Here is a 56,084-nt window from a genome sequence, read left to right on the forward strand (position 1 = left end):
CGGAACGGGCCGCCCGCCAGCGGCGAAAAAACTCAGCCCGGCGGGCGCGGCACAGGCTGGAGTGGCAGGGGCTCGCGCGGAGCTGGCGGGACGGGGTGGATTCGGCGGGGGCGGCGTCCGCCGTACCGGAAACGGGTTTGAAGTGAGCGTCAGGTCAGCGGAACCAGCTGGAAGCGCTTGTGCAGCCAGGGGAGCAGGACACGGTAGGCGTCGATGGTGTCCGGCTGGGCGTAGTCGTGGGAGAGGACGATCGCGCCGGCGCGGGTGCGCTGCTGGACGATGCGGATGATGCGCTTGCGGTGGGCGTCGCGGGACTCGGTCTTGTGTTCCCAGTCTCGGGGGTCGACCTTCCAGTAGATCGAGCGCATGCCGAGCTGTGCGGAGACCTTGACCATGGCCGGGGTGAAGTTGCCGCCGGGCGCGCGCATGTAGCGGATCTCGGCGCCGGGAACCGCGGCCCGGATGGCGGCGTTGGTGCGTTCCAGGTCCGCGCGGATGGCGGCATGGGACTTCTTGCCCAGTTTGAGATCGTGGTTCCAGGAGTGGTTGCAGAGGCTGTGACCGCCCGCGGCGATCGCCTCGACCAGGTCGGGGTGGCGCCGCGCCTGCGTGCCGACCAGGCAGAACGTCGCCTTGACCCGCTGCTTGGCGAGGAGCTTGAGCAGTTGGGGCGTGTAGTCGGGATCGGGGCCGTCGTCGAAGGTGAGCGCCACGCCCTTGGTGCCGGTGGTCATGATGCTGCCGGCCGGGCCGGTCCGGCCCTTGGGCTTCGTGTCGGCGGCGGTGTTCTCGACGCGGGGCGAGCTCTTCGACGGGGTGGGCGTCGGCGAGGGCGCGAGCGAGGGCGCTGGGCTGGGCGTGGTGACGGACGGCGTGGGGCTGGCTGAGACAATCGGCGCGGGGTCCCCCTGTGCGGTCGTCGTCGCCGCGGTCGCCTGGCCGAGCAGACCGGTCATGATCAGCAAAGTGCTGATCATGACGGCCTTCCGGGTGTGCGACAGCCCTATCACGAGACCTCCCCAGGTCGGTTGCGAGCCTGACGACGATGCCTCGGATATCGGCCGGCCGCCAGTCCGTCCCCATCTTTCGTACCAAAAGCGGACCACGTCGATTTTGGCCGGAGTATCATCGCGCACGCGAAAAGGGCGGAGCCGGGGCCCCGCCCTTGACTTGATCTTCAGCTCAGTTCCGCCAGCTCCGCTTCGGTCAGAAGCCGGGAGCGGATCAGGAACCGTACGCCCTCCGGCGCCTCCAGCGAGAAGCCGGAACCGCGACCGGGGACCACGTCCACCGTCAGATGTGTGTGTTTCCACAGTTCGAACTGGCTGGCCGACATCCAGAACGTGATCGGCTCCGGCACCCCCTCGATCGCCAGAGACTCCAGCAGCACGTCGGACCGGCCGGTTCGGAACTCACCCTCCAGGTAGCACATCGGCGAGCTGCCGTCGCAGCAGCCGCCGGACTGGTGGAACATCAGCGGGCCGTGCCGCTCCCGCAGCTCCCGCATCAGGACGGCAGCCGCGGGAGTGACATCCACTCGGGTGGCGGTCATCTCCTAGAAGAAGCCGAGAGCCTTGGGGGAGTAACTCACCAGGAGGTTCTTCGTCTGCTGGTAGTGGTCCAGCATCATCCGGTGGTTCTCCCGGCCGATGCCGGACTGCTTGTACCCGCCGAACGCGGCGTGCGCCGGGTAGAGGTGGTAGCAGTTGGTCCACACCCGGCCGGCCTTGATCGCCCGCCCGGCCCGGTAGGCCTGGTTCCCGTCCCGCGTCCACACGCCGGCGCCGAGGCCGTACAGGGTGTCGTTGGCGACCTTGATGGCGTCGTCGAAGTCGCCGAACGGGGTCACCGAGACCACCGGCCCGAAGATCTCCTCCTGGAAGATCCGCATGCTGTTGCGGCCCTCGAAGATCGTCGGCTGGACGTAGTACCCGCCGGCCAGATCGCCGGGCATCTCCGCCTTCGCGCCACCGACCAGGGCACGCGCGCCCTCCTGCCGGCCGATGTCCAGGTACGACAGGATCTTCTCCAGCTGGTCGTTGGAGGCCTGCGCCCCGACCTGGGTGTCGGTGTCGAGCGGGTTGCCCTGCTTGAGGTTCTCCACCCGCTTCACGCCGGCGGCCAGGAAGTCCGAGTAGTGGCCCTGCTGGATCAGCGCCCGGGACGGGCAGGTGCACACCTCGCCCTGGTTGAGGGCGAACATCGCGAAGCCCTCGAGCGCCTTGTCGAAGAAGTCGTCGTCGGCCCGGGAGACGTCGTCGAAGAAGATGTTCGGGCTCTTGCCGCCGAGTTCCAGGGTGACCGGGATCAGGTTCTCCGAGGCGTACTGCATGATCAGGCGGCCGGTGGTGGTCTCGCCGGTGAACGCCACCTTGGCGACCCGGTTCGAGCTGGCCAGCGGCTTGCCGGCCTCCACACCGAAGCCGTTGACGATGTTCACCACGCCCGGCGGGATCAGGTCGCCGATCAGCGAGAACAGGTAGTGGATCGAGGCGGGCGTCTGCTCGGCCGGCTTCAGGACCACCGCGTTGCCGGCGGCCAGGGCGGGGGCCAGCTTCCAGACCGCCATCAGGATCGGGAAGTTCCACGGGATGATCTGCGCGACCACACCGAGCGGCTCGTGGAAGTGGTAGGCGACGGTGTCCTCGTCCAACTCGCCGGCGGTGCCCTCCTGGGCGCGGATGACGCCGGCGAAGTAGCGGAAGTGGTCGATGGCCAGGGGCAGGTCGGCGGCCAGCGTCTCGCGTACCGGCTTGCCGTTCTCCCAGCTCTCGGCGACGGCGAGCTTCTCCAGGTTCTGTTCCATCCGGTCGGCGATCCGGTTGAGGATCACCGAGCGCTCGGTGGGCGAGGTGCGGCCCCAGGCCGGGGCGGCGGCGTGTGCCGCGTCCAGGGCCTTCTCCACGTCCTCCTCGGTGCCCCGGGCGATCTCGCAGAAGTCCTGCCCGGTCACCGGGGACGGGTTGGTGAAGTACCGGCCCTTGGCGGGCGGGACGTACTCGCCGCCGATGTAGTGGTCATAGCGCGACTGGTAGCTGACGATGGCGCCTTCGGAACCGGGCGGGGTGTAGATGGTCACGGTCTCGCCTCCTCTGTTGAGGCGGACGCTAGTTACGGCCACGTTGCAGAAACGTTGCACGCGTATTCCCGGGTCAGTGCCGCGACCCGCCGGGCGGCCACCGGATCCCGCGGCATCAGCCCCGCGTAGGCCTGCCACATCTCCAGGTCGTCGCCGCCCCACGGCCGGTTCAGCCAGGTCTGCACCAGGCGCCGGTCCGCGCTGCCCAGGATCGCGGCACGGAGCCGGTCGTCCAGCCGCCGTCGCAACCGGACGATGCCGGGCGCGTCCGAGGCGGGCAACAGCGGGCCGGGGTAGGCGTCCATCGCCTCCGCGGTCCGCCCGGCGTCCAGCAGGCGGGCCACCGTGCCGAGGTCGGTCTCCACACCCGCGCGCAGCCGGTAGGGCCGGGAGTCGAGCAGCTCCGGGCCCAGGATGCGGCGCAGGCGGGACAGCTCGGCGCGGACCGTCACCGGGTTCACGTCGTCGCCGTACAGGTCGAAGCCGAGCTGGTCGCCGGTGCGCCCCTCCGGGTGCACGGTGAGCAGGACCAGCAGTTCGGAGTGCCGCCGGCCGAGCCGGATCGGCTTCCCGCCGACCGCGAGCCGGGCCTCGTCCCGGCCGAGAGCCGCGACCTGCGGCCGTTGCGCCGGCGGGCCCACCCCACGGAGGTACGCCTCGGCGGCCAGCGCGGTGGCCCGGACCAGGGCGAGGCTGTGCGGATTGGCGAGATGGTCGCCGCCGGTCACGTCGATGGCCCCGAGCAGCCGTCCGGTGCCGGGGTCGTGGACCGGGGCGGCCGCGCACGTCCATCGCTGCGCCGGATGGCTGAAATGCTCGGTCGCGAAGATCTGGAGCGCGTGGTCGACGGCGAGCGCGGTGCCCGGCGCGTTGGTGCCGGCGTGCGCCTCGTCCCAGCGCGCCCCCGGCACGAAGTTCATCGACGCGGCGCCGCGCAGGGTGGACGGATGCCCCTCGACCCAGAGCAGGCGGCCGTGCTCGTCGCAGACCGCCAGGATGTGGTCGCCGTCCTCGGCCAGGCCGCCCAGCAGGTCCCGGAAGATCGGCATGACCCGGGACAGCGGATGCGCCGACCGGTACGCCTCCAGGTCGTCGTCGGCCAGGTCGATCGGCGCGGTGGCGTCGGCCCGGATGTGCGCCGCCGAGCGCGCCCACGACTCGGCCACCACCGGGCGCATCGTGGGCGGGCGCTGCTCACCGGCCAGGAACCGTTCATGGGCGCGGCCGACCTGACGGATCCGTTCGGCCGGGTCGTCTCCGGGGGTCAGGGCAAGCCACGGGTTCACCAGCAGCACCTCCTGCCCCATCGTGACCCGCGTCACGGCAAGTGACAACAGTCTCTATGCTCCGGGTCGTGCAGCCCTGGCCCGGTACCGAAGAAGAAGCCCTCGCCGTGCAGGACAGCCTGCGTTCCCGGGTGGTGCACAGCGCCGGGCCGGAGGCGCCCACCACCGTCGCCGGCCTGGACGTGGCCTACGCCGAGGGGGACGACCGGCTCGCCGCCGCGGTCGTGGTGCTGCGGGTCGCCGATCTCACGGTGGTGGACACGGCCGTGGTCCGGGGGCGGCCGGCGTTCCCGTACGTCCCCGGGCTGTTCGCCTTCCGGGAGGTGCCCGCGCTGCTGGAGGCGCTCGGCCGGCTGACCGTCCCGCCGGAGGTGCTGATCTGCGACGGGCACGGACTGGCCCACCCGCGCCGCTTCGGGCTGGCCGCGCACCTCGGCGTCCTCACCGATCTCCCGGCGTTCGGCGTCGGAAAGACCCGGTTGGTGGGACACTGGGACCCGGTCGGTGAACAGCGGGGCGCGCGGTCGCCGCTGGTCGACGCCGGGGAGACGGTCGGTGCGGTGCTGCGGACCCAGGCCGGGGTGAAACCGGTCTTCGTCTCGGTCGGACACCGGATCGGCCTGGATCGGGCCTGCGCGCTGACACTCGCACTCGCGCCCCGGTTCCGGCTGCCCGAGACGACGCGAGCCGCGGATCGTGCGTGTAGAGATCTCCTCCGTTAACCGTACGGCCGCGCGGTTGAGACCTTGGCACGCGAGGCGCTCCGATACCCTCGGGCCCAAAGGGGATATTGGCGCAAGGGGTGTAGTGGTGTCTGATCTGTCGCAGATCATCAAGGCGTACGACGTACGGGGGACCGTCCCGGACCAGTTCAACGAGACGGTGGCCCGAGCGATCGGCACGGCGTTCGTCGAGATGTTGCGGGAGTCTGGTGACGAGCCGGACCAGATCGTGATCGGTCACGACATGCGCGAGTCGGGGCCCGGTCTGGCCGCCGCCTTCGCCCGTGGCGCGAACGCCGCCGGTGTCGCCGTGCTCAACATCGGGCTGGCGTCGACCGACCAGCTCTACTACGCGTCCGGCGCGCTGAGCCTGCCCGGCGCCATGTTCACCGCCAGCCACAACCCGGCGCAGTACAACGGGATCAAGCTGTGCCGCTCCGGCGCCCGCCCGGTCGGCCAGGACAGCGGCCTGGCGATCGTCCGCCAGCGCGCCCAACAGCTGCTCGGCGACCTGAACGCGGAGGCCGACGGACCGTCCCGGGTGGAGCAGCGCAACCTGCTCGCCGACTACGCCGCGCACCTGCGCTCGCTGGTCGACCTGTCCGGCATCCGGCCGCTCAAGGTCATCGTGGACGCGGGCAACGGCATGGGCGGCTACACCGTCCCGGCGGTTCTCGGCGACCAGGTGCTCCCGCCCCTGCCGCTGACCATCGAGCCGCTCTTCTTCGAGCTGGACGGCTCGTTCCCCAACCACGAGGCGAACCCGCTGGACCCGAAGAACCTGGTGGACCTCCAGAAGGCGGTCCGCGAGCAGGGCGCCGACATCGGCCTCGCCTTCGACGGCGACGCCGACCGCTGCTTCGTCGTCGACGAGAAGGGCGACCCGGTCTCGCCGTCCGCGATCACCGCGCTGGTCGCCGCCCGTGAGCTGGCCAAGTTCCCGGGCAGCACGATCATCCACAACCTGATCACCTCGGCCGCGGTGCCCGAGATCATCACCGAGAACGGCGGCAAGCCGGTCCGCAGCCGGGTCGGCCACTCGTTCATCAAGGCCGAGATGGCCGCCACCAACGCGGTCTTCGGCGGCGAGCACTCGGCGCACTACTACTTCCGCGACTTCTGGTTCGCCGACACCGGCATGCTGGCCGCCATGCACGTGCTGGCCGCGTTCGGCGGGCAGGACCTGCCGCTCTCCGAGTTCGCCGCCGAGTACGAGCGGTACACCGCCTCCGGTGAGATCAACTCCACGGTGGCCGACGCCTCCGCCAAGATCGCCGAGGTGCGGGCCGCGTTCCCGGACGCCCGGGTGGACGACCTCGACGGGATGACCTTCCAGCTCGGCGACGGCGCCTGGTTCAACCTGCGGGCGTCCAACACGGAGCCGCTGCTGCGCCTGAACGTGGAGGCGCCCGACGCGGATCGGATGGCGAAGCTGCGCGACGCGGTGCTCGCCATCGTTCGTGGATAGGATCGCCACGACCGGAGTTCAACGCGGCGATTAGGAGTTACTCGGTGGCGCTCGATCAGCAGTTGCTGGAGATTCTGGCCTGCCCGGACACCCATCACGCGCCCCTCGAGCACGACGCCGGCGCGCAGACGCTGACGTGCACCGAGTGTGGCCGGATCTTCGAGATCCGCGACGACATCCCGATCCTGCTGCTGGACGAGGCGCGGCTGCCCGGTTCCTCCTCGGAGGACCGGCCGGCCGCCCGCTCGGCCGGCCCGCTGGCCGAGGATTCCGTCGAGAAGCCCGCTGACCAGGAGACGGACTGATGGCCGGCCCAATGAGCGGCTCCGCCGGGGTCAACGGCCATCGCGTCGCCGACGAGTCGCTGCTCAACGACGAGAAGTCGATGCTCGGCAACGACCCCGGCGGCATGCTGCGGGCCACCGCCTCGGCCGGCGCGCAGGTGCGGGAGGCCGCGGCGCTCGCCGCCGAGGTCGACCTGAGCATGCTCGCCGACGAGGGCCGTCCGCGGGCCGTGGTGGTCGCCGGCATCGGCACCGCCGGGCTCACCGGCAGCATCCTGTCCACCGTCGCCGGCCCGCGCTGCCCGGTGCCGATCATCGGCCACCGCAGCGCGGGCGTGCCCGGCTGGGTCGGCGCGGCCGACGTGGTGATCGCCGTGTCCGCCTCCGGCCGCAGCCCGGAGGCCCTCGCCGCGGCCGAGGCGGCGGCCCGCCGGGGCGCCCGCCTGGTCGCCATCGGCAACCCCGGGTCCGACCTGGAGGCGATGGCCGAGCGGGCCCGGGCCCCCTTCATCGGCGTGCCGCGCCGGGCCCCGGCCCGGGCCACCCTGTGGGGCCTGACCATCCCGGTGCTGTTCGCCGGCCGGGCGCTCGGCATCGCCAAGCTTGCCGAGGCGGACATCGCCGAGACCGCCACCCGGCTGGACGCCGACGCCGAGCGCTGCCGTCCCGGCGCCGACTCGTTCGTCAACCCGGCCAAGGAGCTGGCCCTCGGGCTGGCCGGCTCGGTGCCGATCGTCTGGGGTTCCTCCCCGCTGGCCACGGTCGCGGCCCGCCGGTTCGCCGACACCCTGGCCGCCAACGCCCGGTACCCGGTGATGGCCGGCGCGCTAGGTGAGGCCGGCCGGGGCCGGGTGGGCCTGCTCGACGGCGTCTTCGGCGGTCTGGCCGAGACGTCGCGGGACATCTTCGCCGACCCGGACGACGACGCCGACGAGCTGACCCGGCTCCGGCTGGTGGTCTTCCGCGACGGCGGGCTCAACCCGGAGGACGACGCCGACGAGCCGGTCGCCGTCGAGGAGCGCCGGGCCGACGCCATCCAGACGCTGGCCGACCGGCGGGGTGTCCGCTGCGACGTGCTCACCGCCGAGGGCGGATCCAGCCTGGAGCGGCTGGCGTCGCTGGTCGCGGTGCCCGACTTCGCGTCGCTGTACCTGGCGCTGGCCCACGGTCTCGACCCGATGGCGGTCCCGGCGATCAGCGAGATGAAGGAGCTCTCGAACCCGCTTCCGGAGGGCATCTGATGACCGTGTACCCGCTGACCGGCGTCATCCGGCCGTACGCCTGGGGCTCCCGGACCGCGATCGCCGGGTTGCAGGGCCGCCCCGCTCCCACCGCGGAGCCGGAGGCGGAGCTGTGGCTCGGCGCGCACCCCGGCGACCCGTCCACGGTGCCCGGCCCCGCCGGACCGGTCCACCTCGACGGCCTCATCGCCGGCGACCCGGCCGGCCAGCTGGGGGAGGACGTGGCGGAGCGGTTCGGGCCGCGCCTGCCGTACCTGATGAAGGTCCTGGCCGCCGCCGCCCCGCTCTCCCTCCAGGCCCACCCCGACGCGGCGTACGCGAAGGAGGCGTTCGCCCGCCAGGAGGCCGACCCGGAGGCGCCGAAGAACTACACCGACGCCCACCACAAGCCCGAGATCCTGGTGGCGCTCACCCCGTTCGAGGCCCTGTGCGGGTTCCGCCCGCCGTCGACGGCCGCCGACGTGATCGCCGGCTTCGCCCTGCCCCGTCTCGACCCGGTCGTCACGGCGCTGCGCTCCGGTGACCTCTCGGAGGCCGTTCGCCTGCTGCTGACCTGGCCGGAGGACGACCGCAAGCCGCTGATCGACGACGTGGTCACGGCGATCGCCGCCCACCCCGCCGACCACCCGCACGCCGACTCGCGCCGCCTGGCCGTGAAGCTGGCCGACCACTACCCCGGCGACCCCGGCGTCCTGGTGGCCCTGCTGCTCAACCTGGTGCGCCTGGCCCCCGGCGAGGCCATCTGGATGCCCGCCGGCAACCTGCACGCCTACCTGAACGGCCTGGGCGTCGAACTGATGGCCGCCAGCGACAACGTCCTCCGCGGCGGGCTCACCCCGAAACGCGTCGACGTGGCCGAGCTGCTGCGGGTCCTCCGCTTCGAGGTGCTCGACGACCCGCTGCTGCACCCCCACGATCTCGCCCCGGGCGTGACGGCCTGGCGTGTGCCGGTCCCCGATTTCGAGCTGTACCGGATCACCCTCACGGCTGACCGTCCGCCGGCCCGCATCCCCGGAAGCGGGCCCCGCATCCTGCTGGGCGTCGAGGGGGACGTCCATGTCGGCGAGGAGCACGGCATCCCGGTCACCCTCCACCCGGGCACGGCCGCCTACGCGCCGGCCGACACCGGCCCGCTCACGGCCGCCGGCCTCGGCACGATCTTCGTGGCCGCCGTCCCGGCCTGACCCGCGCGGGTCTCCCGCTCGGCCACGCTGTCGCGGCCCCCCGTCTACCGGGCGGGCCGCGCTTCGGCCATGGCGCGCTGCCAGCCCTGTCACGCGTGTCGGAGATCCGACTCGCCCGTTGTCGGCCCGGCCGCGTCGAGGGGGTCGATCTGTCCGCTCTCCCGTCGCGCTCCGTCACTTTCACGCCCGAAATTTCTCGAAATTCCTTGACATCATGGTTGCAGAGTGTGAATCTAGAAGCACGCAGCGTCATTGGTGATCGGGGGGTCCCACGGACGCGCGCGGTACCAAACCGGGGGGATGAACGGGGCGGCGGGCTCAGGCCTGTCGCCCCGTTCGCTATCCCCATCGGGAGCCGGGCGGAGGGTCCCCCGTTCGGGGTGTATGTCCTGCGGAGCAGACGCGCTCAGCGCGATGCCGGCGGGGCCTGGCGAACGAGCGGTCCGCCGGAGCGGAACCGGTGTTGCCGGAGCCCCCGCCCGCGGGACGGGGACTCCTCCCCGGCGGTTGCCGCCACCGGGTCCGGCCTTCGCCTCCCATTACTTCACGAGGCCCCGGGCGCTGCAAGTGCATTGGTGGCCATGCAAGTTGCAATGGGGACCCGATCCGTCGATATGGTGGCTCCGTGGCGAGGCCGACATCGACAGCGCGCCGGGAGCTCGGCGGGGAACTGCGCCGGCTCCGCGGTGAGCGCCGCGCGGTCGACGTGGCGACCGCGCTCGGCTGGTCGGAGTCGAAACTCAGCCGGATCGAGACGGCGCACACCGGGATCAGCGAACCGGATCTGGACCGTCTCCTCACCCTGTACGGGGTGGCGGTGGAGGACCGCAGCCGGCTGCGGGACCTGGCCCGGCGAGGGCGGGCGCGGGCCTGGTGGACGCCGTACCGGTCGTCGGTCCCGGACCCCTACGACGAGTACCTGGCCCTGGAGGCGGAGGCCGTGCGGATCTCCGAGTGGGAGACCCAGATGGTGCCCGGCCTGCTCCAGACCGACGAGTACGCCCGCGCCGTGATCGAAGCCGGCGTCGACATCGACGACTCGGCCGTGATCCAGCGCCGTCTCGCGCTGCGGATGGCCCGGCAGTCGACGCTGACCCGGGTGCCGCCGCCCAGCCTGCGGATCGTCATCGACGAGGGTGTGCTGCTGCGCCAGGTCGGCGGGCTGGAGGCGCAGCGCCGTCAGCTGGCCCGCCTGTACGAGGCGAGCAGCCGTCCCGGGGTGGAGCTGATGATCCTGCCGTTCCAGGCGGGCGCGCACGCCGGGCTGAGTGAGTCGTTCATGGTGCTGGAGTTCGCGACCGGCACCCGGGCCCCGGTCGTGCACATCGAAGGGCTGACCGGCGGCCTCTTCCGGGTGAAGCCCGAAGAGGTCGACGTCTACCAGGATGCCTTCGATGACCTGCAGGAACGCTCTTTGTCGCCAGAAGACAGCCGAACGGTCATCGCTGAGACGAGGGATCGTCTGGCCCGGTGATCTCCCGGCGTGGGGTCCAATGGACTTGCATTCCACGGAAGGAGATGATCATGCAGGACACCACGCTCACCTGGCGTAAGAGCAGCCGCAGTGGCGCTGCCGGGCACTGCGTCGAAGTCGCCGAGGTGCCCGCCGCGGTGCTGGTGCGTGACTCGAAGGACGCCACCGGCCCGGTGCTGAGCTTCGGCAACGCGGGCTGGACCGGCTTCATCGCCGGGGTCCGAGCGGGAGAGTTCGACCGGCCCGGCGCGTGATCAGGATTTCTTGATCATCGATCGCGCGCGACGGGCGGTCCCGGACCGGGACCGCCCGTTTTCTCTGGCATGGACAGGCTTCCCGGACAAGATCGCCCCCCAGGTAGCGCGAAGACCGGGAGGACAGTGCAATATTGGACCGCATGAGAGCCCGGGTACTGGTCGTCGATGACGATCCCGCGTTGGCCGAGATGCTCGGCATCGTCCTGCGCAGCGAAGGATTCCTACCCTCCTTCGTGGCGGACGGTGAACGTGCCCTGGCCGCTTTCCGGGAGAATCGCCCGGATATCGTTCTGCTCGATCTGATGCTGCCCGGCATGAGCGGCATCGACGTGGCGCGCGCCATCCGCGCCGAGTCGGGCATCCCGATCGTGATGCTGACGGCGAAGAGCGACACCGTCGACGTCGTGCTGGGCCTGGAGTCGGGCGCCGACGACTACGTGGTCAAGCCGTTCAAGCCCAAGGAGCTGGTCGCCCGGATGCGGGCCCGCCTGCGCCGTGGCGAGGACGCCGCGCCGGAGATGCTCACCATCGGCCCGCCCGGTAACCAGATCACCATCGACGTGCCGGCACACACCGTGTCCCGGGACGGCGAGGAGGTGAAGCTGACGCCGCTCGAGTTCGGCCTCCTGGTGGCCCTGGCCCGTAAGCCGCGTCAGGTCTTCACCCGCGAGGTCCTGCTCGAGCAGGTCTGGGGTTACCGGCACGCGGCCGACACCCGCCTGGTCAACGTGCACGTCCAGCGGTTGCGCGCCAAGATAGAGCCGGACCCGGAGCGGCCGGAGATCATCCTCACAGTCCGCGGCGTCGGCTACAAGGCGGGCACCGGCTGATCGTCGGCGGGGGGATAACCTTGCCGCGATGCGTGCTCCCACCTGGCTCCCCATGCCCGTGCGCCGCGCCCTGCGAGTGGTGCGGCGTTACTGGCGTGTCCTGGCCCGCCACCTGGAGCGTTACACGGCGCCGGCCCGCCGGGCCTGGCGCCGTTCGCTCCAGTTGCGGGTGGTGGCGCTGACCCTGGTCGCCTCCAGCCTGCTGGTCGGCACCTTCGGCGCTTTCATCGCGAACAGCAGCACCGACATCCTGCTGAGCCGCGCCGAGGACGAGGCCCGGACAGCGATGAACGGCAAGGTGGACTACGCGCTGAAGCAGCTTACGCTCTATCCGCAGGCACGGGACCCGGAGCTTCCGAACGCGCTGAACGATCTGGCCGACGAGCTTTTCGACGGGAAGTCCGGCTCGCCGGGTTCGTCGATCGTCTCGATCCGGGCGGAGAACTACCCGGATCTCCAGGCGGTCACCGTGCCGCCGACCGTCGACACCAGTGACCTGATCACCCGCGACATGATCGAGAAGGTCTCCGCCGGGTCCGGCAAGCAGGCCCGCCAGATCCGGACCGCCGAGATCTACGGCCAGGTCACGAAATACCTGGTGTACGGCTCCCCGGTGCCCACCCGGTTCGGTCACGTCGAGCTCTACTACATGGTTCCGCTGACCACCGAGGACCAGGACGCCAACCTGATCCGGACCATCGTGCTGGCCACCGGCCTGGCCCTGGTGATCCTGCTCGGCGTGGTGGCCGGCCTGGTCACCCGGCTCGTGGTGACCCCGGTCCGGGTGGCCGCACGGACCGCCCAGCGCCTCTCGGCCGGCCTGCTCGACCAGCGGATGAAGGTGGACGGCGAGGACGACCTGGCCCTGCTGGCCGCCGCGTTCAACCAGATGGCGGCGAACCTGCAACGGCAGATCGTCCGGCTGGAGGAGATGTCCCGGTTGCAGCGGCGGTTCACCTCGGACGTGTCGCACGAGCTGCGGACACCGTTGACGACCGTCCGGATGGCCGCGGACCTGATCTTCTCGGAGCGTGAGGATTTCGACCCGGCGGTGGCGCGCAGCGCCGAGCTGCTGCAGGCCGAGCTGGACCGGTTCGAGGAGCTGCTCACCGACCTGCTGGAGATCAGCCGGTTCGACGCCGGGTTCGCCGCGCTGGACGCCGAGCACACCGACCTGGTCCCGATCGTCGAGCGGGTGGCCGAGCGGCTCACCGGGCTGGCCGAGCGGGCCGGCGTCGAGCTGGAGCTGCGCCTGCCGGACACCCCGGTGATCGCCGAGGTGGATCCGCGCCGGGTCGAGCGGGTGCTGCGCAACCTGGTGGGCAACGCGGTCGAGCACGGGGAGGCGAAACCGGTGCGGATCACCATGGCGACCGACGACGCGGCCGTGGCCGTCACCGTCCGCGACCACGGGATCGGGCTGAAGCCGGGGGAGGAGCGGCTGGTCTTCAACCGGTTCTGGCGGGCCGACCCGTCCCGGGCCCGGCAGACCGGCGGCACCGGGCTCGGCCTGTCGATCAGCGTCGAGGACGCGCGGTTGCACGGTGGCTGGCTGGAGGCGTGGGGTTCGCCCGGCGAGGGCGCCCAGTTCCGGCTCACCCTGCCGGTGCGCGCGGGCGATCGGCTGGTCGCGGCGCCGCTGCCGCTGATCCCCCGGGACCGGACGGCGGAGCTGTCGTCGAGTCCCCGGGACCGGACCGCGGAGGTGGGCTGATGCTCCGCCGCATGATCGCGGGTACGACGCTGGTCCTCGTGCTGCTGGGCGGCTGCGGGATCCCGGACGGCTCGGACGTCACCGACCTCGGCCCGGGCCCGTCCACCGGCATCTCCTCCGGTGACGGCAGCCTGCGCAGCCGGCTCACCCGCGAGTCGACCAGCGACCGGGCCCAGTTCGTCACCAACTACCTCCAGGCCGCGGCGGGGGACTACGACACCGCGCTGGAGCGGGTGAAGCAGTTCATGTCGACGCCGGCGAAGGAGCATTTCAACGCCCCGGCCGCGCCCCGGGTGATCCGCACGATCGACACCCCGCTGCTCACCAAGGACCAGGACAAGGTCAAGGTCGAGTACGAACTGCTCGGCACCCTCGGCAAGAACGGTCTGATCGAGCCGCCCGCCGAGCCGACCACCGGCACCTATGAGTTCACCCTGACCGAGGTCACCGGCGACGGCCTCTTCATGGTCGAGGCGCCGCCGTTCCTGCTGCTGAGCACCCGCGGGCTGGACAACTTCTACGAAGAGCGCACGATCTATTTCTGGAACACCGAGTACACCGGCCTGGTCCCGGACGTCCGCTACCTCGTCGGTGACGTGCCGATCGAGCAGGAGCCGACGATCATCCTGGGCTGGTTGATCGGTGGCCCGGCCCCGTGGCTCCAGGACGCCGTGAAGCCGCTGCCGGAGGGCACCCGCACCGAGGGCAAGGTGCCCGCGATCGAGAACAACCAGCTGGCGATCACCCTGAGCGCGCAGGCGGTGCCCACCCAGGACGCCGAAGCGGCCGTGGATCGCCTGCGGCGGCAGTTGCAGTGGTCGCTGCGGCGCCTGCCGTACGAGTTCTTGAAGTTGAGGATCGGTCACCAGGAGGTCCGTAGCTACTCCGGCACCGACTACCTGTCCAGCAATCCGGCACACCGGCTGGTCCCCAACCCGGACAGGTACGTGGTGTACGACCGCACCGTCCGGCGTCTCGTGGAGCCGGACCGGCAGACCCCGGACACCGTGCCCGGCCTGAACGCCGACAACAACAAGGACGTCAGCCGCGCGGCGGTCACCACCACCGGGTCACACGTGTACGCGGCCCTGGTCACCGGCTCCGGAAAGAACGAGCGGCTGCGGGTGGGGTTCGCCCCGGCCGGTCAGGTCGCCACGCTGCGTGAGATCACCGGTCTGCCCGGGGGCATCGGCTACCCGGTTTGGGCGATCACCCCGGAGGGCCGGACAGACGGGGCGGCCGGGCTGGTCATCGCGGACGGCAGGCTGTGGCGGTTCCGGGCGCAGGGCGGTCAGGCGCTCCAGGTCACCTGGCCCGGCGGGACCGGGAAGATCAGCGCGATCACGGTCGCTCCGGACGGGCACCGGGTGGCGCTGGCCATCGGCGGCCGCCTCTACCGGGCGGTGCTGACCATCAGCGGCGACGGCCTGGCCCTCAGCGGCATGCAGGAGCTGGACCCGCCGCTCGAGTCGGTGACCGCGGTGGACTTCACCAGCGAGGGCTGGCTCACGGTGGCGGGCACCGACCGCAGCAGCAAGCGGATCGCGATCGAGGACGTCTCGATCGACGCGGCTCTCCAGTCGGACCGTTTGGCCGACATCGGCACGAACGCGGTGAGCTACCTGACGACGTACCCCGCCAACCCGGAGTCCAACCGGCCCACCGGTTCCACGCTGATGTACTCGACCGGCATCGACGCGTGGGAGGGCCTGTCCACGTCGGTGCAGCTCAAGGCCGGTAGCCTGGCAGGCCCGAGCAGTGAGCCGCGGCCGGGTGTGGTGCCCGGGGCGCCGTTCTTCCTCGACTGACATGCTGCTGGCGGACCTCGCGGATCTGGTGCTGCCGACCGCCTGCGCGGGCTGCGGGGCGGAGCGGGTGCGCCTCACCTGCGGCGTCTGCGGCGGCTGTGTGACCGAACTGGAGGGCCTGCGCCCGCGGGCGGCCGAACCGGTGCCGCCGCCGGCCGGCTTTCCGCCGTGCATGGCGGTCGGGACCTATGCGGGGGCGCTGCGGGGCGCGCTCCTGGCGTACAAGGAGAAGGGCCGGCACCGGCTCGCCCGGCCGCTGGGCACACTGCTGGCCGGCGCGGTGGCCGCGCTCGCGCCCCGCGATCGGCCGGTGGTCCTCGTTCCGGTCCCGTCCACCGCGGCGGCCCGGCGGGAGCGGCACGGCGATCACATGGCCCGGTTGGCCGGCCATGCGGCCCGCCGGTTGCGGTCGGCCGGCTATCTCGTGAACGTGGTGCAGCCGCTGCGTGCCCTGCCGCGCCCTGACTCAACGTCACTGGATGCGCACGAACGGGCGACAGTAGCTGTAAATTCGCTGCGAATGATCCCCCGGATCGGCGTTCTGCGGCGCGACGGCCGTTCGCGAGGCACTCTTGTGGTGGCGGATGACATCGTCACCACAGGGGCCACACTGGCCGCGGTGGCACGCCGGCTTGAGGAGGCGGACATGCAGGTCACAGGTGCCGCGGTGCTCGCAGCGACAGAGTTGCGCACGTTTTCCCCGCGAATTCGGCTGTGATCGGCGTCCGGGTTGCCGATAGAGGCGAATGTCAGCCATCCGGTATCCCGAACGAGGGGTGACTGACGGCCATAGGCAGGTTAGCGTCTAGGTGACGAGGGTAAGTGGATCAACTTACCCGCCACCGGGAGCGCCGAGTCAGGGCTTGTTCGCCGCACCGGAAAGGAGTCGTCTCACTCACGTAGGCCGCGTCGGTTCTCGTCACGCGGCGTCTTCACCGAGCAGCTCGATGCGCCGTGGTTCGGCGCCCGCCAAGCACAACGTTGGGGGAGGTCACGAGTGGACATTGTCGTCAAGGGCCGCAACGTAGAGGTTCCCGACCATTATCGAGAGCATGTCGCCGACAAGCTGAGCAAGGTCGAACGTTACGACCAGAAGCTGATGAGGGCGGACGTGGAGTTGTTCCACGAACGCAATCCGCGACAGTCCGACATCTGCCAGCGGGTCGAGATCACCGTCAGGACGAAGGGGCCGGTGGTCCGCGCCGAGGCGCAGGCACAGGACTTCTACGCTGCCCTGGACTGTGCGATCAACAAGTTGGACGCCCGGCTGCGTCGCTCCGCCGACCGTCGCCGAGTGCATCGCGGACGGCACGCGCCGGTCTCCGTCGCCGCGGCCACCGCGAACCTCCCCACCGATCTGACCGGTGGACGGACCGCCACGCTCACCGAGCCGGAGCTCGACACCGAGCCCTCCGAGCACGAGGACAATCAGCCGTGGCGCATCGTGCGGGAGAAAGAGCACTCGGCTGAGCCGATGACCGTTGACGACGCCCTCTTCCAGATGGAGCTCGTCGGGCACGACTTCTATCTGTTCCACGACAAGGAGAGCGGGCGGCCCAGTGTGGTGTACAGGCGCCGCGGATACGACTACGGCATCCTCAGCCTAGGCATGTGAGGTTCCCGCGCCGGAGGCCTGTGCGAGCAGGTCTCCGGCGAGGAGCACGTACTGCACGTCGTCGAGCCGGCCACCGTCCGGCCCGGGCAGACGCTGCCGCTGGTAGGCCTCGCGCGTGAAGCCGGCCTTCTCCAGCACCCGCTGCGAGCCGATGTTCGTCGGGAGCGCGCCGGCCACGAGACGGACGATGTCGGTCTCGGCGAAGACCCAGAGCGCGAGCAACTGCGCCGCGCGGGTGGTCAAACCCCTTTTCCGGTACGCCGGAAGCGTGCTGTATCCGATCATCGCCTGGGCCAGTGGCGGTTCCTGGTAGTACAGATCGATCTCGCCGGCCGGGAGGCCGGTCGCGGTGTCCACGATGACGAGATCGGCCCGGCTCCCGGTGAGCCACTGCGTGGCGGCCCGTGAGCAGCGCCGGCGGATCTCGTCGGCCGGCTTGGGTTCGGCCGGCACGCTGGTCGCCACCACGTCCGGCACGCTGTGCAGCTCGGTGTAGAAGCCGACGTCGCCCTCGCCGAGCGGGCGCAGCGTGATCACACCGTCGGACAGCTCGCCACCGGGCAGGTCGGGCAGCAGGCGCGGCGCCGGCTCCCCGCTGTCGCTCGCCAGACGGGAGTAGACCAGCAGCTCGGGCGTGCCCCGGCGGATCCCCTCCCGGGTGTAGCCGGCGGCCAGAGCGGCCCGCAGGGCGACCGGGTTGTCCCACGGGATCAGCAACTCCAGCCGCTCCCGGTCGCGCAGGGCGAGCCGGCTCACCTCGCGCAGCGCGGCCGTCGCCACGCCACGCCGCCGGGCCGCCGGCACGACCTCGACGGTCACCCGCTCCCCGGTCAGCGCGACCCGGCCGAGGCGGTCACCGGACCGGGTGCCGACGATCTCGTACGCCCCGTCGCCCACGTCCTCGAGCCGCACTTCGCTGTTCTGATCCACGGGGACATCCTCGTCCGGGACGCGCCCGGGCGCCAAACAGCTTGCAAATGAGTCGGAGGATGCGCTGTCAGCGAACTTCGTGGCGTATTTCGCCCCTTTTGTGAGTTTCACGGGAGGCTCGGGTCACAGGTCCCCGGGGAAGGTGCCTACGATGGTTCAGCAGACTGTCTAGGGGAGCGTTGACCCGTGTCGATATTGGAAAAGATTCTTCGCGCCGGCGAAGGCCGCATGGTGCGACGGCTCAAGGCGATCGCGGAAGCGGTCAACTCGATCGAGGACGACTATGTCGACCTGACCGACGACGAGTTGCGCGAATGCACCCAGCAGTTCAAGGAGCGCTATCAGGAGGGCGAGTCGCTCGACTCGCTGCTTCCCGAGGCCTTCGCGGTGGCCCGGGAGGGCGCCAAACGGGTGCTCGGCCAGCGGGCGTACGACGTCCAGCTCATGGGTGGCGCCGCGCTGCACTTCGGCAACATCCCGGAGATGAAGACCGGTGAGGGCAAGACCCTGACCGGCGTGTTCCCGGCCTACCTCAACGCGTTGAGCGGCCAGGGCGTGCACATCATCACGGTCAACGACTACCTCGCTCAGCGTGACGCCGAGTGGGTCGGCCGGGTGCACGTGTTCCTCGGCCTGACCGTCGGCGTCATCCTGCCGAACCGTCCGTCCGCCGAGCACCGCGCCGCCTACGAGTGCGACATCACGTACGGCACCAACAACGAGTTCGGCTTCGACTACCTGCGCGACAACATGGCGTGGTCGAAGACCGAGCTGGTGCAGCGCGGGCACAACTTCGCGATCGTCGACGAGGTCGACTCCATCCTGATCGACGAGGCCCGGACCCCGCTGATCATCTCCGGCCCGGCCGAGCACTCCGCCCGGTGGTACGGCGAGTTCGCCCAGATCGTCGCGCGCCTCCAGCCGGGCAAGGACGGCGAGGGCGACTACGAGGTCGACCACGCCAAGCGCACCATCGCGATCACCGAGCGCGGCGTCGCCAAGGTCGAGGACCGGATCGGCATCGACAACCTGTACGAGTCGGTGAACACTCCGCTGGTCGGCTACCTGAACAACGCCATCAAGGCCAAGGAGCTGTACAAGCGCGACAAGGACTACATCGTCAGCCCCGACGGCGAGGTCCTGATCGTCGACGAGTTCACCGGCCGCATCCTGCACGGTCGCCGCTACAACGAGGGCATGCACCAGGCCATCGAGGCGAAGGAGGGGGTGGAGGTCAAGCAGGAGAATCAGACCCTGGCGACCGTCACCCTGCAGAACTACTTCCGCCTCTACGAGAAGCTCGGCGGCATGACCGGTACCGCGCAGACCGAGGCCGGCGAGTTCAACAGCGTCTACAAGGTCGGCGTCGTCAGCATCCCGACGCACCGCCCGATGATCCGGATCGACCACCCGGACGTCATCTACAAGACCGAGAAGGCCAAGTTCAACGCGGTCATCGAGGACATCGCCGAGCGGCACGCCACCGGCCAGCCGGTCCTCGTCGGCACCGTCTCGGTGGAGAACTCGGAGATCCTCTCCCAGCTGCTGCGCCGCAAGGGCATCCCGCACAGCGTGCTGAACGCGAAGTTCCACGCCCAGGAGGCGACGATCATCGCCCAGGCCGGCCGGAAGGGCGCGGTCACCGTGGCGACCAACATGGCCGGTCGTGGCACCGACATCCTGCTCGGCGGCAACCCGGACTTCACCGCCGCGGCCGAGCTGCACCAGCGCGGCCTCGACCCGGTGGAGAACCCGGAGGAGTACGCGAAGGCCCTCGAAGAGGTGCTCCCGATCGTCAAGGAGGCCACCGAGCGGGAGGCCGCCGAGGTGCAGGCCGCCGGTGGGCTCTACGTGCTCGGCACCGAGCGCCACGACTCCCGCCGCATCGACAACCAGCTCCGCGGCCGGTCCGGCCGGCAGGGCGACCCGGGTGAGTCCCGGTTCTACCTGTCCCTCCAGGACGACCTGATGAAGCGGTTCCGGGCCGGCGCCGTCGAGGCGGTCATGGAGCGGTTCAACATCCCCGAGGACGTTCCCATCGAGTCGAAGATGGTGAGCAAGCAGATCCGCAACGCGCAGACCCAGATCGAGGCGCAGAACGCGGAGATCCGCAAGAACGTCCTCAAGTACGACGAGGTGATGAACAAGCAGCGGCAGGTCATCTACGCCGAGCGCAAGCGCGTGCTCGACGGCGAGGACATGCACGAGCAGGTCACCCACATGATCGACGACGTGATCGCCGACATCGTCACGGTGGCCACCGCCGACGGCTACGCCGAGGACTGGGACCTGGACCAGCTCTGGACCAACCTCAAGCGGCTCTACCCGGTCACCGTCACCATCGACGACATCGTCGAGGAGTCCGGCGGCGAGAAGGGCTCGATCGACCAGGAGTTCCTGATCGAACAGCTCAAGCAGGACGCGCGGGGCGCCTACAGCTCCCGCGAGGAGGAGCTGGGCGCCGAGGCGCTGCGTGAACTGGAGCGGCAGGTGCTGCTCGCGGTCATCGACCGGAAGTGGCGTGAGCACCTCTACGAGATGGACTACCTCCAGGAGGGCATCAGCCTGCGGGCCTACGCCCAGCGCGACCCCGTGGTGGAGTACCAGCGCGAGGGCTTCGACATGTTCAACCAGATGATGGAGGGCATCAAGGAGGAGGCGGTCGGCTTCGTCTTCAACCTGGAGGTCCAGGTCGAGGAGCAGCCCACCGTCACCATCGACCCGAGCCAGGCATACGAGCTGCCCAAGGGCGGCGAGGAGCCGGAGGGGGACGGCGGTTCCGAGCGGGTCGAGGTGCACGCCAAGGGTCTCGGCGGCTCCAACCGTCCGCAGAACCTCCAGTACACCGCACCGGCCATCGACGGCGAGGCGGGCGCGGGCCGCCCGGTGATCCAGCAGGGGTCGCCGCCGGTCCAGATCGGCCCCGGCGGGTCGCCTGTCCCGGCCAGCCCGGCGCACACCGGCGCCGGCTCGCCGAGCCGGTCCTCGGCCTCCCAGTCGGAGTCGAACGGTCCCTCGCGCAACGCCCCCTGCTACTGCGGCTCGGGCAAGAAGTACAAGCGCTGCCACGGCGGTCCCGGCGCGGCCTGATCCACTCCCGAACGGCCCGCGTGGCCCGGCTCCAGCCGGCCCACGCGGGCCGTTCCGCGTGCCCGCGCGCCTGCGTCTGCCCGTTCCCGCCGCGCCTGCCCGCGTAGCGGTGGGGCTTGGTGAGAGTGACGGAGTGGGTGGGCGCGGGCGGGCATGGGTGAGACCCGGGACGACCGCCGCTTCGGTTGCTGACGGTCGCCCCGGGAGTGTGGGCGGCGTCAGATGATCAGGAGCGTCGTGGCGGCCCAGGTCTGCTGGTGCAGCTCCATCCGGAAGGCGATCGCCCAGGTCCGCTCGCCGGTGACCAGGGTGACCGCGGCCTCGACAGCGCCGGGCCGCGGCTCGCACAGCGTCAACCGCAGCACCGCGACCGGGGCGTGGCGGCGTGGCGGCCGGGTGCGCGGCCTGCCCGCCCGGCGCAGCTCGGCGGCCCGTCGCGCCCCGGCCAGGCCCTTCGCCACCACGTCGGCGGCCTCGGCGGGCAGTGCCATCCGCCGCAGGTGTGCGGCGGGCCGGAACCCATTGAGGACCTCGACGCAGAGGTGCACGAACCGCCGGGCCGCGAGCCGCGCGTCACCGGAGGCTCCGGCCACGGTGGGGGTCGCCGGCGGTGGCCCCAGGGGTGCCCGCTGCGCGTTACCCGGCCACTCCAGAGCCGGTTGCAGGGACGGCGCCCACACCTGGGGCGCGGACTCGTCGTCGAAAGGTGGGTCGGACCGGGGAACCGGGCGCAGCCGAATCGCCGGACGGCTTCCCGTGGGCGCCATCTCGACCGTCGATCGCATCGCCACCGCCAATCCTTGCGTTTGCCTCCGTTTGCCTTCGATGAACTGAAGTCTCGTCCACATGCGTTCGGTCGGTCAACGGTCGGTCATCGATCCGGGAAGAGGCGCAAAAGCCGCTGACCGCTCATTCCGCCTCACGGTCGGCCAGGGGGTTGTCGCGCACCCACACGGCGGTTTCCGCGTACCTCTCCTGGATGTATTTCTCCAGCTGGGAGCGCTCGACGCGCCACTGACCGCGCCCACCGATCTTGATCGCGGGCAGTTCGCCGCTGCGGACCATGTGATAGACCTGCGAGTCCGAGACGTTCAGTTCGGTGGCCACGTCGGACAGCAGCAGGAAGCGGGGCTCCGGCACGGCTCCTCCTTTCGACGGCCTCAGTTTGCCACCGATGGCGTGCGGCGGACCCGGTGCGACCCCGATCCGGAGACTCCTGATGGAATGGGACATGTCCGGGCCGAGATGACGGTGTACTGTGCTCGCCCGACCGCCGAGTGCAGGAGGAATGACGGTGCCGATCACCGACCTGGTCCGGGTTTACGTGCCGGCCACGCTGCCGATGCTCACCGCCCTGCGGGCCGGTGGGCGGCTCGGCGATCAGACGCTGATCGCGCACGCGGTGACGCCCGCGCTGCGGGAGTGGTACGCGGAGGGCGACGAGGAGGAGCTGGAGTACGTCGCCTTCACCCGTGCCGCCCAGGGCGCCCTGCGGCTGCTGCGGCAGGATCCGTCAGCGCCGCGCCGCCGGGTGGTGATCTCGGCCGACGTCCCGGCCGCCGGTCTGACCAGCGAGGACACCGAGCTGGGGTCGAGCACGGTCCGGCTGCCGCAACCGGTGAGCCTGGCCGATCTGGCGAGCATCCACGTCGACGGGACCGAGGCGGTCGAGGCGGTGGCGGCCGCCGCCGAGGTGGTCGACGAGGCGCTGGCCGGTGACTCGGACGCCCAGTTCACCGTCGACGGCGCCGAGGATCACGAGTTGGAGTGGTACGCCGTCTCCGAGCTGGACGAACTGGCCTGAGGCTCCTCGTCGTCGGAGTCGCGGGCCGGGCCGAGGGTCCGGCCGACCGCGAAGATGGCGGTGAGCGCGCCGACGAAGACGACGATGAGCCCGTTGTTGAGCCGGGCCGAGCTGAGCATCTGCTGCACCGTCTGCTCCAGCTCACTGACCTTGCCGGCCAGTTCGAGCACCTCGGCGCCGGCGGTGCGGGCCAGCAGCTCGCCGGTCACCAGCAGCAGCCCGGGGCCGGCGCCGGCCAGCGCGTAGAGCGGCCAGCGCAGCCCGGCGCGGCGGCGGAGCATGAAGTACGCGATGAGGCCGGCGGCCAGACCGCTCAGCGCCGCCTGGCTGTAGGAGAACCACTGTGCCGCCTGCGCCGACGACGCGGTGTCGTCGGCCCCGAAGGCGTCGAGCACCGGGGACTGGAAGAGATTCAGCACGAACCCGACCAGGAAGACGCCGACCGAGCCCGCCCCGGCCGCGGCGATCACCGACGGGATCCGCAGGCCGGCCAGGGCGCCACCGATCGTCGCGGCCGCGGCCACGGTGCCCCCGACGACCGCGTAGATCGTGCCGGCCGTGTTGATCGTGATGATCGGGATGGCGCTGAGCAGCCCGACCACCAGGCCGGTGCCGGTCGCCACGGCGAACCGGGCGGTCGGACCGAGCGGCCGGCGCGCGCTGATCAGGGTGAGCACCAGCAGCGCCACGGCCGAGCCGGCGACCAGGTCGGCGGTGACCGCGCCGGGCAGCGCGTACGCCGTGGAGGTCACCTCCATCGCGGCGTCCGCCCGGCCGGTGATGGTGGCCCGGGCCGACCAGAGCATCGCGCCGGTCCAGGCCAGGGCGGCGGCCGCGAGCAGCGCCACGGTGAGCCGGGATTCCTCGACGGTCTCCGGGGCGGCGGTCTGGCGGTCAGTCATGGGGCTCAGGGTAACCGGCGAAGCTGCACACACCCGATCGGCCGTCGGTGAGGTGCGACGATGGCAATCTGCTCCGGTGGGTGCCCCCTCGGGACCATCAAAGAGACGTTCGACTCGCCGACCCGAGCCCACAGACCCGCTTCAGGGTGATGAATAAGGCGGTTGGATCGGATTGTCTGGTTTCGCGCGGCAGAATCCGCCTTTTTGCCGGAATTCTGCCCGCAACGCGCCGTCTGACCGTTTGGGTGCACCATATTACCTGGTCAACGCGTATTTGGAGCCGAAATCGCCAGGACCGCTCACTCGTTGTCGGACTGTCTGTGCGGGACAGTCGTTTGTGGAGGCGCAAACTGGACGGATCAGGCTAAATCCTGGACGGGGGCGCGACAAAGTGGCAGCTTAGAAGGCATGCCCGACTTCCAAATCAATCCGACGGCGGCTGCCCTCCTCGGCCTCCTCCACGAGGGGGCGATGACCGGCGGTCAGCTGATGGCGGCTGCCGAACGCCGCCTCGGGCCCTACTGGTCGATGACGCGCAGCCAGGTCTACCGCGAATTGCCCGTACTGGCTGAAATGGGGTACGTCCGCCTCGGTAAGCCGGGTCCCCGATCCAGTCAGCCCTACGCCATCACCGCCTCCGGCAAGCGCGCCTTCAGTAGGTGGCTCGCCGAGAGTCCGGGCCGGGACGCGCTGCGCAACCCGGTCGCTCTGCGGGTCGCCTTCGGTCAGCAGCACTCCGGCGACCAGTTGCAGGAGCTCTACACGTCCGCGAACCAGTACCACGCCGAGGCCATGGCGATGGCGAAGGAGCAGGCCAAGGAGGCGAAGAAGAACGGCGACCAGTACGGCGCGGCCGCCCTGGAGTTCGCGGTCGCCTACCACAAGGCCGCGCTCACCTGGCTCAAAGCCGTCCCGACCGAATGAACGGACCCGCCCCGGCCAGCATTCTGGCCGGGCGGCGTAGTCTTGAGTGTCGTGACCGCTGCCGACTTTCCCGAGCAACTGAAGGCCCTCGACGCGACCCTGCGCAACATCGAGAACGTCCTGGACGTCGACAAGTTGCGCCGGGACAAGGCGGACCTCGAGGAGCAGGCCTCCGCGCCGGACCTCTGGGACGACCAGGCCCGTGCTCAGGAGGTGAACAGCCGCCTGGCGTACATCTCGGGTGAGCTCTCCAAGCTGGAGCGCCTGCGTTCCCGTCTCGACGACGCCGGGGTGCTGCTGGAGCTGGCCGAGGCCGAGGGCGACGCCGACTCGATCGCCGAGGTGGGCGTCGAGGTCGCCACCCTCGGCAAGTCGATCGAGGAGATGGAGGTCCGCACCCTGCTCTCCGGTGAGTACGACGCCCGTGAAGCCGTGGTGGCGATCCGGGCCGGCGCCGGCGGGGTGGACGCGGCCGACTTCGCCGAGATGCTGATGCGGATGTACCTGCGCTGGGCGGAACGGCACGGCTACCCCACCGAGGTCTACGACACGTCGTACGCCGAGGAGGCCGGCCTCAAGTCGGCCACCTTCGCCGTCAAGGTGCCGTATGCCTACGGCACCCTGGGCGTCGAGTCCGGCACCCACCGCCTGGTGCGGATCAGCCCGTTCGACAACCAGGGCCGCCGGCAGACCAGCTTCGCCAGCGTCGAGGTGATGCCGGTGGTCGAGCAGACCGAGTTCGTCGACATCCCGGAGAACGAGATCCGGGTCGACGTGTACCGGTCCTCCGGCCCCGGCGGGCAGAGCGTCAACACGACCGACTCGGCGGTCCGGCTGACCCACATCCCCACCGGCATCGTGGCCTCCTGTCAGAACGAGAAGTCGCAGCTGCAGAACAAGGCGGCCGCGATGCGCGTTCTCCAGGCCCGGCTGCTGGAGCGGAAGCGCCAGGAGGAGGAGGCCAAGATGGCCGGCCTGAAGCTGGACACCACCGGATCATGGGGCGACCAGATGCGTTCGTACGTTCTGCACCCGTACCAGATGGTGAAAGATCTGCGCACCGAGTTCGAGACCGGCAACCCTTCGTCGGTCTTCGACGGCGATGTGGACGGCTTCATCGAGGCAGGCATCCGTTGGCGGAAGCAGAACCAGCTCGCCTCATAGGCTGATCCGTGACCGTGCGCAACCTGACCTGAACGCTGGGTCAGGCCGGGTTGCGCCCGTTCCCGGTGTTACCGCAGCTCGTGAATATTCCCGACCCCGGTGGGGTTGGCGATTTCGTTACACCGCGTAGACTCCAGTCCCGTGATTCTGCTCGAGAACGTGACGAAGACGTACCCAAAGGCGTCTCGGCCGTCGTTGGACAATGTCAGCGTCGGGATCGAGAAGGGTGAGTTCGTCTTCTTCATCGGCCCCTCCGGTTCCGGTAAGTCGACGATCATCAAGCTGCTGCTGCACGAGGTCTCCCCGACCCGTGGCAAGGTGGTGGTGAATCAGAAGGACGTGACCACTCTGCGGTCCTGGAAGGTTCCCCACTTCCGCCGCTCGATCGGCTGCGTGTTCCAGGACTTCCGGCTGCTGCCCAACCGCACGGCGTACGAGAATGTCGCCTTCGCCCTTGAGGTGATCGGCAAGACCAAGGCCGTCGCCCGGCGCGTCGTGCCCGAGGTCCTGGAGCTGGTCGGCCTCGGCGGCAAGGAGCACCGGTACCCGCATGAGCTCTCCGGTGGTGAGCAGCAGCGTGTCGCGGTGGCCCGTGCCTTCGTGAACCGTCCGCTGATCCTGCTGGCCGACGAGCCCACGGGTAACCTCGACCCGGACACCTCGATCGAGATCATGCGTCTGCTGGACCGGATCAACCGGACCGGTACGACCGTCGTGATGGTCACGCACGACTCCAACATCGTCAACCAGATGCGCCGCCGCGTCATCGAGATCGAGAGCGGACGGATCGTCCGGGACCAGGCGCGCGGTGTTTACGGGTAGGCCTTGCTCCGCCCACGTACGGAAAGCTGAAGCAGTGACACGCGGAGTCCTGGAAGGATCCCCCCGATGCGCGTGAAGTACATCCTCAACGAGGTCCTGGTGGGCCTGTGGCGGAACGTCACGATGACGATCGCCATGATCATCACCATGTCGGTCTCGTTGACCATGCTGGGCGCCAGCGTGCTGCTGTATATGCAGGTCGACCAGATGAAGGAGTATTACTACGGCAACATCGAGGTCTCGATCTTCCTGACCGACGACGTTACCGAGCCTCAGAAGCTGGCGATCGACGAGGCCATCGACAGCAGCTCGCTGGTGATCTCCAAGACCTACGAGAGCAAGGAAGACGCTCTCAAGCGGTTCCAGAAGCTCTGGGCCGACACGCCCGACTTCGTGAACGCGGTCGGCTCGAACAGCCTGCCGGAGTCGTACCGGGTCAAGCTGAGCAACCCGGAGAAGTACGCCGAGTTCGCCAAGGCGGTCGAGGGCAAGCCCGGCATCCGGCAGATCATCGACCAGCGCGAGTTGCTCGACAAGGTCTTCAAGGTCTTCAACTCGATCCAGGTGATGGCGCTGGTGGTGGCCGGCTTCATGGCGGTCGCGGCGCTCCTGCTGGTGGGTAACACCATTCAGGTGGCGGCGTACAGCAAGCGGCGCGAGGTCGCGGTCATGAAACTGGTCGGCGCGTCGAACTGGTTCATCCAGTCGCCGTTCGTGCTGGAGGCGGTGGTCGCCGGCTTGATCGGCTCGATCCTCGGCTTCGTGGCGCTCTTCGTCAGCAAGATCATCGTGCTGGACACCAAGCTTCAGGCGCTGGCCACGATCCTCACGCCGATCCCCAACGGCAACGTGTGGCTGATGCTGCCGCTGCTGGCCGGCGTCGCCTCGCTGTTCAGTGCGGTCACCGCCTGGGTGACGCTGCGCTTCTACCTCAAGGTCTGACGCCGCACAAGTACGTGTAAGTCCCGATGGCCGCAACCCTGTCCAGGGTTGCGGCCATCGGGCGATTTGGGGCTTTGCGGATGATTAGTCGGGGTAGCGTGGCGCCGTGGGGTATTGCCGACCTGATCGCCTGATCGCCGCCTGCCTCTGCCTCTTCGCCCTGTTCGGGTTCATGCTGGCGGTGCCGGTGCCCGCTGCGGCCGATCCGGCCGACGACGCGGCCCGCGCCGTCCGGCGTGCCGAGGCGCTCCTGGAGAGCGCCGGCGCCCATGCCCGGACCGCCGCGAGCAGCCTGGCCCGCGCCACCGCCGCCCTGTCGGCCGCTCAGCAACGGGTGGCCACCGCGCGCGGCGTGGTGATCGCGACCCGGGTCGAGGCGGACACCGCCCGGCGGCAGGCCGACACCGCCCGGGCCGGTCATCAGCGGGTCGCCGACGAGTACACGGCCGCCGCCGGCCGGGTCGACGCCGCCCGGGAACGGGTCGAGGAGATCGCCCGCGTCAGCTACATGGGCAGCACCTTCAACCGGCTCAACCTGCTCGCCGAGGCGACCGGGCCGCAGGATCTGATGGACCGCCTCGGACTGGTCGAACACCTCATGCACCAGGAGCAGGGCGAGGTCCGTACGCTCACCGTGGCCCGCCGGACCGCCCGGATCGCGCAGGACCGGGCCGGCGCCGCGAAGCGGACCGCCGAGGCCGCCGAGGCCGCCGCCGCCGACCGGCTCCGGGCGGCGCGGAGCGCGCAGGCCTCCGCACTCCGCGCCCAGCAGGAAGTCAACGAGCTGGTGCTGGCCCGGCGGACCGCGCTGCGCGCCGCCGAGACACAACGCGCTGGAGTGCTGGCCCAGTACCGGGCCGCGGTGCGCGCCGAGAACCGGGTCCGCGCCGCCATGCGCGGCTGGGAGAACCGGTCCGGCGTCGGCAGCCGCTATTCCGGCGGCCGCCTGCTGATGCCCGTCCACGGCTGGAAGAGCAGCGACTACGGCAACCGTTACGACCCCTACTACCGGGTGTGGCAACTGCATGCCGGCGCCGACTTCGCGGCCGGCTCGGGCAGCCCGATCCGGGCCGCCGCGTCCGGACGGGTGATCCAGGCGGGTTGGAACGGCGGCTACGGCCGGTACACGTGCATCAACCATGGACGGATGAACGGGCACGGGTTCACCACGTGCTACGCACATCAGTCCAAAATCTATGTCTCGGTCGGCGAGTACGTCCGTCGTGGCGAGATCATCGGCCGGGTGGGCAGCACCGGCGCCTCCACCGGGGCGCACCTGCACTTCGAGACGCGATTCGGTGGCGCGCCCCGCAATCCGCTCTATTACCTGCCCGGCTGCCTGTGCTGAAGCCCGGGTACTCTTTCCGTTCGGGTTCACACAAACGGGAGGTCCGCGGTCATGCCACGCGAACAGGGCCGCAAGCTCGTCGCCTCCAACCGCAAGGCGTATCACGACTACACCATCCTGGACACCTACGAGGCCGGCATGGTCCTCACCGGCACCGAGGTGAAATCGCTGCGCGCCGGGCGCGCCTCGCTGGTCGACGCGTTCGGCCACGAGCGGGAGGGTGAGATCTACCTGCACGGCATGCACATCCCGGAGTACACGCAGGGCACCTGGACCAACCACGAGCCCCGGCGCCCCCGCAAGCTGCTGCTGCACCGCGAAGAGATCCACAAGATGCTGGGAAAGATGCGCGACGACGGCGTCACCCTGGTGCCACTCGCGGTCTATTTCCACAACGGGTACGCGAAAGTCGAACTCGGGGTGGCGAAGGGCAAGAAGAGCTACGACAAGCGTCAGGACATGGCCAGCCGGGACGCCCAGCGGGAGATCAACCGGGCGATGGGCCGCCGTGCGAAGGGCATGGACTGACGGGGTATTCTGCCCGGCCCGGCCTATTGATCATCCACCGCTGATCATCACCTGCCGCTGATCTTCCCCTATCCCGAGGGAGACCCGCCCGTTGTCGAAGCACGCCGCACGTCAGTTCATCCTGGCCCGATCGGTCCTCGGTCTGGCCGCCGCCGTCCTGCTGGCCCTGGTCGGCTGGATCGCGTTCCGCTCGGGCGGCTCCGCCGAGCCGGGTGATCCGCTGCTGGTCCTCCCGACCGCCGATCTCCAGGCGGCCGAGGGCTCGCTGCCCGCCAGCAGCCCCACGACCGAGTCGTCGCCGGTGTCGTCCGCGCCGTCCCCGTCGCCGTCCGTGTCGCGGTCGGCCTCGGCGTCGCCCTCGGCGTCGCTGTCGCTGTCGCTGTCGCCGTCCCCGTCCCGGTCGCCCTCCACCTCGGCCAAGCCCTCGCCGTCGAAGAGCACCGGACGGCCCAGCCCGTCGCCGTCGCGCACCAGCTCATCCCCGGCCGCCGCCGACCTGTCGGTCACCTACTCCACCAGCGCCTCCTGGCGTGACGGCTTCATCGCTGCGCTGCGGGTCACCAACAACGGCACGTCGGCGCGGGACTGGACCGTCACGCTGTCCTACCCCTCCGGCAGCGGGATCGAACTGCGCGGCGCCTGGAACGCCACGGCCAGCATCAGCGGGAACACCGTCACCCTGCGCGGGAAGTCGCTCGCCGGCGGGTCCTCGGTCAGCGTCGGCTTCCAGGCCGAGAAGGACCGGAACGACCTGGTGAAGCCGGTCACCTGTGCCATCGGTGGCGGCAGTTGCCGGGTGAGCTAAGATTGCGAGGCTGTGACATGGACATGGGGGTGACTGGTTTCGACTTCGTACGTGGAGACAGGGGAAGCGAGCCGAGGAAGCCGACGTCGTCTCGAGAATCGGTCGTCGGAAACTTATAAGCGCCAACGAAAAGTTTGACGCTGACCAGTACGCTCTCGCCGCCTGAGGCAAGTAGCGTGGTCTGTCGGTCTGGGAGCGCCTCCGTCCCAGCTGCCGGCATCAGCTAGGAGGCTGGCCAATAGGTCCCGGTCACGGGGCCCTTGCGGTGAGATCAATCAGTGACTGGGCCCGTCGTCCGAACTTGCTCACGTGAGTCGGAGGGCCGAGTAGGGACATAGTGAGCTGCGCTCGGAGAAGCCCTGACAAAGCAACGAAGGACCCGGGTTCGATTCCCGGCACCTCCACGAAGAGGGTTCTTACCCGAACCCGAAGCGGCACCGCTCACCAGGGCGGTGCCGCTTTCGTTTCTGGCCTGGTCGACCAGCGGAGACAGGAGGTCGGCCGGCTCATCGGTCGTAACATGCGGGCCGTTCCCTTCCTCATCGAGATAATGCTTCGGGAGACGGCTTGGTCGAGCATGCGGCGGGTCCTTGCGCGCCTGCCGGTAAAGCTCGTGTGGGTTGAAGAGCAGCGTTCAGTATTGGGGTGGCGTAGCCAGCGTTTGTTGGCATGCGGATGGTTCCGGCGCTCGGCAAGCGGAGCGGGTACGAGGCATTGAAGACCTCGGTGAAGCCCTACACGCTGATCTGGTCACGACGAGCCGGCTCCGGGACCACCCTCCGGTGCCATATTGAGGGGTGGGTCGTACCATCGAAACGGTTTTATGATCTTGAAGTGCCGGAGAAGACCGAGGCGCTGGGCCGCCTGATCGCCAATGAGAACAGTGCCAGTGATCTGCTGGCGTTCCTGTTCGAGCGGGATCCGGCGCCGCTGGTCCGGGTGCTGGGGCTGCCGGACGGGGAGTACCGGGTCCGGCGTGAGGGCAAGGCCGCGCGGAGCCGGTTCGACCTGGTCGTGTACCGGGCGGACCGTCCGGTGGCGGTCCTGGAGTTGAAGGGCGCGTCGACCGAGCACGGGGATCAGCTCGACCGGTATCGGGCGTGGGCGGAGAAACATTCGGCTGCGCTCTTCTACTGCACTCTGGATCGTGGCGATGTGCCGCCGGATCCGTGGCGGGCGGTCGGGCTTGTCGAGCTCTACGGGGCGTGGCGCGACAGCAGTGATCCGCATGCCGCCTGGCTCGGCGGGGAGATCGCCGGGTTGTTCGAGAGCTGGGACCAGCAGGCCGAGGGCGTCATCGGCGAGTCCCGGGGCTGGTATGTGCCTGATCTCGTCACCCGCCGTGTCGCGCTCGACCTCGATCGGGCACTGCGGGAGCGGGACGGGCAGGCCGAGGCGACCCGCACGAATCCCGGCAACCCGATGTTCCTGGCCTGGCGGCGGCACCCGAACGGCGACCCGGACGCGTGGATCGGTGTGGACGTGCGCTCCGAGGGGCGTAAGAACCCGGCGGCCCGGTGGCTGTTTCGGCCGTGTGTGCAGGTCGACGTGGGTGACGGGACCGCGGTCGAGGCCCGGCGTAAGGCGCATGACCTGGCCGTGGCGCTGCTGCCGGCCCTGGCGCTGTCGGCGATCCAGCGGATGCTCACCGAGCGGGGCCGGCCGGGGCTGGGCCAGGCGCTGTCCGCCAACGAGCACGGTGGCCTGGCCCAACCCGCTGACGCCGCTGTGCTGGAGGAGTTCCGCAACGGCGACCTCAGCGGATTGCATCCGGTGTTCCGAAACGACTGGAACCGGCGGCTTGCGACCCAGCTGACTCTGGACGTCACGAGGGTGGACCGGTGCCAGTTGGCTGATCTCACCCTCGCGGTCCTGGATCACCTGGTGGCGTCAGCCCGGAAGCTTGTCGCCGATCAGGGCTAGGCATGGGATGGCGGCCAGGCCGTACCGGGCCGAGGCGTTGGCGGAGAACCCGGTCTCGTCGACCGGCTTGAGCACGTCGGCCCGTCGGCCCGGGGGCCGTTACGGTTTGTCTGCTTCCGGGGGCGCGGAACCGGTGGCCGTGTCAGATGGGTAGGACGGACACGTCGTATTTGTGGATGTGCGCGTCGCGAGTGACGAGGGTCAGGTGTTCTACCTGGGCCTGGGCGATGAGCATCCGATCGAACGGGTCTCGGTGGATCAGCGGAAGCCGCCCGGCGACGATGCCGTGCTCGGCGGTGATGTTCAGGTGCCGGAAGCCGCTGTCGCGGATACGCTCGGCGAGATCGGCAGGGTTCTCCAGTTTGCCGAGCGACTGCTTGATGGCCACTTCCCAGATTGTCGCCGGGCTGATGTAGACGTCTGGGTCGTGGTCGAGTCGATCCTTGATCTCGGCGGCGAGCGTGGGGTCGTCCGTGAGCCACCACAGCACGACGTGAGTGTCGAGGAGCAGGCTCATACGAGGCCGAAATCCCGTGCGATCGACTCGTTCACCTCGGCGGAGTCCCAGTCGTCTGCTACGACGAGTTGCCCGGCGAGGGAGCCCCTGCCGACCCTGTCGACCCTGCGAATGAGCGGGACCACTTTGGCGACGGGTGTGCCGGCCCGGCTGATGATGATCTCTTCGCCGTGCTCGACGCGGTCGATGATCCGCGAGAGGTTCGTTTTCGCGTCGTGGATATTGAACTGCGCGGCTGCATCAGACATGACGGCCTCCTTAGCTAAGAGGTTAGCCCGGCCTTGGAGTGATCGGTGGGGTCCAGTCGGTTATCGGTCGACGACCGTCCGCAGTTGTGCAACCCGCTCGCCGAGGTTCAAGTAAGCGGTTGTCAGCTCCACGAGAGGGTTCGTTACTCGAGCCTGAAGCGGCGCCGCCCCTTGGGCGGCGCCGCTTCGTTTCTGACGCGTGATTGACCCACGGTTCCATCAACCCGGCAAGGCCATCGGACGCGACGTACGGGCTGATGTCACCGGACCGGACCGCAGTCGCGTCCGAGGCGCCGCATGCTATTTGTCCAGATAGTGGCCGTGGCAGGCGGCTATCTCCAGGTCATTGCCGCGAACTCGGTAGATCAGCCGGTGCTCGTCATTGATGCGGCGGGACGACCACCCGGACAGCGGGCCTTTCAGCATCTCCGGCTTGCCGATCCCGGTTCCCGGCGGATCCCGCTGAACGTCGATGATCAGCTTGCTGATGCGGCGAGCCATCTTCATGTCGCGGCGTAGCCAACCGTCATAGTCCTGCCACGCGTTGGGCGTGAAGACGACGCGTAAGCTCATGCTGCCTCCTTGCCGGGCTCGGAAGCGGGCGAATCGGAGCCCAGCAGCGGGTGCTCCTCGAGCAGCCCGGCGTCGGCCTGGGCGATGCTCTCCAGCAGGCGGCGTGCATTCGTGGCAGAGCCCAGGACGTGCAGCGTCTCGTTCACGGCGTTCCACTCGTCGAGCGAGACGATCACGACTGCTTTGCCGCCGCCGCGAGGGATGACGCACTCTTCGGCGTCGTCGATCACGGCGTCCACGACGGCGGCGAAGTTCTTACGGACGTCGCTGATTGTCAGCACCTTCATGACGGATCCCTCGCTCGACGGGTGTGGTACTTACAAGAGTACGTCCTGACGTACGCTCGACCAGCCCGTCCGGCGCGGACCCGCGTAGCATTCACCAAGGACCGCGCGAAGCGCATGTACCTCCTCGGTGGGGTTCGAGTAGGCGGGGGGGGGAACCTCTACTCCCTGGCGGCCCCTTGTTCGCGGAGAGCGCGAACAGGACGCGTTTCGGTTGGTTCTGCTCCTGGGGTCCAGCCCTGGAAACCCTGCGTTGCGGTGGTGGCGGGATGGTTCGGTCGCGGTCCGCTGTTGGGCGCATTGCGCGCGGCGGCTTGAGGTCGACGATGATCCCGTTAGCTTGGGTCTACCGCAGGAGCTGGAGGAATTCGGCTGTGGTCGGGCCGGCCTGGCGGGGGATCGAGGCGAGCGTTCCGCGTTTGACTGTGGAGTGCTGGGGAACCACTGCGACTCGACCGCTTGGATGTTGGTAGACGGCATGGCTGCCTTTGGTGCGGACATGGACGAACCCCGCCCTTCGAAGGGCATCTACCACCTTGCGGAGAGGGAGATCGGCCAGAGCCGGGCTCATGCGACCGAGGCGATCTGGAACGCGGTTACGAACGGCGTCGCCTCGATCTGCGGCTGAGTGACCTGCTCCAGGTAGAGCTCTACCGCTTCACGGAGATTTGCAAGCGCCTCATCCAGCGTCTCGCCCTGACTGGCCACGTCAAGTTCCAGGCAGCGGGCAACGAACCAGTCTTCTTCCTGGTGAACCGCGGCGGTCAGCGTTCGCATCATTGAGGTCTCTCCGCATGGTGCGCTCAGGGTCTTCATTCTAGGCGGTTGCCGACGGTGTCCAGCCTGTCCGAGCGTGCGCCGCAGGCGCTCCGCCGCTCGGAGTTCGTCCCGTCGATCAGGCATCCGTGAACCCTGCTGAGCCGGAGTTCACCGAGCAGACGACGGTTCGTTCCATTGAGCTCATCGATGGTCGCTACGTGCTCAACGCAGGACCGGATCGGCAGGGCGCCCGCGACTGGTCGTGGGCTGGCGAACAGATTGCGCATGGTGTCGTGCCGGGCAAGGAGCACGTACTTGAGCAGCCAGGCAAGCGAACGTCGAATGCCGCGAACCGCCCGGAGTTCTCGGATGGTTGCCTGAGCTTGAGAAACGCCCTCACGTTGGCTGCTTCGGCGGCGGCTGGCCGGCGGAGCGATCACCGCCGAGGCGGCGGACCGGATCTTTGTTCGGCCGGCCCGGACACCCAGGCCGCTGATCGCCGTGGCCGCCGCTCTCGGCGTGCTGCTGCTGGCGGTGGGCGGGATCCTGGTTGTCGATGCCACGCTGTTCTCCCCGGAACGGACGGTGAGGGGGTACTTCTCGGCACTCGCCGACCGGGACGCCGAGGGCGTCCTCAACAGGATGGTCGAGGGCGGCGCGGGTGAGTACGCACTGTTGACCGCGGAGACGCTCCACGCCGAGGGGTACGAGCCACCCGCCGCCCTGCGAGTGCTGGAGACGCTGGACCTGGAGCCGCCGGATGCCGGCTACGCCGATTCCGGGTATACGGCGACGGCCGGGTTCTTCCGCCGGTGGCGCATCATGGACGGGGTCGAGGTACTCGACGTGGTGGCGCCCGGCGTCGACAAGGCTCTGGTTGCAGGCCGCGAGGTCGTTCTGGACTCGGAGCGCGGGGCCGCGACCGTGGCCGCCTTCCCCGGGACCTACAGGGTCGGGCTCTCCGAGCATCCGCTGTGGGTGGCCGGCGAACCGGCCGTCCGGGTAGGTGGAGCCACGACCGAGGAGGGCGACGGCCGGGCCGTGGCGGTGCTCGATCTGGCTATCAAAGACGGCGTGGAGTCGGTTGTCGATGAGAAGGTCCGCGCCTTCATCGACGGGTGCGCCGAAGCAGTCACCCTTTCCCCGCCGAGCTGCCCGCTCTCCGCCTACCACTGGATGGAGGTGCGCGACGTCCAGTGGAGAATCATCGAGTATCCCGAGTACCGGCTGGTCTCGAACGATGGACGCCTGCTCGTCGTCACCGGCACGGCGGGCCGGGCCGAGGTCGCCGGCACCGAGGTGTCCAACTGGTCCGGGACGACCGCTCCGTACCGAGAGGAGGTGACCTTCAGCGCGGACGGGACGGTCTCCGCTCCGGGTGGCGAGGTGACCTACACCCCGGCCTAGTAGGAGCCGGCGTCCTGGAAGTGGTTCCAGGCGCCGCACGGGGAGTCGTAGCGGCCCTTGACGTAGCCGAGGCCCCACTTGATCTGGGTGGCTGGGTTGATCTTCCAGTCGTCGGCGATCGAGGACATCTTGCTGCCCGGGTAGGCCTGCGGGATGCCGTAGGCGCCCGACGACGGGTTGGTGGCCCGGTAGTTCCAGCCGCTCTCGTGGTCCCACAACTTGTTCAGGCAGGAGAACTCGCTGAACTCGAAGCCCGCCTCGATCATCAGGGCGCAGCCGACCTCGCGGCTGCCGCTGAGGCTCCGGCATGCCGCCGGGATCGTGCCGGTGTAGGGCACCGGGCCCACCTCGGCGGCCCGCTTGGCGGCGGCCGCCTTCTCCGCCTCCGCCTTCTTCCGGGCGGTCTCCAGTGCCCGGGCGTCGGCGACGGCGGTCTTCACCACGGCGCTCGCCTTCTGCTCGGCGAGCCGTTTCGCCTCGTCGCGGACGGCCCGCGCCGCGGCGTGCTGCCGTTCGCGCTCGGCCAGCAGGCGTTGGGTCTCGGCAGCGCCGGCGGCGTTCGGGCCGGAGTCCGGTCGCTGTGCCAGATGGACGCCACCGGCCAGGGCAGCCAGCAGCAGTGCCGCCGCGGCGGCGCGCGCGCCGACGGTTCGGATGATGTGCGGTCGAGTCACCGGGGGTCCCCTTCGACGGCCGTGGGTCGTCGCTGTGCGTGAGATCCGACGGATCATACGCCCCCGCTCCCCGCCCGCGCGGCTCCTGGGACGGCCCTGGTGCGGCCACGGCCGAAGATAAATACTGGTCGATGCTTAGGGTGCTCCCCACACCGAAGCGTCCCCGTTCCCACCCCGAGTGCGAGGAATCCCCGATGCGAAAGAGACTCAAGCTCCTGCTCGCCGCACTGGTCACCGTGACCATGGCGGCACTGGGCGCGGTCGCCCTTCCCGGGCCCGCCTCCGCGGCCGCGCTGACCGAGGTCACCGGCTTCGGCACCAACCCGAGCAACCTGCGGATGTACCTCTACGTGCCCGACAACCTGGCGCCCCGGCCGGGTCTGCTCGTGGCCGTCCACTACTGCACCGGCACCGGGCCGGCCTTCTACAGCGGATCCCAATTCGCCGCGCTCGCCGACCGGTACGGCTACATCGTCATCTACCCGTCGGTGACCCGCAGCAGCCAGTGCTTCGACGTCGCCTCCCCGCAGGCGCTCACCCGCGGTGGCGGAAGCGACCCGGTCGGCATCAAGTCGATGATCGATTACGTACGGGCGCGGTACCCGGTCGACGCGGACCGGATCGTGGCCACCGGCGTCTCCAGCGGGGCGATGATGACGAACGTCCTGCTGGGCGTCTACCCCGACGTGTTCAGCGCGGGCTCGGCGTTCGCCGGAGTGCCGTTCGGGTGCTTCGCCACCACCAACGGCTCCGAGTGGAACAGCGATTGCGCCAACGGCCTCGTCACCAAGACCCCGCAACAGTGGGGTGACCTGGTCCGTAACGCCTACCCGGGCTACAGCGGGCGCCGCCCGCGCATGCAGACGTGGCACGGCACCAACGACGAGATCCTGCGCTACCCCAACTTCGGCGAGCAGATCGACCAGTGGACGAACGTGCACGGTCTCACTCAGACGCCGTCGTTCACCGACACCCCGCAGAGCGGATACACCCGGACCCGGTACGGCGGCACCGGTGACACCGCTCCGGTGGAGGCGATCAGCATGAACGGGGTCAGCCACAACCTGCCGGTCGACGCGGCCGCCGCCGTCCACTTCCTCGGGCTCGACTCCACCACGCCGTCGTCGCCCAGCCCGTCGTCACCGAGCCCCTCGGCGCCGAGTCCCTCCGCGTCCAGCCCGTCGCCGACCGGTGGCTGCCGGGTCGGCTACACGGTGAACGCCTGGAACAACGGGTTCACCGCGTCGGTCACCGTCACCAACACCGGCACCGCGGCGGTCAACGGCTGGACCCTCCGGTTCACCCTGCCGACCGGGCAGACCGTGACGAACGCCTGGAACGCCACCGTCAGCCCCACCAGCGGGGCCGTCGCCGCCACCAACGTCTCCTACAACGGCACGCTCACCGCCGGCGGATCCCAGAACTTCGGCTTCCAGGGCACCCACACCGGCAGCGCCGCCGAACCAAGCGCCTTCACCCTCAACAACGCCAGCTGCGCGGTCGTCTGACCCGTCGCCGCGGCGCCGGGCCCTCACTCGGCGCCGCGTACGGTCGTACAGATCAGGGAAGTTGAATCGGCAGTTCGATGCCCGCCAGGGCGTCCTTGCACGCACAGGTCCGCTCGGTGGGCAGCTTGACCACCGCGTCGAGCAGGACATCCCGCAGCCGGGCCGTGTTGTCGGCGAAGACTCCGAAGACCTCCTCCTGGGTCACGCCGTGCTCGCCCTCGACTCCCGCGTCCAGGTCGGTGACCAGGGCGATCGCCGTGTAGCAGAGGGCCAGCTCGCGCGCCAGAACAGCCTCCGGATGGCCGGTCATGTTGACGATCGTGCCGCCGATCGAGGTGAACCAGCGGGACTCGGCCCGGCTGGAGAAGCGCGGCCCCTCGACCACGACCATGGTGCCGCCGTCCACCGCCTTCACCCGCTCGGCGGAATCCAGCACCGTCGACCGGCCGACCGGACAGTACGGATCCGCGAAGGACACGTGCACCGCGCCGGAGTCGTAGAACGTCTGCTCACGGCCGCTGGTCCGGTCGATCAGCTGGTCCGGCACCACGAACGTGCCCGGACCCAGCTCCGGGCGCAGGCCACCGACCGCGCACGGGGCCACGATCTGCCGGACACCCAGCGAGCGCAGCGCCCACAGATTCGCCCGATAGGGGATCTTGTGCGGGGGAAAACGGTGGTCACGGCCGTGGCGGGGCAGGAACGCCACCCGGCGGCCACCCACCTCGGCCACGGTGATCCGGTCCGACGGCGGGCCGTACGGGGTGTCGACCTCGTGCTCGGTGGCGTTGTCGAGAAGCGCGTACAGCCCCGATCCGCCGATGACGCCGATCTCTGCTGCCGTAGGTGGCGGGTTCATGTCCAGACCTTATCGGTGGCCGGAAAGCCAAGCTAATGTGCTGACATGGCTACGTCGACTGGACGGCGGTAATCAGGTGTTCGGTGAGCAGCAGCGGATCGGAGGCCGGTCGGTGGAGTCGATGACCGGTCGGCTGCTCGTCGCCACGCCCACCCTCAAGGACCCCAACTTCGACCGTACGGTCGTGCTGCTGGTGGCCCACGAGACGGGCGGCGCGCTCGGGGTCGTGCTCAACCGCGCGACCGAGGTTCCGGTGGCTGAGGTCCTCGGCGCCTGGGGTGAGCTGGCCGGTGACCCGGCGGTCCTGTTCGAGGGCGGCCCGGTGCAGCCGGAGTCGGCCATCTGCCTCGCCCGGACCCGGCCCGAGGTGAAGAAGCGGCTGTCCGGCTTCCACCCGGTCAGCGGGGCGCTCGGCACGCTCGACCTCTCCGCCGACCCGGAGCGGATGCGGGAGAACGTCACCGGCATCCGGGTCTTCGCCGGCTACTCGGGATGGTCCGCGGGTCAGCTCGAGGAGGAGATCGCCGCCGGCTCCTGGTTCGTCTTCGACGCGCTGCCCGGCGACCCGTTCGTCGAGCGCCCGGACGATCTCTGGGCCATGGTCCTGCGCCGGCAGGGCGACATCCTCGCCGCGGTCGCCCACTTCCCGCCGGACGTCTCCCTCAACTGAGGGGGGTGCCGCAAGGGTCGTCGCGGAGGTGTGTAGTATTTCCAGCGTGCCCGGGGGAAACACCGGGGACACCGCAAGATCATGCAAGGGGCTGTGGCGCAGCTGGTAGCGCACCACACTGGCAGTGTGGGGGTCAGGGGTTCGAGTCCCCTCAGCTCCACCCTTGTTAACGCCCGGACTTCGGTCCGGGCGTTTTTGTCGTCCCGCGCCGGTTCAGAAGCGGAACCGGCTGATCATGGCATCGAGTTCTTCGGTGAGGTCGGCCAGCTGGGCCGTAGCCTGCTGGCTGTCCTCGACGCCGCGGGCGGTGGCCTGGGCGGAGTCGGCGAGGCCGTCGACGCTGCCGGCGATCGTGGCGCCACCGGCGGCGGCGTAGCCCACGCTGCGGTTCATTTCGCTGGTGGTGGCGCTCTGCTCCTCGACCGCCGACGCGATCGTGGCCTGCAGCCCGTTGACCCGGCTGATGATCTCACTGATCTCGGTGATCGCGGCGATCGCGCGTTCGGTGTCGGCCTGGATCGCCTGCACCCGCTGTGAGATGTCCTCGGTCGCCTTGGCGGTCTCCTGGGCGAGGTCCTTGACCTCTCCCGCGACCACGGCGAAGCCCTTGCCGGATTCGCCCGCCCGGGCGGCCTCGATGGTGGCGTTCAGCGCGAGCAGATTGGTCTGCTCGGCGATCGAGGTGATCGTGGCGATCACGCTGCCGATCTCGGCGGACGACGTGCCCAGGCTGGCGATCGTCCGGCCGGCCGAGTCCGCCATCTCCACCGCCTGGGCGGCGACCCGGGCGCCCTCGACGGCGCTGGATGCGATCTCGCGGATCGAGGCGCCCATCTCCTCGCCACCGGCGGCGACCACCTGCAGGTTGCGGGAAACCTCGTCGGCGGTCTCCGCGACGGTGGCGGCCTGGGCGGATCCCTCCCGCGAGAGCTCCCGGATCGACGCGCCGGTCTCGGACAGCGTGCCGGCGTGGGCGGCGACACTGCGGACGCTGGTGGAGATGGTGGTCATGGCGGAGCGCAGGGCCTCGGAGGCGCGCTGCATCGCGGAGGCCATCTGGCCGAGTTCGTCGTTGCTGCGTGCCTGCGGCGAGTGGGTGTAGTCGCCCTCGGCGGTGGCCTGCAGGGCGGCGGCCACCTCGTTCAGCTGGCGGACGATGGGGCGGGCGATCAGCAGGGACAGCACCAGGCCGAGTACCAACGCGCTCACGGTCAGGGCGATGGTGACGGCCAGCGCGGTGCGGTATTGGCTACGGCCCTCGTCGGCGGCGGCGTCCGCGCTGGCGCGTTCGCTGGCCATCAGGGCGCTGAGAGCGTCGCCCATCTGGTCGGCGGTCTGCCGCAGCTGCAGGATCACCGACGGGCCGGGCGTGCTGCCGGATCCGAACACCCAGGTGTCGCGCACCTTCTGGTAGTCCGTCCATGCCTGGCTGAACTCGGTGATCTCCGCCTGACGCGGGTCGTCGGCGCTGATGCCGGCGCGATACACGTCCAGTGCCTCGTCCAGGGCGGCCCCGTCCTTCTTGGCCCGCTCGACGACCTCCGCCTTGGCGTCGATGCCACGGGCGGCCAGGTACGCCGCGAGATTGCCGTTGGCGAGCTGAACGCCCTCGCGGACGATGTCCAGGCGCTCCTGGCCCGCCACGTTGACCGAGCGCATCTGGTCCAGGCTGTCGCTCAGCTTTGCCATGCGGGTCATCGCGAAGACGCAGGCGACCAGGGCCATCAGTGCCACCGAGCCCACCGTGATCATGATTTTGGTTGCCAGGCGACGGTTGGCGAACCAGGCGACGGGGGAGCGGGTGGATTTGCGGCTCGGCAGCCCGCTGTGGCTGGTGGCTTCGGCCTTCATCGGCGAGTCCCTCCCATTGCAGCTCGCCGAGTCCCGGCTGGCTGGATGTCTGGCTGGTCTGGTCGGCCGGGTGAGTGGCCCGGCCACGGCGTCCGCACATTCGGCGTGGGCGTCATCTCCATTGGCCGCACGGATCCGCAGAGTGATTGGATCACCACGGAGTGTAGTAGCTCACAGTGGGGGCGGGCTTGTCATGTCGGGGCTGTCAGGGCCGATGCAACGCGATACCGGGATCGGAACGCAGGACCCGGCGAGGGCTATTCGACCTGAAGGGTTGGTGGATACCGTGGGTCGTGCAGGACTGACGGCGGTCGCCGCTGTAGGCGCGCTCACTCTCACGCTCACCGCTTGCGGTGATGGTGGGGCTGGTGGTGTCCAGTCCGCCGGGGGGCGTGCCGCCGGGATCTCGGGCACGGTGACCTACTGGGACACCGCCGACCCCAAGACGGAGGGTCCGGTCTACGAGCAGTTGATCTCTTCCTTCGAGGACAAGTACCCCGATGTGAAGGTGGATCACGTCTACGTCGCCTTCGGTGACGCGCAGTCGAAGTTCAGCGCGGCGGCCGAGGCCGGTAAGGACGTTCCGGACGTGCTGCGTATCGACGGCGGCGCCATCCCGGCCCTCGCCGCGGCCGGTGCCATCGCGCCCCTGGAAGGCACCCCCGCCCTCGACGACGCGCCGGACTTCCTTCCCGGTCCGCTGGACACCGCCGTGGTCAAGGACCACGTCTACGGCGCCCCGCAGGTCACCGACACCCTCGGCCTGCTCTACAACAAGGCGCTGCTGAAGAAGGCCGGCGTCACGAAGCCGCCGCAGACCTGGAGCGAGCTGAAGGCGGCCGGCCGCGCGGTGAAGGCCAAGACCGGCGCCGACGGCCTCTACCTCAACACCGGCGCCTACTTCTTCCTGCCTTTCCTGTACGGCGAGGGCACCGACTGGGTCGACGCCGACAACAAGAAGATCACCGTGACCTCGTCGAAGGTCGCCACCGCGATCCGCACCGCGCAGGATCTGATCTCCTCCGGGGCGGCCGTGGCGCCGAACTTCGCCGATCTGTACGGCGGCATGCAGTCCGCGTTCAAAGAGGGACGCGTCGCCATGGTGATCAACGGGCCGTGGTCCGTGCCGGACGCCACCTCCGGGCCGGCGTTCAAGAACGCGTCCAACCTCGGCATCGCCCCCGTTCCGGCCGGAGGCTCAGGTGCCGCGGCCGCGCCGACCGGTGGCCAGAACCTCGTGGTGTCCGCGGACTCGCCGAACGCGGCCGCCGCGCACGCCTTCATCCAGTTCATCAACTCGGCCGAGAGCCAGGCTGAGGTCGCGGTCAAGAACAACACCATGCCCACCCGGGTCTCGGCGTATACCGCGGAAGTGAAGCAGAACAGCACTATCGCCGGGTTCCAGCCGGCACTGCAGATCGCCCGGGCCCGGCCCGCCGTCGCCAAGGGCGGCGAGTTGTACACACCGTTCGAGACCGCGCTCGGCCGCATCCTGCAAGGCAAGGTCAGCGTGCAGGGCGGCATGAGCGAGACCGCCCGGCAGTACCAGCAGATCCTCACCGACTACACCGGCTGATGCTCTCTCTGCCCCGTTCGTGAACGCCCGGACCTCGGTCCGGGCGTTCTCGGTTTCCCTGTCTCTTGTGGTGACACGGTGTCGGCCGTATCTTGGGAGCGCTCCCACTCGGCATCCCTCATCCCCAGGAGTGGCCCGTGTTCCCCACCCGTCCCCGTTCCCGTTCTCGTTCCAAGATCCTGGCTACCACCGTGGTCTGTGCCACGGTGGGTGCCGCCTCTGGGCGGCCACCGGCGCCGCCTCGGCCGGGACCATCAGTGGCACGCTCTACCGTGACCCGGACAGCGCTGTGGCGCGCTGGGTGCAGGCCAATCCGAACGACTCGCGCACCACGGTGATCCGTAACCGGGTCGCCAGCCAGCCCGCCTCGCGCTGGTTCGCCTCGTTCAACGTCTCCACCATCCGCAGCGAGGTGTCGGCGTATGTCGGCGCCGCCAACGCGGCCGGGCAGATTCCGGTCCTCACGCTCTACGGCATCACCAATCGTGACTGTGGTGGCGCCAGTTCGGGTGGTGCGCCGGACCTGACGCAGTACCAGACCTGGATCAACGGGGCGGCGCAGGGGCTCGGCGGCCAGACGGCCGTCGTGGTGCTCGAGCCCGACTCGATCGCGCTGCTCACCTGCCTGAGCAGCACCGAGATCGCGGCCCGTAACCAGGCGTTGCGTACCGCCACCCAGACGCTGAAGGCGGCCAACCCGAACGCCAAGGTCTACCTCGACGCCGGCCACTCCGCCTGGAACAGCGCCGCCGACCAGGCGTCCCGGCTGGCGGCCGCCGGTGTCGCCGCCGCCGACGGCTTCTACACCAACGTGTCCAACTTCAACGGGACCTCCGCCGAGTCGGCGTACGGGCGGTCGATCATCAGCGCGCTCAACGGCCAGGGCATCACCGGCAAGCGGCAGGTGATCGACACCAGTCGCAACGGTGGGGCCAGCGGTGACTGGTGCGGCGACGACAACACCGACCGGCGGATCGGGCAGTACCCGACCACGAACACCGGCGACGCCAACATCGACGGGTACCTTTGGGTCAAGCCGCCGGGTGAGGCGGACGGATGCCGTTACGCGGCCGGGTCGTTCCAGCCGGACCTCGCGTACAGCCTGGCGAGCTCGGCGCCGGACCCGTCGACCTCGCCGAGCGTGACGCCGTCCACCGCGTCACCGTCACCGTCGACCTCGGCGTCGCCGTCCACCTCGCCCTCGACATCGCCGTCCGCGTCCGGATCGCCGTCGACGGGCGGGTCCTGCACGGCCACCTTCCGGACGACGAGCTCCTGGCAGGGTGGTTTCCAGGGTGAGGTCATCGTCGCCGCGGGCAGTGGCACGCCGAACGGCTGGGTCGTCACCTGGACCCTGGCCTCCGGTCAGTCGATCACCCAGGTCTGGGGCGGAGTGCTCAGTGTGTCGGGCTCGACCGTCACGGTCCGCAACGCGGCCTGGAACGGGACGCTGCCGGCCGGCGGGAGTGCCCAGTTCGGGCTCATCGGATCGGGGAGCTCCGGCGCGCCGGTGCTGACCTGCGCCAAGGTTTGATCCGGGGTAACCCCGGCGAACCGGGACGGCCCGTGCCGCTACGGGGGGAGCGGCACGGGCCGGGCGTAACGATATCCGTCGTTTCGGGAGAATGCGAGAGTTTGGCGACCATGCATAGGAATTCCACAGGAATTCCCGGTTCTTCTTTCAGGAAGCCGCGCCGACGTAGCGGCGGCTGATCAGGGACTGCAGCTCGGCCATCAGATGGCGCGGGGACAGCGGCTTCGACAGGTAGCCGTCGGCGCCGGCGCTGAGGCCCGCGTCCACGTCGTAGGTGTGGCTGTTGCCGGACACCATGAGGATCGCCATGTCGCGCAGCTCCGGGTTGTTGCGGGCCAGACGGCAAAGCTCCATCCCGTTCATGTCCGGCATGCGTACGTCGGTGATCAGGCCGACCGGTTTGGCGCGCGTCATGATGCGAGCCGCAGTGGTGCCGTCCTTCGCGGCGAGAACCTGGTAACCGGCCTCCTCCAGCGTCACGGTCAGCATGTCGCGCACGTCGCTGTCGTCGTCGGCGATCAGGATCAGGTTCTGGTTCATCGGCAGCTCCTCCTCGGTGACATCTGGTTGTTCGGCGAGGAGGGCCGGTCGAGAAGAGCTAATCGGTTGCGGGCCGGTTGCAGCGGCCACTCATGAGTCGACCGAGATCGTCTCGGTGGTGGTGACGAAGGCGCTCAGGGTCAGGTTGACCTCCCAGCCGTCCTCGTCGTTGCCGCTGAGCTTGGCGTTCTCGATCAGCACGGCGCGCGGCTGCACGCTCTGCAGGTGCTTGACGAACTTGAGGATCTCGTCGACCTTCTCGCCCTCGATGTTGAGGGTGATCGGCAGCCGATTCACCGTCGGCGTGGTCTCGGACTCCACCGGCGCCGAGGCGCTGTAGCCGCTGGCGTCGACGCCGTACTTGGTGCCGAGGATCTGGAGCTGCTTCAAGAACTCGGGGATCTTGTTGGTGTTCTCCCCGTACGGCAGCGCCTGCTGCGCCTCGACCAGGGTGGCCTTGTAGGTGTCGACCTTCTTGAGCTGGGCCGTGAGCTCGGCCAGCCTCTTCCGTTCCTTGATGAGCTGGATCTGGGTGTCGGCGGTGTCGGTCTGCACGGTGTCCCGGGCGGTGTACTGCGGCTTGATCAGCAGGAACCAGCCACCCGCCGCCAGCAGGACGGTCAGGGCCAGGCCGCCGACGAGCCAGATCTGGTCGATACGGCGTGCGGTCATCACTTGCCTCCACTCGGGCAGTCGGAAGTGAACCGGCCGCACAGGGCCTTCTCGGTGATCGAGACCGAGACGCTGAAGGTGAAGTCGCCGTCGGTCTCCTTCGTCACGCTGGTGACGAACGGGTTCGCCACGTGCTTGAGGTCGCCGAGCCGGTTCACGTAGTCCGCGACCAGGCGCTTGTCCTCAGCGGTGCCGGTGACGGTCAGGCTGCCGACGACGCCGTCGGACGCCTCGGCGCTCTTCTCCTCGACCAGGCTGCCGGTGATCTCGTCGATCGTCACGCCCTTCTGGGCCTTGTTCCGCAGCAGGTTCATCATGTTGGTCCAGGAGAGGTCGTTCGCCAGCACCGCTTTCAGTTCGGTGTCCAGCGCCTCGCCGCCCTCCTGGTACTCGACCAGGGCCTCGAGCTTCTTGGTCTTCTGGTCGGACCGGGCGTCGGTGAGCGACTGGAAGGTCTCGTTGTACTCGTCTTCCGCGGCCTGTTTCGCCAGCCCGGCCTGCCAGTACCAGGTGCCCAGGCCGGCCAGCGTGACCAGCACCAGCACGATGACCAGCGAGCGGGTGCGCCGGGCCCGGCGGCCGTCCCGGATCTCCGGGGGCAGCAGGTCGGCGCGGAGGGTGAGGATCCGGGCCGCCTGCTGCGGCGAGACCGTGGGGTCCACGGGCATCAGTGCGGTGGGGGTCATCAGGCCGCTCCGAGGGTGAGGCCGATCGACACCGCCGCCGACGGCACGAAACTGTCGAAACCACGCTCGCGCGCCTTGCGGGTGTCGCGCAGCCGGGCCGCGCTGTCCGCGTACCTGACCGCGACGCCGAGCTGCTCCTGGAGGTGCTCGGCGAGGCCGGGCATGAGCGAGCTGCCACCGCACAGCGAGATCCGGGTGACCTGCTTCTGCCGCTCGCCGGAGGCCAGGTAGGTGAACGAGCTGCGCAGCTCGCTGGAGAGCGGGCGGACCGCGTCGACCAGGGCGGCCACCGCGTCCGGGTTGCCGTTGCCGTGCATGCCGTACCGGCACTTGAGCGCCTCGGCCTCGGCCGTCTCCAGGCCCAGGCGTCCGGCGATGCTCTCGGTGATCTCGGCGCCACCCCGGGGCAGGGTACGCACGAACAGCGGCTCACCGTCGGCGTGCACCACCACGCTGGTGATGTTGGCGCCGATGTCGACGATCGCCTCCACCTGGGCGTCCAGCCGGGAGGCGGCGCGCAGCATGGCGAACGAGGCGAGATCGACGCCCTTGACCTTGAGGCCGGCCTTCTGGACCGCCTGGACCAGCGTGACCACGGCCTCCTTGGGCACGGCGATCAGCAGTCCGCGTACGGTCGGGTTGTCCCCGGGCTGCTCCAGCGGGTAGAAGTCGAGCAGCGAGCGCTCGACCGCCAGCGGCAGCTGCTCCTTGACCTGGAAGGGCAGGGCCTGGCGCATCTGGCCGGCCGGCAGGTTCGCGATCGACGTCTCACGGACCACCAGCTGCGGGTTGGTGACCGCCAGGGTGACCCGCTTGGTGCCGAATTTGCAGGCGGCCCAGAGCTGCTTGAGCGCCGCGGTGACCGCGGCCGGGTTCTGGATCACGCCGGCCGAGACGGCGCCCGGCTCCAGCGGGAACTGGCCGAAGTTGATCAGGGAGTAGTCGTCCTTGCTGCGCCGGACCTCGACGGCCCGGATGGAGGACGAGCCGATGTCGAGCCCGATCGGCGGTGCGCCAGCCATCGGTCTTCCTTCCTTCTCAGCGGTGTTCGGATTCAGGCGGAGGGGAGCAGCACGGTGGTGGTGTACCAGTCGGCGAGCGGCGCCGCGGCGAAGACCGCCAGGAAGGCGCCGGCCAGCATGTACGGGCCGAAGGGCACCCGGGTCTTGCGGCTGACCAGCTTGAGGGCCAGCAGGACGCCGCCGACCAGGCCACCGAGCAGGAACGCGGCGAAGGCGCCGACCGTGACCGCGTTCCAGCCGAGCCAGCCGAGGTAGAAGCCGAGCAGCGGGGCCAGCTTCACGTCGCCGCCGCCCATGCCCCAGATCGCGAGCACCCGGTAGACCAGGTAGAGCAGGACCGCGGCGAGGGCGCCGCGGAGCAGGTCCCCGGGGGAGCCGGCGGCCAGCGAGACCGGCGCCAGGAGCGCGACGGCCACGCCGTACGAGGGAAGGACGATCTTGTTGGGCAGCCGCATGACGTCCAGGTCGATCATCGCCAGGGCGATCGCGACGGCGGCCAGGTAGAGGTATGCGGGCAGTTCCCAGGACCAGCCGAAGCGGGCCGCGACCGCGGCGAAGAGGACGGCCGTGCCGGCCTCGACCAGCGGGTAGCGGGCGCTGATCCGGGTGCCGCAGTCGGCGCACCGGCCGCGCAGCACGAGCCAGCCGAGCACCGGCACGTTGTGCCGGGCCCGGACCGGGTTGCCGCACTCGGGGCAGTGTGACCCGGGGCGGACCAGCGACTCGTCGCGGGGCACCCGGTGGATCACGACGTTCAGGAAGGATCCGACGGCGAGCCCGAGGAGGGCCACGATGCCGATCAGCAGGGTCTGGGGCACGGCGGTCCTCCTCGGGTTCGTCAGGGGATGGGAGCGGGTCCGGGTGGCGCCGGAGTCGGCGCCACCCGGGAGCGGTGCGTCAGGCGCAGCTGGCGAGGTCGAGCTTCTTGCCGGCGTCGGCCACCGAACCACCGGTCGAGCTGTCGTACAGGTAGTACTTCTCGCTGCCGCCGGTGTTGGTCGCGCAGATCTTGTAGGTGCTCTCGTCGACCTTGACGTAGCCGAGCTTGGTCTTGTCCGACAGCGTGATGGTCGCCGCGGTGCCGCCGGTGGCCACGGCCGGCAGCTCCAGCTTGGTGGCGGTGCCGCTGTCCTCCTTCTTCGAGACCGGGAACTTGTTGTTGTTGTTGGTGTAGAACTGCTCGACCGCGCTGATCGCGCCGCGCACGTCCGACTGAGCCGACTTGTCAGCGGCGCCCTGCCGGTAGTTCAGGTACACCGGCACGGCGATCGCGACCAGCACACCGATGATGACCACCACGACCAGGAGCTCGATCAGGGTGAAGCCCTCGTCGTTCTTCTTGCCGGCGCGGAGTCGGGCGATGATGTCCTGCATTAGGGGTGCCTCCATGGGCGTGGGGTGGTTGGGGAAGGGCCGGGCTCGGGCGCCCGGGAGGGTGTTGCTGTCGGCCGTCGGGAGTCGGCCGGGAGAACGGCGGTGGCGTCGTTGCCGGGCCGTCAGCCCTGGATGTTCTGGTAGATCGTGAACATCGGCAGGTAGAGGCAGATGACCATGCCGCCGACCACGGTGCCCATGACGAGCACCATGATGGGTTCGATGGACGCGGTCAGGGACTCGGCCGCGGCGTCGACCTCGCGGTCGTAGAAATCGGCAACCTTGTCGAGCATCTGACTGATCTGACCGCTCTCTTCACCGACCTCGATCATCTGAGTGACCATGGCCGGAAAGATCGGGTGATTCCGTAGTGCCGAAGACATCGGGTTGCCGTCCCGGACCGTCGCCTGGACGTCCTTCATCGCGGCGTTGATGACTTCGTTGCCGGTGGTCTCGCCGACCACCGTCAGTGCCTGCATGACCGGAACGCCGACGTTCAGGAGCAGGCCGAGGTTGCGGGAGAAGCGGCTCATGGCGAGCTTCTGGAGCAGCGGCCCGAAGACGGGCATCCGCACCTTGATCTTGTCGACCCTGAGGCGGAACTCCTCGCTGGCGCGCATCCGGCGCTTGTAGAGGACGCTTCCACCGATCATCGAGCCCAGCACGAGAGGACCGATCCAGCCCATGTTGTGGCTGGTGGTGACCAGGAACTGGGTGATCGCCGGCAGCTCGCCACCGAGGTTCTTGAACATCTCCTCGAAGATCGGGACGATGAAGATCAGTACGCCGGCGATCATGACGAAGGTGAATGCCAGCACGATCGCCGGATAGGTCAGCGCGCCCTTGATCTTGCCGCGGAGCGCGGTGTCCTTCTCCAGGCTCTCGGCGATCTGCTCGAGGGCCTGGTCGATCATGCCGCCCGTCTCACCGGCCCGGATCATGGCGATCATCAGGCGCGGGAAGACGCGGTCGTGTTTGGCCATCGACGCCGAGAGTCCGGCGCCTCCGGCCACGTCGGTGCTCACCTCGGCGATCGCCTTCTTCAGCGCCGGCGCGGAGGTCTGCTCCTCGAGGATCGCCAGCGACCGCAGCAGCGACATGCCGGACGCGGTCATCGTGGCGAACTGCCGTGCGAACACGGCGAGATCCTTCAGCTTGACGCCGCTGCCCAGGCCGGGGATCTTGATCTCCCTCTGGAGACCCTTGCCGGACTCGGTGACGCCGAGCGGCACGTCACCGCGCTGGCGCAGCATGTGGGTGGCGGCGGCCTCGTTGGGCGCCTCGATGGTGCCCTTGGCCTTCTTGCCGGTGGCATCGATCGCCTCGTACCGGAAAGTCTTGGTTGACGGCATCGGATCACACCCGTCCCACGAGGCGCTTGAGTTCCTCGGCGGAATGGCAGATCTCCAGCGCGGCCGGCAAGCTGACCAGGCCCTCCCGGACCTTCTCGGCCAGGTGCTGGTCGAAGGCGAGCATGCCCTCGCCGCCGCCGGCCTGCATGAAGGACGGGATCTGGTGCGTCTTGCCCTCCCGGATCAGGCTCCGGATGGCCGGCGTACAGGTCAGGATCTCGCAGATCACCTGGCGTCCCTTTCCGTCGGCGGTCGGCGCCAGTGCCTGCGTGACCACGCCCTGGAGGCTGGCCGCCAACTGGGCGCGGATCTGGAGCTGCTGGTGCGGGGGGAAGATGTCGATGACACGGTCGATGGTCTGGGTGGCGCTCTGCGTGTGCAGGGTCGCCATCACCAGGTGACCGGTCTCCGCGGCGGTCAGCGCCGTCGCGGTGGTCTCCAGGTCACGGAGCTCGCCGACCAGGATGATGTCGGGGTCCTGCCGCAGCGCGTGCTTGAGCGCGGTCGCGAAGGTGTCGGTGTCGGCGCCGACCTCCCGCTGGTTCACCACACACCGCTTGTGCGGGTGCAGGAACTCGATCGGGTCCTCGATCGTGATGATGTGGTCGGCCCGGGTGCGGTTGGCCAGGTCGAGCAGGGACGCCAGGGTGGTGGTCTTGCCGGAACCGGTCGGGCCGGTCACCAGGACGAGACCGCGGGGCAGATGGGCGAAGCGGGCCACCGACTCCGGCATGCCCAGCTCGTCCAGCGGCTTGATCTTGTGCGGGATGGCCCGGAAGACCGCGCCGTACGAGGCCCGCTGGCGGTACAGGTTGCCGCGGTACCGGGAGACGCCGACGATGCTGTGCGCGAAGTCCATCTCCTGCTCCCGCAGGAAGATCTCCCACTGCTCCGGGGTGACCGCGGCGCGGGCCAGCAGCTCGGTGTCGGAGGTGTTGAGCCTGCCGTAACCGGGCACCGGCCGCAGCGAGCCGTTCACCCGCATCATCGGCGGGGAGCCGACGGTCAGGTGGAGGTCGGAGCCGTTCGCCTCGACCAGGGTGATGAGCAACTGGTTCAGCACGTCCAGGTCGTTCGGGGAGGCGACGGCGCCGGGCCGTGCCTCGTGCTGGAGCGTGCTCATCTGTTCCCCCGGTCCCGCTCGGTGTTCCCGACGCTTGTTGATTCGGCACCGGGGGAGTCCGGTTTAGGAGCGCTCGGGTGCGGTGCGGGTACAGCCCTGCAACCGTTCAGACGGCCACCCGGGAGATCTCGCGGATCGAGGTCAGGCCGCCCGCCGCCTTGGCCAGGCCGTCGGCGCGCAGGTCGTACATGCCCTGGGCCACGGCGACCTCGCGGATCTCGCCGGCCGCGGCCCGCCGGATGCACAGTGACTCGATCTCCGGGCTCACCGGCATCACCTCATGCACCGCGATCCGGCCCTTGTACCCGGTGTTCGCGCAGTTCCGGCAGCCTATTGGCCGGTACAGCACCTCCGGGTAGGCCAGATCCGCCAGCGGCCACTGGGCGCCGATGATCTCCTCCTCGGTCGGGGCGTACGGCTCCTTGCACCAGTCGCAGATCCGCCGTGCCAGACGCTGGGCCAGCACGCAGTCGAGTGACGAGCCGACCAGGAACGGCTCGATGCCCATCTCGGTGAGCCGGGTGACCGCGCCCGGGGCGTCGTTGGTGTGCAGCGTGGAGAGCAGCAGGTGACCGGTGAGCGCGGCCTCGACGGCGATCTGCGCGGTGGCGCCGTCCCGGATCTCACCGATCAGGACCACGTCCGGGTCGGTACGCAGGATCGCCGGCAGCACCGCCGCGAAGGTCAGCCCGGCCTTGGCGTTGACCTGTACCTGGTTGATGCCGCGCAGCCGGTACTCGACCGGGTCCTCGACCGTGATCACGTTGATCTCCGGCCGGCTGATCTTGCCGAGGGTGGCGTACAGGGTGGTCGACTTGCCGGAGCCGGTCGGGCCGGTGACCAGCACCATCCCGTGCGGCTTGCTGAACGACGCGGAGAAACGCTCCAGGTTGTGCTGGGTGAAGCCGAGCTTCGCCAGGTCCAGGTCGATGCCGCCGCCGGTGTCCAGGACCCGGAGCACGATCTTCTCGCCCCAGACCGTGGGCAGCGTGGCGGTACGCAGGTCGACCGTACGGTCCCGGATCAGGGCGGTGATCCGGCCGTTCTGTGGGATCCGCTTCTCGGTGATGTCGACCCCGGACATGATCTTGATGCGGGAGATCAGGGCCGACATCACGCCGCGGGGCACGATGTCCACCTCGTGCAGCACGCCGTCGATCCGGTAGCGGACCCGCATGTCGTCCTCGGTCGGCTCCAGGTGCAGGTCGGAGGCGCGGTTCATGACGGCCTGCTCGATCAGGCTGTTCACGTACCGGACGATCGGGGCGTCGTCGGTGCTGGTGGCCTGGGCCGCCATGCCGGCCTGGTCGTCCTGCCCCTCGTCGGCCAGGTCGGCCAGGTCGGCGCCCTCACGCTGGAGCCGCTCGATGTACCGGCGGACCTCGCTGCGCGCCACCACCACCGGGCGGATGGTCATGCCGGTGGAGGCCCGTACGTCGTCCAGCGCCACCACGTCGGCCGGGTCGGTGACGCCGACGACCAGCTCGTTGTTGTTGATCGCCAGGCCGAGCACCCGGTGCCGGAGCACCACCGGCAGCGGGATCCGCTTCAGCGCGGCCGGCTCCGGGGTGAACCCGACCAGGTCCAGCGTCTTGATCCCGAACGCCGCGGCGGCCGCCTCGGTGAGCTGCTCCTCGGTGACCACCTGGTCGTTGATCAGCACCGCGCGCACCGACCGGCCGCTGCGCTGGGCCTCCGCCGCGGCACGGTCGACCGCGGCGGGGTCCACGCCGATCTGTTTCAGGGCGTCGAGCAGCGGGCGGAAGGTCTGATCCATGCGTACCTCGGAGGCGGAGGGAAAGAGTGCTCATTGCCCCATCGGAAGGTTTCGCCCGGAACTGAGGGCGCGAAGATCAGGCCGGAAGGTCCGCCGGTACGCCGACGGCGCCACCCCGATCGTGGCGTGCATGTGCTGCCGCAGCGCGGTGGCGCTGCCCAGCCCGGCCCGGCGGGCCACCGACTCCACCGCCAGATCGGTCGACTCCAGCAGGATGCGGGCGTGCTCGACCCGCTGACGGAGCAGCCACTGCCGCGGGCTGAGCCCGGTCTCGTCACGGAACCGGCGGGTGAACGTCCGTACGCTCATCCGGGCGTGCCCGGCCATCTCCTCCAGGGTGACTGGATCGGCCAGCCGGTCCAGCACCCAGGCCCGGGTCGGCTCGGTGCCCGAACCGTGCGCGTCCGGTACCGGCCGCTCGATGAACTGCGCCTGACCGCCGTCCCGCCAGGGTGGCACCACGCAGCGGCGGGCCGTCCGGTTGGCCACCGCGGCGCCGTGGTCGCTGCGGACGATGTGCAGGCACAGGTCCACCCCGGCGCCCACCCCGGCCGAGGTGAGCACGTCCCCGTCGTCGACGAAGAGCACGTCGAAGTCCCATCGCACCCGCGGGTACAGCCCGCCGATCCGCTCGGCCCAGGCCCAGTGGGTGGCGGCCGGGCGGCCGTCCAGCAGGCCGGCGGCGGCAAGCACCGACGCCCCGGTGCAGATGGAGACGATCCGGGCGCCCCGGGCCGCGGCGGCGACCAGCGCCTCCCGCACCTCGTCCGGCAGGGTTCCGTCGGTCACCGGGCCGCCCTTGTGGATCCCCGGGACGATCACCGTGTCGGCCTCCGCGAGCTGCTCCAGGCCGTACTCCGGGATCAGGGTGAAACCGGACTCGGCGATCACCGGGGCCGGACCGCAGACCCGGACCCGGTACAGCCGGTTCTCGTCGTCGTCGCGCGCCGACAGGAAGACCTGCGTGGGCGTGCCCAGGTCGAAGGGGACCAGGCCTTCCAGTACGAGGATCGCGATGAGATGCTTCATGGCCTGATTCTTGCGCATGATGGCTCTCCGGCCACTCGTTTGTGACCTGTCCACACAGCAGGATCGATGTCGTGAGACGTATTCATCCCGCCTGGTCCGTCGCAGCGGTGACCTTCGTGGCACTGCTCGGCGCGGCCGGTTTCCGCGCCACCCCGTCCGTCATGCTCCAGCCGCTGCACGAGGAGTTCGGCTGGTCGCTCGGCACCATCTCGGCCGCCGTCTCGGTGAACCTGCTGCTCTACGGCCTGACCGCGCCGTTCGCCGCGGCCCTGATGAACCGGTTCGGCGTCCGCCGGGTCGCGATGACCGCGCTGCTGCTGGTCTCCGCGGGCTCCGGCCTGACCCTGTGGATGACCCAGAGCTGGCAGCTGGTGCTCTGCTGGGGCGTGCTGGTCGGCCTCGGCACCGGCTCGCTCGCCCTCGGCTTCGTCGCCACCATCACCGGGCGCTGGTTCGTCCGGCACCGCGGTCTGGTCACCGGCGTGCTCACCGCGGCCGGCGCGACCGGCAACCTGATCTTCTTGCCGGTGCTGTCCCGGATCGTCGAGTCGGACGGCTGGCGTACGGCGGCGGTCACCGTGTCGATCGCGGCGCTCGCCGTCGTACCCCTGCTCGGTTGGAGGCTGCGGGACCACCCGGCGGAGGTGGGCGTCCCGGCGCTCGGGGCCACCGAGATCGAGGCGCCGGTGAAACCGGCCGGAGGGGCCGCGGGGAACGCGTTGCGGGCCCTCCGCGACGCTGCCCGGACCAGGGCGTTCTGGCTGCTCGCGGGCGGGTTCGCGATCTGTGGGGCGACCACCAACGGACTGGTCGGCACGCACTTCATCCCGGCCGCGCACGACCACGGGATGCCGCAGACCACCGCCGCGACGCTGCTCGCGCTGGTCGGCGTCTTCGACGTGGTGGGGACCATCGCGTCCGGCTGGCTGACCGACCGGGTGGACAGCCGGATCCTGCTGTGCGCCTACTACGCGCTGCGCGGGCTGTCCCTGCTGGTGCTGCCGTCGCTGTTCGCGGCCACCGCGCACCCCAGCATGCTGATCTTCGTCCTCTTCTACGGGCTGGACTGGGTGGCCACCGTGCCGCCGACCGTGACGCTCTGCCGGGAGTACTTCGGCGCGGCCGGGCCGATCGTCTTCGGCTGGGTCTTCGCCTCGCACCAGTTCGGCGCGGCGGCCGCCGCCACCGCGGCCGGGCTGGCCCGCGACCGGTTCGGCGACTACACGATGGCCTGGTACGTGGCCGGTGGCCTGGCGATCCTCGGCGCGGTCCTGAGCCTGATGCTCTACGCCGGGAAGCGGCTTCCCGTCATCGAGGAACTCCGCGTCCCGGCGTGACCGGGCATCCTTTTCTGTGGCGAGGGATCCACGTACGGTAATCGGCATGCCGAACCGGGGTGGTCTGCCGCCGCGCAATCCTCGCTTCGTGGGCCGCGATGACCTGCTGACCCGGGTCCGCGGCCTGCTCGGCGACGGTCCGGTGGTGCTGCTGCCGAGTCCGGAGCAGGAACTCGGCGGCACCGGGCGCACCCAGCTCGCCATCGAGTACGCCCACCGCCACGCCGACGCGTACGACCTCATCTGGTGGATTCCGGCCGAGCAGACCGCCGGGACACGGGCGTCACTGGCCGGGCTGGCCCAGCGGCTCGGGGTGCCGGAGGCTCGTGACCTCAACCGGACACTCGGCGCGGTGCGTGACGCGCTCAGCCGGGGCGAGCCGTACCGGAACTGGCTGATCGTCTTCGAGAACGCCAACCGGCCCGAGGACATCACGCCGTACCTGCCCAGCGGCGCCGGGCACGTGCTGGTGACCAGCCGCGACCCACGGTGGACGGCCGAGGTGGCGCAGGCCCTCCCGGTGCCGGTGTTCTCCCGGGCGGACAGCGTGGACCTGCTGCGGTCGCGG

At 69.8% G+C, this 56,084-nt stretch carries 56 protein-coding genes, 1 tRNA gene and 1 other RNA gene (1 of these 58 running past the window's edge); 31 read left to right on the forward strand and 27 right to left on the reverse strand.

Going from position 1 to position 56,084, the window contains the following annotated elements:
- Positions 1–149 precede the first annotated feature (149 nt).
- The 4 genes from IEZ13_RS30415 to IEZ13_RS30430 form a co-directional block, all read right to left on the reverse strand.
- Positions 150–977 (reverse strand): polysaccharide deacetylase family protein, encoded by an 828-nt coding sequence (locus IEZ13_RS30415; RefSeq protein ID WP_221245967.1) that lies wholly within the window; start codon positions 975–977, stop codon positions 150–152.
- A 200-nt stretch (positions 978–1,177) separates the two neighbouring features.
- Positions 1,178–1,552: a DUF779 domain-containing protein gene (locus tag IEZ13_RS30420; RefSeq protein WP_183224968.1), complete on the reverse strand. Its 375-nt coding sequence runs from the start codon at positions 1,550–1,552 to the stop codon at positions 1,178–1,180.
- A gap of 3 nt (positions 1,553–1,555) precedes the next feature.
- Entirely contained in the window at positions 1,556–3,079 is a 1,524-nt protein-coding gene (gene exaC / locus IEZ13_RS30425) for an acetaldehyde dehydrogenase ExaC (RefSeq protein ID WP_183224967.1), read from the reverse strand.
- Between the two features lie 32 nt (positions 3,080–3,111).
- Positions 3,112–4,368: a GAF domain-containing protein gene (locus tag IEZ13_RS30430; protein ID WP_229795293.1), complete on the reverse strand. Its 1,257-nt coding sequence runs from the start codon at positions 4,366–4,368 to the stop codon at positions 3,112–3,114.
- Between the two features lie 53 nt (positions 4,369–4,421).
- Here IEZ13_RS30430 and nfi point away from each other — a divergent pair, with 53 nt between their 5' ends.
- From nfi to hpf, 12 genes are all read left to right on the forward strand, one after another.
- Positions 4,422–5,087 (forward strand): deoxyribonuclease V, encoded by a 666-nt coding sequence (nfi, locus tag IEZ13_RS30435; protein WP_183224966.1) that lies wholly within the window; start codon positions 4,422–4,424, stop codon positions 5,085–5,087.
- A gap of 88 nt (positions 5,088–5,175) precedes the next feature.
- Positions 5,176–6,555, forward strand: a complete 1,380-nt coding sequence (locus IEZ13_RS30440; RefSeq protein WP_183224965.1) for a phosphomannomutase/phosphoglucomutase — start codon at positions 5,176–5,178, stop codon at positions 6,553–6,555.
- A 44-nt stretch (positions 6,556–6,599) separates the two neighbouring features.
- Positions 6,600–6,860, forward strand: a complete 261-nt coding sequence (locus tag IEZ13_RS47990) for a Trm112 family protein (RefSeq protein WP_183224964.1) — start codon at positions 6,600–6,602, stop codon at positions 6,858–6,860.
- On the forward strand, positions 6,860–8,080 hold the full coding sequence (locus tag IEZ13_RS30450; protein WP_229795241.1) for an SIS domain-containing protein: 1,221 nt from the start codon (positions 6,860–6,862) through the stop codon (positions 8,078–8,080). Before IEZ13_RS47990 ends, IEZ13_RS30450 begins: the two co-directional genes overlap by 1 nt.
- Positions 8,080–9,264, forward strand: coding sequence for a mannose-6-phosphate isomerase, class I (gene manA, locus IEZ13_RS30455; RefSeq protein WP_221245966.1), 1,185 nt, complete (start codon positions 8,080–8,082; stop codon positions 9,262–9,264). The genes IEZ13_RS30450 and manA overlap by 1 nt, the downstream gene beginning before the upstream one ends.
- 625 nt (positions 9,265–9,889) lie before the next feature.
- Positions 9,890–10,738, forward strand: coding sequence for a helix-turn-helix domain-containing protein (locus IEZ13_RS30460; protein WP_183224963.1), 849 nt, complete (start codon positions 9,890–9,892; stop codon positions 10,736–10,738).
- Positions 10,739–10,788: 50 nt separating this feature from the next.
- Positions 10,789–10,992, forward strand: a complete 204-nt coding sequence (locus tag IEZ13_RS30465) for a DUF397 domain-containing protein (RefSeq protein WP_183224962.1) — start codon at positions 10,789–10,791, stop codon at positions 10,990–10,992.
- Between the two features lie 143 nt (positions 10,993–11,135).
- On the forward strand, positions 11,136–11,825 hold the full coding sequence (gene mtrA / locus IEZ13_RS30470; protein ID WP_183224961.1) for an MtrAB system response regulator MtrA: 690 nt from the start codon (positions 11,136–11,138) through the stop codon (positions 11,823–11,825).
- Positions 11,826–11,877: 52 nt separating this feature from the next.
- Entirely contained in the window at positions 11,878–13,539 is a 1,662-nt protein-coding gene (gene mtrB / locus IEZ13_RS30475; protein ID WP_183224988.1) for an MtrAB system histidine kinase MtrB, read from the forward strand.
- A complete protein-coding gene (locus IEZ13_RS30480; RefSeq protein WP_183224960.1) occupies positions 13,539–15,347 on the forward strand; it encodes an LpqB family beta-propeller domain-containing protein in 1,809 nt (602 codons plus the stop codon). The genes mtrB and IEZ13_RS30480 overlap by 1 nt, the downstream gene beginning before the upstream one ends.
- Before the next feature lies 1 nt (position 15,348).
- Entirely contained in the window at positions 15,349–16,065 is a 717-nt protein-coding gene (locus IEZ13_RS30485) for a ComF family protein (RefSeq protein ID WP_183224959.1), read from the forward strand.
- A 279-nt stretch (positions 16,066–16,344) separates the two neighbouring features.
- The gene (gene hpf, locus IEZ13_RS30490; protein WP_183224958.1) at positions 16,345–16,962 is read left to right on the forward strand and encodes a ribosome hibernation-promoting factor, HPF/YfiA family; all 618 of its coding nucleotides are present in this window, start codon (positions 16,345–16,347) and stop codon (positions 16,960–16,962) included.
- Here the strand turns inward: hpf and IEZ13_RS30495 are convergent.
- Positions 16,951–17,892, reverse strand: coding sequence for a GNAT family N-acetyltransferase (locus IEZ13_RS30495; protein WP_229795245.1), 942 nt, complete (start codon positions 17,890–17,892; stop codon positions 16,951–16,953). The two genes, hpf and IEZ13_RS30495, sit on opposite strands and share 12 nt — an antisense overlap.
- Before the next feature lie 186 nt (positions 17,893–18,078).
- On the opposite strand from IEZ13_RS30495, the gene secA reads away from it, so the two are divergent.
- A complete protein-coding gene (gene secA, locus IEZ13_RS30500; protein ID WP_183224956.1) occupies positions 18,079–20,982 on the forward strand; it encodes a preprotein translocase subunit SecA in 2,904 nt (967 codons plus the stop codon).
- Between the two features lie 218 nt (positions 20,983–21,200).
- On the opposite strand, the gene IEZ13_RS30505 is transcribed toward secA, so the two are convergent.
- Positions 21,201–21,767 (reverse strand): Rv3235 family protein, encoded by a 567-nt coding sequence (locus IEZ13_RS30505; RefSeq protein WP_229795295.1) that lies wholly within the window; start codon positions 21,765–21,767, stop codon positions 21,201–21,203.
- Between the two features lie 124 nt (positions 21,768–21,891).
- Positions 21,892–22,122: a helix-turn-helix transcriptional regulator gene (locus tag IEZ13_RS30510; RefSeq protein ID WP_183224955.1), complete on the reverse strand. Its 231-nt coding sequence runs from the start codon at positions 22,120–22,122 to the stop codon at positions 21,892–21,894.
- A gap of 148 nt (positions 22,123–22,270) precedes the next feature.
- On the opposite strand from IEZ13_RS30510, the gene IEZ13_RS30515 reads away from it, so the two are divergent.
- Positions 22,271–22,786 (forward strand): DUF6912 family protein, encoded by a 516-nt coding sequence (locus IEZ13_RS30515; protein ID WP_183224954.1) that lies wholly within the window; start codon positions 22,271–22,273, stop codon positions 22,784–22,786.
- On the opposite strand, the gene IEZ13_RS30520 is transcribed toward IEZ13_RS30515, so the two are convergent.
- Positions 22,738–23,688 (reverse strand): hypothetical protein, encoded by a 951-nt coding sequence (locus tag IEZ13_RS30520; protein ID WP_183224953.1) that lies wholly within the window; start codon positions 23,686–23,688, stop codon positions 22,738–22,740. The genes IEZ13_RS30515 and IEZ13_RS30520 overlap by 49 nt on opposite strands.
- Before the next feature lie 408 nt (positions 23,689–24,096).
- On the opposite strand from IEZ13_RS30520, the gene IEZ13_RS30525 reads away from it, so the two are divergent.
- The 9 genes from IEZ13_RS30525 to IEZ13_RS30565 all read left to right on the forward strand — a co-directional run bounded on the left by IEZ13_RS30525 (position 24,097) and on the right by IEZ13_RS30565 (position 32,144).
- Positions 24,097–24,612, forward strand: coding sequence for a PadR family transcriptional regulator (locus tag IEZ13_RS30525; RefSeq protein ID WP_183224952.1), 516 nt, complete (start codon positions 24,097–24,099; stop codon positions 24,610–24,612).
- A gap of 51 nt (positions 24,613–24,663) precedes the next feature.
- Positions 24,664–25,776, forward strand: a complete 1,113-nt coding sequence (prfB, locus tag IEZ13_RS30530; protein WP_183224951.1) for a peptide chain release factor 2 — start codon at positions 24,664–24,666, stop codon at positions 25,774–25,776.
- 141 nt (positions 25,777–25,917) lie between these two features.
- A complete protein-coding gene (gene ftsE, locus IEZ13_RS30535) occupies positions 25,918–26,598 on the forward strand; it encodes a cell division ATP-binding protein FtsE (RefSeq protein WP_183224950.1) in 681 nt (226 codons plus the stop codon).
- 66 nt (positions 26,599–26,664) lie between these two features.
- The gene (gene ftsX / locus IEZ13_RS30540; protein ID WP_183224949.1) at positions 26,665–27,540 is read left to right on the forward strand and encodes a permease-like cell division protein FtsX; all 876 of its coding nucleotides are present in this window, start codon (positions 26,665–26,667) and stop codon (positions 27,538–27,540) included.
- Between the two features lie 106 nt (positions 27,541–27,646).
- Positions 27,647–28,888, forward strand: coding sequence for a M23 family metallopeptidase (locus tag IEZ13_RS30545; protein ID WP_229795247.1), 1,242 nt, complete (start codon positions 27,647–27,649; stop codon positions 28,886–28,888).
- Between the two features lie 51 nt (positions 28,889–28,939).
- The gene (smpB, locus tag IEZ13_RS30550) at positions 28,940–29,416 is read left to right on the forward strand and encodes an SsrA-binding protein SmpB (RefSeq protein ID WP_183224948.1); all 477 of its coding nucleotides are present in this window, start codon (positions 28,940–28,942) and stop codon (positions 29,414–29,416) included.
- Between the two features lie 91 nt (positions 29,417–29,507).
- Entirely contained in the window at positions 29,508–30,221 is a 714-nt protein-coding gene (locus tag IEZ13_RS30555; RefSeq protein WP_183224947.1) for a cellulose binding domain-containing protein, read from the forward strand.
- A 25-nt stretch (positions 30,222–30,246) separates the two neighbouring features.
- Positions 30,247–30,628: a transfer-messenger RNA gene (gene ssrA / locus IEZ13_RS30560) on the forward strand.
- 427 nt (positions 30,629–31,055) lie between these two features.
- A complete protein-coding gene (locus IEZ13_RS30565) occupies positions 31,056–32,144 on the forward strand; it encodes a hypothetical protein (protein WP_183224946.1) in 1,089 nt (362 codons plus the stop codon).
- A 142-nt stretch (positions 32,145–32,286) separates the two neighbouring features.
- Here the strand turns inward: IEZ13_RS30565 and IEZ13_RS30570 are convergent, their stop codons facing one another.
- The 6 genes from IEZ13_RS30570 to IEZ13_RS30595 form a co-directional block, all read right to left on the reverse strand.
- Entirely contained in the window at positions 32,287–32,661 is a 375-nt protein-coding gene (locus IEZ13_RS30570; RefSeq protein ID WP_183224945.1) for a type II toxin-antitoxin system VapC family toxin, read from the reverse strand.
- Positions 32,658–32,909, reverse strand: coding sequence for a type II toxin-antitoxin system Phd/YefM family antitoxin (locus IEZ13_RS30575; protein ID WP_183224944.1), 252 nt, complete (start codon positions 32,907–32,909; stop codon positions 32,658–32,660). Before IEZ13_RS30575 ends, IEZ13_RS30570 begins: the two co-directional genes overlap by 4 nt.
- 300 nt (positions 32,910–33,209) lie before the next feature.
- Positions 33,210–33,482: a Txe/YoeB family addiction module toxin gene (locus tag IEZ13_RS30580; RefSeq protein WP_183224943.1), complete on the reverse strand. Its 273-nt coding sequence runs from the start codon at positions 33,480–33,482 to the stop codon at positions 33,210–33,212.
- Positions 33,479–33,769, reverse strand: coding sequence for a type II toxin-antitoxin system Phd/YefM family antitoxin (locus IEZ13_RS30585; RefSeq protein ID WP_183224942.1), 291 nt, complete (start codon positions 33,767–33,769; stop codon positions 33,479–33,481). The genes IEZ13_RS30580 and IEZ13_RS30585 overlap by 4 nt, the downstream gene beginning before the upstream one ends.
- 343 nt (positions 33,770–34,112) lie before the next feature.
- Positions 34,113–34,337 (reverse strand): type II toxin-antitoxin system HicA family toxin, encoded by a 225-nt coding sequence (locus tag IEZ13_RS30590; protein ID WP_183224941.1) that lies wholly within the window; start codon positions 34,335–34,337, stop codon positions 34,113–34,115.
- A complete protein-coding gene (locus tag IEZ13_RS30595) occupies positions 34,334–34,546 on the reverse strand; it encodes a type II toxin-antitoxin system HicB family antitoxin (protein ID WP_183224940.1) in 213 nt (70 codons plus the stop codon). The genes IEZ13_RS30590 and IEZ13_RS30595 overlap by 4 nt, the downstream gene beginning before the upstream one ends.
- A gap of 480 nt (positions 34,547–35,026) precedes the next feature.
- On the opposite strand from IEZ13_RS30595, the gene IEZ13_RS30600 reads away from it, so the two are divergent.
- Positions 35,027–35,932: a hypothetical protein gene (locus IEZ13_RS30600; RefSeq protein WP_183224939.1), complete on the forward strand. Its 906-nt coding sequence runs from the start codon at positions 35,027–35,029 to the stop codon at positions 35,930–35,932.
- Here IEZ13_RS30600 and IEZ13_RS30605 read toward each other — a convergent pair.
- Positions 35,929–36,606 carry an aggregation-promoting factor C-terminal-like domain-containing protein gene (locus IEZ13_RS30605; protein WP_229795249.1) on the reverse strand — a complete coding sequence of 226 codons (678 nt, stop codon included), beginning with the start codon at positions 36,604–36,606 and terminating at the stop codon, positions 35,929–35,931. The genes IEZ13_RS30600 and IEZ13_RS30605 overlap by 4 nt on opposite strands.
- A 194-nt stretch (positions 36,607–36,800) precedes the next feature.
- Between IEZ13_RS30605 and IEZ13_RS30610 the strand changes: the two genes are divergently transcribed.
- Complete coding sequence (locus tag IEZ13_RS30610) at positions 36,801–38,114, forward strand: extracellular catalytic domain type 1 short-chain-length polyhydroxyalkanoate depolymerase (RefSeq protein WP_183224938.1); 1,314 nt, start codon at positions 36,801–36,803, stop codon at positions 38,112–38,114.
- A 52-nt stretch (positions 38,115–38,166) separates the two neighbouring features.
- Here the strand turns inward: IEZ13_RS30610 and IEZ13_RS30615 are convergent, their stop codons facing one another.
- Positions 38,167–38,973 carry an S-methyl-5'-thioadenosine phosphorylase gene (locus tag IEZ13_RS30615; protein ID WP_183224937.1) on the reverse strand — a complete coding sequence of 269 codons (807 nt, stop codon included), beginning with the start codon at positions 38,971–38,973 and terminating at the stop codon, positions 38,167–38,169.
- A gap of 121 nt (positions 38,974–39,094) precedes the next feature.
- Here IEZ13_RS30615 and IEZ13_RS30620 point away from each other — a divergent pair, with 121 nt between their 5' ends.
- Together IEZ13_RS30620 and IEZ13_RS30625 are read left to right on the forward strand one after the other, a co-directional pair.
- Entirely contained in the window at positions 39,095–39,643 is a 549-nt protein-coding gene (locus IEZ13_RS30620; RefSeq protein ID WP_183224984.1) for a YqgE/AlgH family protein, read from the forward strand.
- A gap of 87 nt (positions 39,644–39,730) precedes the next feature.
- Positions 39,731–39,803 (forward strand) — tRNA-Ala (locus IEZ13_RS30625).
- A 53-nt stretch (positions 39,804–39,856) separates the two neighbouring features.
- Here the strand turns inward: IEZ13_RS30625 and IEZ13_RS30630 are convergent.
- A complete protein-coding gene (locus IEZ13_RS30630; RefSeq protein WP_183224936.1) occupies positions 39,857–41,494 on the reverse strand; it encodes a methyl-accepting chemotaxis protein in 1,638 nt (545 codons plus the stop codon).
- A 415-nt stretch (positions 41,495–41,909) separates the two neighbouring features.
- Here IEZ13_RS30630 and IEZ13_RS30635 point away from each other — a divergent pair, with 415 nt between their 5' ends.
- Both IEZ13_RS30635 and IEZ13_RS30640 read left to right on the forward strand, forming a co-directional pair.
- Positions 41,910–43,070 (forward strand): extracellular solute-binding protein, encoded by a 1,161-nt coding sequence (locus IEZ13_RS30635; RefSeq protein ID WP_203834136.1) that lies wholly within the window; start codon positions 41,910–41,912, stop codon positions 43,068–43,070.
- Between the two features lie 130 nt (positions 43,071–43,200).
- On the forward strand, positions 43,201–44,604 hold the full coding sequence (locus tag IEZ13_RS30640; protein ID WP_229795252.1) for a glycoside hydrolase family 6 protein: 1,404 nt from the start codon (positions 43,201–43,203) through the stop codon (positions 44,602–44,604).
- A 147-nt stretch (positions 44,605–44,751) separates the two neighbouring features.
- On the opposite strand, the gene IEZ13_RS30645 is transcribed toward IEZ13_RS30640, so the two are convergent.
- From IEZ13_RS30645 to IEZ13_RS30690, 10 genes are all read right to left on the reverse strand, one after another.
- Positions 44,752–45,144 (reverse strand): response regulator, encoded by a 393-nt coding sequence (locus IEZ13_RS30645; RefSeq protein WP_183224982.1) that lies wholly within the window; start codon positions 45,142–45,144, stop codon positions 44,752–44,754.
- A 90-nt stretch (positions 45,145–45,234) separates the two neighbouring features.
- Entirely contained in the window at positions 45,235–45,816 is a 582-nt protein-coding gene (pilO, locus tag IEZ13_RS30650; protein ID WP_183224934.1) for a type 4a pilus biogenesis protein PilO, read from the reverse strand.
- Positions 45,816–46,502, reverse strand: coding sequence for a PilN domain-containing protein (locus tag IEZ13_RS30655; protein WP_183224933.1), 687 nt, complete (start codon positions 46,500–46,502; stop codon positions 45,816–45,818). Before IEZ13_RS30655 ends, pilO begins: the two co-directional genes overlap by 1 nt.
- On the reverse strand, positions 46,502–47,524 hold the full coding sequence (gene pilM / locus IEZ13_RS30660) for a type IV pilus assembly protein PilM (RefSeq protein WP_183224932.1): 1,023 nt from the start codon (positions 47,522–47,524) through the stop codon (positions 46,502–46,504). The genes IEZ13_RS30655 and pilM overlap by 1 nt, the downstream gene beginning before the upstream one ends.
- A gap of 32 nt (positions 47,525–47,556) precedes the next feature.
- Entirely contained in the window at positions 47,557–48,342 is a 786-nt protein-coding gene (locus tag IEZ13_RS30665; RefSeq protein ID WP_183224931.1) for a prepilin peptidase, read from the reverse strand.
- Positions 48,343–48,421: 79 nt separating this feature from the next.
- Positions 48,422–48,913 (reverse strand): prepilin-type N-terminal cleavage/methylation domain-containing protein, encoded by a 492-nt coding sequence (locus IEZ13_RS30670; protein WP_311733703.1) that lies wholly within the window; start codon positions 48,911–48,913, stop codon positions 48,422–48,424.
- A 107-nt stretch (positions 48,914–49,020) separates the two neighbouring features.
- Positions 49,021–50,250, reverse strand: a complete 1,230-nt coding sequence (locus IEZ13_RS30675) for a type II secretion system F family protein (protein ID WP_183224929.1) — start codon at positions 50,248–50,250, stop codon at positions 49,021–49,023.
- A 4-nt stretch (positions 50,251–50,254) separates the two neighbouring features.
- Complete coding sequence (locus IEZ13_RS30680) at positions 50,255–51,373, reverse strand: type IV pilus twitching motility protein PilT (RefSeq protein ID WP_183224928.1); 1,119 nt, start codon at positions 51,371–51,373, stop codon at positions 50,255–50,257.
- 106 nt (positions 51,374–51,479) lie between these two features.
- Complete coding sequence (locus IEZ13_RS30685) at positions 51,480–53,150, reverse strand: GspE/PulE family protein (RefSeq protein ID WP_183224927.1); 1,671 nt, start codon at positions 53,148–53,150, stop codon at positions 51,480–51,482.
- A 30-nt stretch (positions 53,151–53,180) separates the two neighbouring features.
- Complete coding sequence (locus IEZ13_RS30690; protein ID WP_183224926.1) at positions 53,181–54,197, reverse strand: GlxA family transcriptional regulator; 1,017 nt, start codon at positions 54,195–54,197, stop codon at positions 53,181–53,183.
- Positions 54,198–54,250: 53 nt separating this feature from the next.
- Between IEZ13_RS30690 and IEZ13_RS30695 the strand changes: the two genes are divergently transcribed.
- Positions 54,251–55,516 carry an MFS transporter gene (locus IEZ13_RS30695; protein ID WP_183224925.1) on the forward strand — a complete coding sequence of 422 codons (1,266 nt, stop codon included), beginning with the start codon at positions 54,251–54,253 and terminating at the stop codon, positions 55,514–55,516.
- A 46-nt stretch (positions 55,517–55,562) separates the two neighbouring features.
- On the forward strand, positions 55,563–56,084 hold the beginning of the coding sequence (fxsT, locus tag IEZ13_RS30700) for an FxSxx-COOH system tetratricopeptide repeat protein (protein ID WP_183224924.1). The gene runs 1,890 nt beyond the window's last position; only the first 522 of its 2,412 coding nucleotides appear in the window; its start codon is at positions 55,563–55,565; its stop codon lies off the right edge, out of view.

Origin of the sequence: Actinoplanes campanulatus, assembly GCF_014647795.1 — a bacterium.
GTDB classification, from domain to species: Bacteria; Actinomycetota; Actinomycetes; order Mycobacteriales; family Micromonosporaceae; genus Actinoplanes; species Actinoplanes campanulatus.

Excerpts from the sequence above, each read along its gene's own strand:
- IEZ13_RS30420 (WP_183224968.1), bottom strand. The coding sequence starts at position 1,552 with ATGACCGCCACCCGAGTGGATGTCACTCCCGCGGCTGCCGTCCTGATG.
- smpB (WP_183224948.1), top strand. The coding sequence starts at position 28,940 with ATGCCACGCGAACAGGGCCGCAAGCTCGTCGCCTCCAACCGCAAGGCG.
- IEZ13_RS30515 (WP_183224954.1), top strand. The coding sequence starts at position 22,271 with ATGACGGTGCCGATCACCGACCTGGTCCGGGTTTACGTGCCGGCCACG.
- ftsX (WP_183224949.1), top strand. The coding sequence starts at position 26,665 with ATGCGCGTGAAGTACATCCTCAACGAGGTCCTGGTGGGCCTGTGGCGG.
- IEZ13_RS30450 (WP_229795241.1), top strand. The coding sequence starts at position 6,860 with ATGGCCGGCCCAATGAGCGGCTCCGCCGGGGTCAACGGCCATCGCGTC.
- IEZ13_RS30680 (WP_183224928.1), bottom strand. The coding sequence starts at position 51,373 with ATGAGCACGCTCCAGCACGAGGCACGGCCCGGCGCCGTCGCCTCCCCG.
- IEZ13_RS30570 (WP_183224945.1), bottom strand. The coding sequence starts at position 32,661 with ATGAGCCTGCTCCTCGACACTCACGTCGTGCTGTGGTGGCTCACGGAC.
- IEZ13_RS30520 (WP_183224953.1), bottom strand. The coding sequence starts at position 23,688 with ATGACTGACCGCCAGACCGCCGCCCCGGAGACCGTCGAGGAATCCCGG.
- pilO (WP_183224934.1), bottom strand. The coding sequence starts at position 45,816 with ATGACCGCACGCCGTATCGACCAGATCTGGCTCGTCGGCGGCCTGGCC.
- manA (WP_221245966.1), top strand. The coding sequence starts at position 8,080 with ATGACCGTGTACCCGCTGACCGGCGTCATCCGGCCGTACGCCTGGGGC.
- IEZ13_RS30690 (WP_183224926.1), bottom strand. The coding sequence starts at position 54,197 with ATGCGCAAGAATCAGGCCATGAAGCATCTCATCGCGATCCTCGTACTG.
- IEZ13_RS30670 (WP_311733703.1), bottom strand. The coding sequence starts at position 48,913 with ATGGAGGCACCCCTAATGCAGGACATCATCGCCCGACTCCGCGCCGGC.
- IEZ13_RS30575 (WP_183224944.1), bottom strand. The coding sequence starts at position 32,909 with ATGTCTGATGCAGCCGCGCAGTTCAATATCCACGACGCGAAAACGAAC.
- IEZ13_RS30480 (WP_183224960.1), top strand. The coding sequence starts at position 13,539 with ATGCTCCGCCGCATGATCGCGGGTACGACGCTGGTCCTCGTGCTGCTG.
- IEZ13_RS30415 (WP_221245967.1), bottom strand. The coding sequence starts at position 977 with ATGATCAGCACTTTGCTGATCATGACCGGTCTGCTCGGCCAGGCGACC.
- IEZ13_RS30630 (WP_183224936.1), bottom strand. The coding sequence starts at position 41,494 with ATGAAGGCCGAAGCCACCAGCCACAGCGGGCTGCCGAGCCGCAAATCC.
- IEZ13_RS30595 (WP_183224940.1), bottom strand. The coding sequence starts at position 34,546 with ATGATGCGAACGCTGACCGCCGCGGTTCACCAGGAAGAAGACTGGTTC.
- IEZ13_RS30465 (WP_183224962.1), top strand. The coding sequence starts at position 10,789 with ATGCAGGACACCACGCTCACCTGGCGTAAGAGCAGCCGCAGTGGCGCT.
- mtrB (WP_183224988.1), top strand. The coding sequence starts at position 11,878 with ATGCCCGTGCGCCGCGCCCTGCGAGTGGTGCGGCGTTACTGGCGTGTC.
- IEZ13_RS30645 (WP_183224982.1), bottom strand. The coding sequence starts at position 45,144 with ATGAACCAGAACCTGATCCTGATCGCCGACGACGACAGCGACGTGCGC.
- IEZ13_RS30505 (WP_229795295.1), bottom strand. The coding sequence starts at position 21,767 with ATGCGATCGACGGTCGAGATGGCGCCCACGGGAAGCCGTCCGGCGATT.
- IEZ13_RS30685 (WP_183224927.1), bottom strand. The coding sequence starts at position 53,150 with ATGGATCAGACCTTCCGCCCGCTGCTCGACGCCCTGAAACAGATCGGC.
- mtrA (WP_183224961.1), top strand. The coding sequence starts at position 11,136 with ATGAGAGCCCGGGTACTGGTCGTCGATGACGATCCCGCGTTGGCCGAG.
- IEZ13_RS30610 (WP_183224938.1), top strand. The coding sequence starts at position 36,801 with ATGCGAAAGAGACTCAAGCTCCTGCTCGCCGCACTGGTCACCGTGACC.
- IEZ13_RS30620 (WP_183224984.1), top strand. The coding sequence starts at position 39,095 with ATGACCGGTCGGCTGCTCGTCGCCACGCCCACCCTCAAGGACCCCAAC.
- pilM (WP_183224932.1), bottom strand. The coding sequence starts at position 47,524 with ATGGCTGGCGCACCGCCGATCGGGCTCGACATCGGCTCGTCCTCCATC.
- nfi (WP_183224966.1), top strand. The coding sequence starts at position 4,422 with ATGCTCCGGGTCGTGCAGCCCTGGCCCGGTACCGAAGAAGAAGCCCTC.
- IEZ13_RS30585 (WP_183224942.1), bottom strand. The coding sequence starts at position 33,769 with ATGAAGGTGCTGACAATCAGCGACGTCCGTAAGAACTTCGCCGCCGTC.
- IEZ13_RS30525 (WP_183224952.1), top strand. The coding sequence starts at position 24,097 with ATGCCCGACTTCCAAATCAATCCGACGGCGGCTGCCCTCCTCGGCCTC.
- IEZ13_RS30615 (WP_183224937.1), bottom strand. The coding sequence starts at position 38,973 with ATGAACCCGCCACCTACGGCAGCAGAGATCGGCGTCATCGGCGGATCG.
- IEZ13_RS30675 (WP_183224929.1), bottom strand. The coding sequence starts at position 50,250 with ATGCCGTCAACCAAGACTTTCCGGTACGAGGCGATCGATGCCACCGGC.
- IEZ13_RS30485 (WP_183224959.1), top strand. The coding sequence starts at position 15,349 with ATGCTGCTGGCGGACCTCGCGGATCTGGTGCTGCCGACCGCCTGCGCG.
- IEZ13_RS30590 (WP_183224941.1), bottom strand. The coding sequence starts at position 34,337 with ATGAGCCCGGCTCTGGCCGATCTCCCTCTCCGCAAGGTGGTAGATGCC.
- IEZ13_RS30655 (WP_183224933.1), bottom strand. The coding sequence starts at position 46,502 with ATGACCCCCACCGCACTGATGCCCGTGGACCCCACGGTCTCGCCGCAG.
- IEZ13_RS30580 (WP_183224943.1), bottom strand. The coding sequence starts at position 33,482 with ATGAGCTTACGCGTCGTCTTCACGCCCAACGCGTGGCAGGACTATGAC.